A 52748-nucleotide genomic window follows, 5' to 3' on the forward strand; every position below is an offset into this window, starting at 1 on the left:
CCTCCCTCCCCCCCCACGGCGGACGGAGATGGACTACCAGATGAACCATGCCTGCCGGTTGATCCGGCGGCCGGTGACCCGGCGCAGCAACTTCCTCATGTAGCTCACCTCCTTTCCTGACGACCGAAGGGGGTCCGGCGGAGTTGGAACGGGGGAGGGGTGATGATGCCCGCGACGTGCGGCTGCCCGCGGCCGCCGCGTACCTCCAGCCGGGCGCCGTCGGCCACGGCGGCGAGCAGGTCGGAGGCCAGGTTGCGGGCGACGACGGCGCCGGCGCAGGTGAACGGGCCGCCGCCGAAAGGCAGGTAGGGCCCGCGGGGGCCGGGGCCGTCCCACCGGCCGGGCCGGAACCGGGTGGCCTGCGGCCAGTGCCGTTCGTCGCGGTGCAGCAGATAGGCGCAGACCGACACGCTCTCTCCCGGCTCCAGCCGCACGCCGCCGACCTGATGGGCGCGGAGCACGGGGCGGCCCAGCAGCCAGGCCACCGGCCACAGCCGCAGCGACTCCCGTACGGCCGACTCCGCGGCCACGGCCGCCAGGTCGACGCCGTCGGTCGCGGCTTCCAGCAGCGCCCAGGCCACCACGTGGGCCACCGGCGCCACCGACGTCCGGAACAGCAGCAGGTACACCTGGGCGAGCTGCGCGGCAGGCGTGTCGGGCGGGGCGGCCCCGAGTACGGCGTCCAGCAGGTCGCCCGGCCCGCCGGGCCGCGGGCCGGCCCGGCGGGCGAGCACCTCGCCGGTCAGCGCCCGCACCGCGCGCGCCCACAGCGCCCGCCGCATCACGCTCGCCAGCCGGCCGCTGGGGCGGATCAGGACGTCGTTCCGCACCACCTGCTCCATCAGCTCCCGCAGGGGCGAGGGGCTGTCCGGCCGCAGCAGCGCCTCGGCCAGGAACCGGTACGTGGCGGCGCGCCCGGCCGCGGGCCACGCGCTCACCTCGCCCAGTTCCGCCACCACGGCGGGCAGCCGCTCGCGATGCGCGGTCAGGTGGGCGCGCAACGTCGCGCGGGCCGCCCGCCCGATCGCGACCTGCGTCTCCCGCGGCTCCAGCCGGCCGCCGCGGACGTGGAAGAAGTCGGACACGTCGTCGTAGTGGCCCTCCTCGTCGTGCAGCACCCGCAGGGCCTCCGCCGGGTCGGCCACGCACAGCGACCCGTCGTCGGGCAACCGGAACACCGGGCCCCGCTCGCGGGTGGCGTGCTCGACGAACCCCAGCGGGTCCCGGCGGTACCACCGTGCCGCCCCGACCGGCCACGGCCGCGTCCCGCCGGGAGCGGCCCGATCCGGTTCTCCGACCGTCGTCATTCCCACCTGCCCCATGCCAGCCGTGAATCCGGGTGTACGCGCAGGTGGTGCCGTTCGCGCGCCCCCGCCGGGAGAGCTGCGTCGCCCGCCGCCCGCCAGGTACGCGATAACGGCGGTAAGGACGACACCGGTTAATACGTTAATGGTGAGGAGTATCGCCACTGAATTTACAGAATTGGTGGAATCTCCGCAATGAATGCGTTGCGTCATAATGGCATTGCCGACCGTATGCGTTCCGCCTCCGCCGGGGCGCGGAACGCCGGTCACCATTCGGCATCCACGCCCTTTCCCGGTCACCTGCGTCGCCCGGGCGGGCGTCATTAGGTCGTGTGGAGCGCCGCCGTCGAAAGGTGGGAGCCGAAATGGCGGATCGCGACAATCCCAATACCGTGAAGGTGACTTCCGGGCGGCGGGATGTATTTCTCGTCCTGGCCGTGGTCGTCACGCTGCTCGTCGTCGTCGTCGCCAGGACGCTTTTCTGGAAGAGGGACGACCCGGTCGCGCGGCCTGCCCCCTCGACCTCCGCCTCCACGACGCCACCCGTGGGGACCCGACCCCACTCCGACGGGTCCGCCGGTGCTTCGCAGTGGAACGCTCACCATGGTGGCCGGCCGGGGGGTACGACCTCGACTCCGGACGGGGCGACTGGGGGGTGACCGCCGGCGACTGGAAAGACGTGCAGGACCTGGGCCACTTCGATGTCAAAGGAAAGATGACGCTATATCCCCGAAGGGACTCCAAACGCATCGCCACACTTCCCGCCGCCGACTCCTACGGTTACGACGACTGCCGGAAGGCCCATTACCGGGACGCCCTCCACAACAAGGCGGCAGAGGGGCGGATCGACCCGCCCAGGGCCCTTTGCGTGCTGACCTCCAAGGGCTCGCACGTGCTGCTCGTCATCGTCTCCCGTATATCGGAAAAGCTGACGGCACAAGTCACGAGACGGAAGGAATCTACAGAACGCTCCTGCGCCGCGCCGAGGAGCAGCAGCACGTGCTCAGCCTCGACAAGGAGGAGGCCGATGCCGTCGCCTCGGTCATGTACCAGAGATTCCAGGCCGAATCGGCTCGCCAGAAGCGTGACCAATGGCTGCTGCTCGGCCTGAGTCTCATCCTGTCCATCCCCTTGGGCGTCTTCGTCAACCGGATCAGCGCCGGCTGACGAGCCGTCAGGAGGCCCCCGTCAGATGAGCTTCCAGTAGATCCGGGACGCGATCGCCTGCGCCGCGCCCTCCCTGCCGAACTCCTGGTAGACCCGCGACGCGATCTCCACGGCCTTGGGCGAGAAGGCGGGGTAGAAGGCCTTTCCGCACTCCAGGTCCTTCAGGGCCGCCTTGATCTCCTTGGCCAGGTACGGCTTGGCCTGCTCCGGCTTCAGGTTCGGCCGGAAGATGACGGTCTTGCCCTTCGGCGCCCTGGGCAGTTCGCCCTTCCAGGCCTTCTTGGCGACCTCCGAGGCCTGCCGCACCATCTTCGTGTGGCTCAGGCCGTCCAGCGCGGTCGGCCTGGTCTCGCCGACCCCCAGGCACGTGGCGAACTGCTTGCCCAGCCGTACGAGCTCCTTGTCCTGATCGAGGACGCTCAGCGACTCCTGCACCGCCGCGTCGAGCCGGGTGTAGTAGTCCTCCTGGGAGGTGACCGTCTTGCCCAGCACCTCCTTGACCGCCCGGGAGAAGCAGGCGTCGTCGGCCGCGCGCCACTTCTTCAGCTTGCCGGCCGAGAGCGACATCAGCGTCTTGTCGTTCGGGTTCTCCGCCGAGGTGGGATTGACCACCTCGTCCTTCGGATAGACATTCGGGGACCAGACGCCGAAGCCGTACTTGGCCCGGTACGTCCGCAGCGCCTCGAGGTCGCCCGTGAGCCGTTCCCGCTCCCCGGGCTGCCACCGGCGCTCGGGCGCCGGCGCGGCCACGTAGTCGAAGCCCTGCTCCGTCATGCAGGCGACGCGCCTGTCCTCCATCTGCCGCTGCTTGTCGTACGCGGCGTCGTCCCCCGACGGCGGTGTCAGAGCGCCGAACGAACCGGCGAGCAGGGTGGCCGCGACGGCCTTGGCGATGAACATGGGTGTGCTCCTTCGTTCAAATGCGGGCATGCGAAACTGAACTCCCGGCCGGAAAGGCCGGATGTGGGGGAAAGCCTCAGCAGGGAATCTTCATGCGGGACGCCTTCGGCGACACCTCGGGCAGGCCCGGGACGAGATCGACGGCGAGCACGGCGGTGCCGGTCACCGCACCCTTCTTCTCGATGTACTCGCCGCCGCGGGGCAGCTCCACCTTGCGGTCCCTGGTGTTCACCCTGCGCTCGCCCAGGTAGCGATAGGTCTGCCGGTCGAAGATCAGCTCGGACCGGATGCCGTCGCCCTCGTCCATGGCGACGGCCAGCCCGGGGCGGCCGGCGACGTCCACGGCGTCGTCGATGAGCAGGATGCCGTCCAGGCCGGCTGCCACCTGGTACAGCGCCGCGCCCAGGCTGGGCCGTACCACGGACTCGCGGATCAGGCCCTGGAGGGAGGACCAGATGCGCAGCGGCTTCTCGCCCGTGTCGGCCACGATCTTCGCGCGCACCCGGGCGGGTTCCGTCGGCCAGGCGCCCAGCCGGGCGTAGGCCGGCTGGCCGGGGCAGCCCGACGACTCCGAGAGGATGTCCTCGACGCCGTGGTCCCAGAAACGCCGGGGCGCCGGTCCCGTGGCCGACAGGCCCTGCTCGCGGCTCAGCCAGGGCTTGCCCACGTCGGCGGCCTCCCAGCGTTCCTCGTTGGCCAGCACCTTGGTGTACTGCGTTGTGCCCGACTTGTCCTTGGTGTACAGGCTGCGCTGGGCCAGCGTCTTGGTGTGGACGTACTGGCCGCGGGACGGCACCGTGTCACGTTGGCCGGCGGCGGCCCGCGCGGCCAGACCGAGCAGTGCCTTGGCGTCGGCCGGAGGCGCGGCGAGAAGGTGCCCGGGGGCGTTCGGGCCGGAGCCGCCCAGACCCACCTCGGTGACGATGATGCCGGCGGTGAGCGCCACCGCCAGCGCGCCGACCAGGGCGACGCGCCGGACCGGCAGCGCGGCGGCCCACCCGCGGCGCGGCCGGCCGGCCGGGTGCCCCGGTGCCTCGTGTGCCAGCCGGAGGAAGCGGGCCCGCCCCGCCGCGGCGGCCTGCGGTGTGGGCTCCGGCTCCGCGAACACGGTCTCGATCAGCTTGAGCTCGTCCATCACCACTCCCTCATCGGGTTGACGTCGCCAAGGGCGGTGCGCAGCTTCTTCCTCGCCCTGTTGATCCGGGACCCGACGGTCCCGACCGGTATGTCCAGCGCGGTGGCGATCTCCTCGTAGCCGAGCCCGCCGAACACGAGCAGGAACACCACGTCACGATCGCCCTTGGCGAGCCCTTTCAACCCGCGTACCAGCTCCGGCCTGCTGGCCTCCGCCGCGAGCTGCGAGGTCACCCGGTCCTCGTGCCCGTCGGCGGAGACCTCGGCCGGGACCTTGCTGAGGGCGTTCAGCCGGCGGCCTTCCCTGCGGCGGTGGCGGGCCACGACGTTGGTCGCGATGCCGTATAACCACGACCGTACGGTGCCTCGCCGGGGGTCGAAGCCGCCTCTGCCGTTGAACGCGATCAGGAAGGCGTCCGCGACCAGATCTTCGCCCTGCTCGCTGCCGAGCCGGGCGACCAGATATCGGTAGAGCTCGTTGAAGTACCGGTCGTACAGGAGGGCGAAAAGGTCAGGGTTGTCCATCGACCGCTCGACCACGGTGACGTCTTCCATCACGTCACTGGCGTCAGGTGGTGCAGCCACGGCGTCCTTTCGAAGGGAACTGTCACCCCGGAGTTCGCCGCTCAGCGGTTTTTCTTCACGCCTGTGGCCGGCCCGGGTCGCGCAGCCAGAGGGTGTGCGCGGCCCAGGCCGCCGCGGCGCCCACCGCGTACCAGAAGAGGTCGGGCGGGTTGAACGTGCTGCCCAGCAGCGGCCGCAGCACGGCCGGGATCTCCCCGAGCTGGGCGAACTCGATCACCCAGCTCACCCCGGTCGCCACCGCCGCGGCCACCCAGGGGCGCACCCTGGGCAGGACCAGCAGCACGAGGGTGTAGATCAACACGGTGTAGAGGGCGTCGCCCGCGTACTTCGACACGGGGCCGTCGAACAACGCGCGCACCCCCAACCCGGCGGCAACGGTCAGGACGGCGACGCAGAGAACGGGTAGGCGGGACATCGGATCACGTTAGCGGACACCCCGCCTCGGGCAGGCCGTCCGGCGAACGTCGCCTCGGCCCGCTTCCGTGCCCGCCACGACCGAACGTATCCTCGGCCCGCTTCCGTGCCCGCCACGACCGAACGCCGAGCTCGTCGCCGTCGGTGCCGCGCCGGCCGGACCGCATGCTTCCGGCCCGGCTCGCCGTGGTGCCGGCCGCCGGGTGGCCCTGGTCGCGCACCAGCTCATGCGACTCCTCGGCGAGCGTCATGTGAAGATGACCACATGACCGAGAGGACCCGCGTGGTAAGGCCTGCCTACCTGGCGGCGGCGCTCTTGGCCGCGATCCTGGTCCTGGCCCTGATCTTCGCCGAGGAACTGCGCTTCGCCCACTCGTCAGGGGACATGGCGGCGGTGGCTCGCACGCTGGGGGAGGGCGCCGAACTCAGGGATCAGAGCATCGGAAGCCTCTCGTTCGAGTTCGTCCGGCGGGAGGACCAGCAGGTCTACTTCTACCGGGGCAAGTACCGGGACGGGGACGGCTACGGCTATGTCTGGAGCCCCGCGAGCCGGCCGAGCGATGTGCGGCACCTGATGGGGCCTTGGTACAGGTTCCGGGACGACGCGCACCAGTGATGGCCCGGTCACCGCGTCCGTGCTCCCTGCTTCGCACGAGAAGCCCATCAAGGGCAACATCAGCAGGACGAGCCCGGCCAGGCCCGCTCCGCGGCCTGGACACGGGCGGACTCGGCAGGAGCCGCGTTCCGTACGGTGAGCAGGTCGCCGTCGCCGGCGAGGACGGTGACGATCGCCGGGGCCGGCGCGTCGAGGCGGTGAGACGTTCCGGGATCCGGCTCGCCGAAGGCGGTCAGATCCTGCCTGCGGACAAAGTACGTCGGCGCGCCCTCGGGGTTGAGGGCGTGGCGGATCCCGGTGCGGCGCCGATGTTCGGCGAGGGTGCGCCAGGGATAGGGGTCGTCGGTCACGTCCGGCTCGGGTTCGTCCTGGGGCGGCGGCGCCGTACGTTCCCGCAGGACGGGCCAGTCCAGCGAGGGGACGTAACCGGACGGGCGAGGCGAGCCTTCGGGCGAGCGCGGGAGCGCGTGGCGTGCCGGGTCGAAGGCGTCGCGGAGCGGCCAGAAACGTAACAGCACGTGTGCTTGCCGCGGGTCCTCCCAGAAGTCGCTGTCGCTGCTCCTGGCCGATGGCACGTGGTAGGCGCGCACGCCGTACAGGAAGTGAGGCGGGCCCAGCACGAGGGCGTCGAGGGAGCTGTCGCCCTCGTCGTCGCCGATGGCCACGATCCCGGCGGCGCTGAGGTAGGTGCTCTCACCCGCCGCCACCCAAGGGTCGGGGGCGGGTGGCGGAGCGGCGTCCCAGCTCTCCACGCGGACATCGGTCCTGCCGCGGGAGGTGCTCTCGATACGCATCCAGCCGGCTTGGGTGTCCAGGATGCCGTCGCTCACCGACGGGCCTCCCACGGCGCCGCACAGGTCGCCGAGATGGAAGCCGGCGTACGGGGTGGAGACGGTGTCCCGGAAGGTGCGCAGCGTGATCGCCATGGTCTCTCCGCGTTCGGTGGGGGAATCGTCCGCGGACAGTGACCGTAGAGGCCGGGGCCGACAGTTTCGGTCGTCGTACGTGTAGCCACGTCGGGCGGCTCGACCGTCTCGAAGGAGCGGCCGGCGCCGCGCTTCGAGAGGGTCTCCGTCGTGCTGGCGGCGGCGGTGCTGAACACGGCGCAGGCGCCGGTCGTCATCATCGGCCCTGGCCGCCTTCGGTCACTCCTCGACGGTGATGGCCAGGGCGGGGCAGACCAGGGCGGCCTGCCGCGCGGTGATGGCGGCGGCCGACGCGGGCCGCCCACGACGGCCCCAGCGCGGCACACCAGATTGCCGCGCGTGTGGGCACGGGCCCGCACGCACAGCTGGACGCTGTACGTCCCGCAGGCGGCACTCCGCGCCTCACCTGGCGGCGGACAGGAAGCCTAACCAGCGGCCAGATGAGTGTCGCTCACTCGTGGACGGGACCGTCAAACGTTGTGCTTGCGCTGGTGATGCGCACACTCCCGTCCGGTGTCGCGGCAGCAGCGGCTGGGAACATGAGAAAGCTGCCAAGAGCAGCGATTGCGGCTACGGTGAATACGGTGTGGCGCATGGGGCCTCCCAAACGATGAATCGGCGCTGACCGTTCTGGAAATGAACTGTAGGAGTCGAATGCGACAGCGGCTATCCAAATGGCGTCGCACGAAATGCAGTTTGCGGATACTCCGCATTACGAGCTGACACAGGCCTCTTGCGTGGAGGCTGCGCCTGTGCGCATCCAGATCCGGCGCGGCGCCCGCCTCAACGAGATCTTTCCCGAGATCGTTTTGGGCGGTCTTCGAGCACATGCTGCCCTCGGCGGCTGTTGATCGGGGATCTTGATCCATGGTCATGGTGACAGGAAAGATCGGTTTCCGGCCGCCATCAGGCGTGTCGCCGGCGTACGCGGCGCCGGGCGAGAAGCTGCACGCCTCGCGCACCGTCACCGGTCCCGACGGCGTCAAGCACACCCACCACGACCGCGCCTACCAGGGATTACCGGTGCTCGGCGGGGACGTCATCACGCACGGGGACTAGGCTCAGGAAAGCCGCACCCTTTCGGCGCTGAGCACCCTGTCCACCACGTCCCGGGTGCCCGGCCAGGCGGCCGTGGCGATCGCGGCCAAGAGCTTCCCGTACGAGCCGAGCGGCTCACCGCGCCTGGCGATCGAGGGGATCGGCGACACCGCCGCGTCCCGCGTACCTCCGCTGGCCTGGGATGTGCTCCTCACCGGCACCCGGCCGGACGGTCTGCCCACCGCCCTCCACGTGCTCGTGGACGCCGCGACGGGCGCGCGGCACGTTCGGCACCACGACGTCGACACCCAGCGGTACTTCACCGCAAGAGGAGACCTCTGCCCACCCGGAAGAAGCGATCGCACTGCTGTGTGGCCGGACCCGCATGATCTGCGGCCTGACTCGCTTCGTGGACTACGTCGGCGAGAATAACGCGAGGTCACGCCCGTTGGCGCTTTCGCCGACGACGACCTGTGCGCCGGGTGCTACCGGGCGCTTGGATGGTAGTCGGGAGGGCGTTCCAGCATCCTCGTCCCGGCGATGAGGACTCGCCCTCCGGCGCGTACGCCGCCAGCGGTGGAATCGCCGACCGGGAACGCATCCTCGTCATACGGGTTCGGCTGCACTGTCAACCTCAGGCCAGTCGGCCGCTCGATCGGGGGGAGCGCCACGAACTCGGCGTTTCGCCATCTCTACCGCGCCCGTTGGGCCTGGTGAGCTTTGAGTGCCTCCCGCCACCGCCGCCACGGCGGATTACGTGAGATTGCTTCGCGGGCTGGCCAGTGCCTCGGCCAGGGTGCCGCCGACGCCGACCATGCCGCCATGTTCCTTCCACCGTCGAAGTCATCAAAGGTCAGATATCGATCGCGCTCCGCTCCCCACGGCCCGCTGTAATGCGGTCGTTGTGGAGGTTGATGTAACTGAGGGTGGCATCCTTCGGGGAGGGACGGGGTTATGGCGAGGGCTGTCGCGAAGTGGGTCGGTGGGGTGGCGGCGGGGCTCGCGATCCTCCTGATGCTTCTGGCATCGCCGTTCGCGCTCGGTCAGCTCGCCAGCGCGGCGGGTATCGATTGGGCCTCGCTTGCTGACGTCGGCGACGCCTACGGCTCCGCCGTCGCGCTGCTGACCGCGGTGTCACTCCTGGTACTGGCCGTTTCGGTGGCCTTCCAGGCCCGGACGGCTCGGATCTCGTCGGAGACAGCTGTGCGGACGCTCCATGTCGAGATGATGCGTTTCGCGATAGAGGATCCGTCACTTATGCAGATGGAGGGCGCGGAATGGGACGGCACCGCGGAGGGGGCGGAGGAGATGCGGCGGTGGGCGTACATCAACATGCAGCTCGGCCTGTACCGCTCGTTCCACGCGCTGAAGGAACTGCCGTCACCCGAGCTGCGGATGGCGATGGCCGCCAGGTTCACGTCGCGGCTCGGCCGGGAGCACTGGGAACACAATCGGATCTGGTTCCAGGCAAGCGAGCGTAACCGTCACGACCGGCGGTTCAACAGGATCGTTGAAGAGGAGTACCAGAAGGCCATCCAGGCAGGTGAGGCGGTGGCGGAGCGTTCGCGTGTGACCCGGAGCAAACCGCCCCGCGGACTGGTGGTGGGTGGGGCGGCGGCAGTCGTCGCCCTCGGGGCCGGGGTGCTTCTCGGCAGGAGGCGCGGCGGCCGGGCCTGATCACCGACGACCCAGCGCTGACCCCTGGCGATCCGTATGCAGTTGTGGGCTCGCCGCGACCACTGGTCCAGGGACGACCCGTGGTGGATGCGCGTAAGCGCCTCCCTCGGTCGCGTCAGGAACCTGCTCGGCGAGCTGCGCCGGAAAGTGTCACAAAGCGGAGAAACGATCACGGCTGTGGATATTCGCCGTTACGAGCCCATCGACACCGTCGTCGAGGCGGTCGAGGTCAATGGGTGCGACATCCGCAGATCGGGCTCAGCGGCAGGTCGGAGGGTCCTTCCGGGCGCGAAGCGTTATCTCCACGGGCGACGGGCCGTCGTTCGGCAGGACGAGATCCCGTCCTCGTCATGCTGGTCGAACACGGCGGCGGTGGCCATCACGCTCTGCCCGGACACGACGCACTTGTCCTGCTCAATGATGACCTTCACGTTCTTCTCCTCGATGTCACCAGGTGACGGGCAGCTCGTAGGCCCCGTAGACGAACCCGTCGTGCTTGAACGGGATCTGCTCCAGCTCGGCGGCGAGCGCCAGGGTGGGGATCCGCCGCAGGAGGGCGGGGTAGGCGACCTGCAGCTCCATGCGCGCCAGCGGCTGCCCCAGGCATTGGTGCACCCCGTAGCCGAAGGTGACGTGCAGCCGGGGGTTGCGCTGGAGGTCCAGCCGGTCCGGGTCGGGGAAGACGGACGGGTCGCGGTTGGCGGTCTCGTTGACCGTGATGATGCCCTCACCGGCCCGGATGACCTGGCCGGCGATCTCGAGGTCCGCCAGCGCCACCCGCCGCAGCCCGCCGTGCGTGATCGTTAGGTACCGCAGCAGCTCCTCGACCGCCGAGGCGACCAGCTTCGGGTCGTCGCCGTCGCGGAGGAGGGCGAGCTGCTCGGGGTGTTGCAGCAGGGCTAGGGTGCCCAGGGTGATCATGTTCGCGGTGGTCTCGTGGCCGGCGAACAGCATCAGCACGCCCATGCGGGCGGCCTCCGGCCGGGACAGCTCACCGGCCTTGACCCGCTCGACCAGCCCGGACAGCAGGTCGTCGGCGGGCTTGGCGAGCTTCTCGCCGATCAGCCCGTCCAGGTACTCGGCCAGCCGACGCTGGGCCCCGCCCCGCTGCTCTGGGGTCGAGTTGCGATTGATGATGGTCCTGCTGTTGGCCTGGAAGAACTCGTGGTCGTCGTACGGGACGCCGAGCAGGTTGGAGATCACCAGCGAGGGCAGCGGCAGCGCGAACGCCTCGACGAGGTCGGCGGGCTTCGGACCGGAGAGCAGCCGGTCGATCAGCTCGTCCGCGATCTCCTGCGTGGCCGGGCGCATCGCCTCCACCCGCTTGACCGTGAACGCGGAGGTCACCATCCGCCGCAGGCGGGCATGCTCGGGGTCGTCCATCATGATGAAGCCGAGGCCGCCCGAGCCCTCCTTGGCCATGCTGTCCATGGCCGCGGCCTCCGCGGGGGAGAGCCGGGGGAGGCCGCGCGCGGGTTTGACGCTGACCTGGGGATGGCCCAGTACGGCGCGGTGCTCGGCGTGGCCGGTCACCAGCCACGCGGTGCTGCCGTCCCACAGCCGGACCCGGGTCAGCGGGCCCTCCTCCTGCCGTGCCCGCATCGCGGGCGCCGGGTCCAGCGGGCACCTCGCCGATCTGGCGATGTCGTACTCCGGGATCGTCGTCACTGTTTCCTCCTGGTTTAAGTCAATTGATTGATTTAAACTCTAGTGCGGGACGGACGCCTGTCAAGCCGGAGCAGCCCTCGACGGGGACGGCCCCGGCCCGTCGTTTGAATAGGCTGTCCTTCCGTCACGCCTCGCCGGCACGGCCGAGGACCTGCGGCGGCCTGTGGGACAGGGCCGTCGCGGGCTGCGCGAAAGTCCCGGTGCGGTGAATGACGATGATCAGCAGGATGACCCGGGACGAGCAGGTCAGCGCGACTCGGGAGGCGCTCCTGGCCGCGGCCGAGCGGCTGTTCGCCGAACGCGGCGTGCACGCCGTCGGCAACCGCCAGATCAGCGAGGCCGCCGGGCAGGGCAACAACGCCGCGGTCAGCTACCATTTCGGCGCCAAGGCCGACCTGATCCGCGCGATCGCCCGCAAGCACGCCGAGCAGATCGAGCGCATCCGCGAGCGCATGATGACCGACATCGCCGGCTCCACCGACCTGCGCGACTGGGTCGCCTGCCTGGTCCGTCCGTTCACCGAACACCTGGAGACCCTGGGCAGCCCCACCTGGTACGCCCGCTTCACCGCCCAGGTCATGGCCGACCCCGCGTTCAACGCGATCATGGTGGACGAAGCCCTGACCGCCGCCCCGGTGTTGCGGCTCTTCAGCGACGGCCTGGCCCGGTGCATCCCCGGCCAGCCCGCCGAGCTCCGCCGCGAACGCACCACCATGGCCCGCCACCTCATCGTGCAGATGTGCGTCGAGCGGGAACGGGCCCTGGCCGACCACGCGCCCACCTTCCGGCCCACCTGGAACGCCACGGCCGACAGCCTGATCGAGGCGATCGTCGCGATGTGGCAGGCCCCCGTCCAGGGCACGCCGTAGCGAGGCGGGCGCCGGCAAGAGCGCCCTGCTGGACCACGTACAGGCGACAGTCGCATCAGCCCGCCCGGCGATCAGCTCACCCGCAGGAACTCAACATCGCACAGCCGGCAGCCACCGCAGCGTGTTCCGTCAGCTCGAGCTCCGCTCTCGGCGGCAGCTGCGCGGAGATCCGGGCCTGGACCTGCCCAGCGTCGTAACCGTGATCCGCGCCGGCCGCATCGCCCGTGCAGGAGAGAGAGCCGCGAGGCCGCAAAGAATTTCGCCGCAGCTGTCACAAGCCTGGAGGCTGTCCGGTCTTAGCCGGCGACCGGGTGGCAACGAGGTGGCCCGGCCGGGGCGAAAGGGATGGCGATGAAGATCGTGGTAATCGGCGGGACGGGCCTGATCGGGTCGAAACTGGTGGCCAAGCTGGGCGAGCACGGTCACGAGGCGGTGGCCGCGGCGCCGAACACCGGCGTCGACACCCTGACCGGCGAGGGGCTGGCCGAGGTGCTGGCAGGCGCGCAGGTGGTGGTCGACGTGTCGAACTCGCCGTCGTTCGAGCGGGCCGCGGTGCTGAAGTTCTTCGAGACCTCCACGGGCAACCTGCTCGAGGCGGAGGCGGCGGCGGGTGTGGGTCACCACGTCGCGGTGTCGATCGTGGGCACGGAGCGGATCCCGGACAACGGCTACTTCGCGGCGAAGATCGCTCAGGAGCAGCTGATCGAGAAGTCGGGCATCCCGTTCTCGCTCGTGCACTCGACCCAGTTCTTCGAGTTCGCCCGCGGCATCGCCGACGAGGGCACGGTGGACGGCAAGGTGCACATCGCGCCCGTGCTGTTCCAGCCGATCGCGGGTGACGATGTCGCCCAGGCGGTCGGCCGGACCGCGGTGGGGGCGCCGCTCAACGGCAGGGTCGAGATCGCCGGGCCCGAGCAGTACCGGATGGACGAGTTCTTCCGCCAGGCGCTGACCGCCTGGGGCGACCCGCGCGAGGTGGTCACCGACCCGCACGCGCGCTACTTCGGCAGCGAGCTGAGCGAGCGGTCGCTGGTTCCGGGCGACGGCGCCGTCCTCGGCACGATCGGCTACCGCGACTGGCTCGGGCGCGACGTGGCGGGCAAATAGCAACACGTTGAACGGAAAGTCGCCCTCGTCACCGGAGCGTCGTCGGGCATCGGCGAGGCCACGGCGCGGGCCTCTCCGCGGAGGGGCCCGGGTCGCGGTCGGAGCCCGGCGCGCCGAGCTGGCCCGCCGGGCGACCCGCATGGAGCTCACCGCGCCCTCGATCCGGCACCACACCAACACCCTCCGCGCCTGGAAGTCGCTGCCCCTTCACCTGCGCACCCGCTGACCGCCGTGCCTTACCTCGGAGGTAATCGACGTCCCCGTGCCATTGCCGAGAGGGTGGCGTCATGAGTATTGAGACCCGTGACGTCGTGGAAGAGCTGCTGCGCAGGATGGCCGAGGGCGATCATCCCCGCACCGCGGAGTTGTTCGCCGAGCCGGTCGACTGGCAGCTCGACTGGCCCGCCGAGGGGCATGCCGCGGTGCCGTGGATCCGGCCTCGCTCCAGCCGCGCCGACGTGGCGGACCACTTCCGGTCACTGGAGGCTCACCACGTGCCCGAGCTGAACGGCACGTCGGTGACGCGCATCCTGGTCGACGGGACGCACGCGGTCGTGTTCGGGGAGATCGCGCAGACGGTACGCGCCACCGGCATCGCGTACACCTCACCGTTCGCGCTGCACCTCACGGTCGAGGACGGGCTCGTCAGCCGCTACCACATCTACGAGGACAGCCTCACGGTCGCGCGAGCCCTCGGCGGCTCCTGAGCAGGAAGCCGAGCTTTCAGCCGGGCCGCTGAGTGACCGCAGGCGCTGGAGCTTGCGGTGTGAAGGCGTGCCCGGGGCGGCGGTGTAGAGGACGAGGCGATGGTCCCCGCCAGGCAGGGGGAGGACGTCGCAGTCGAGCTCCATCTCGCCCAGCAGAGGGTGCTCGGCCCGTTTCGTCACGGTCCGCTGCACTTCGATGTCCTGCGCCGCCCACAGTTCGGCGAACAGCGGGCTGGCCGCCGTCAGCTCGTCCACGATCTGCCGTACGTCTGGATCGTCAGGGTAGCGGCCGCTGGCCCGCAGATCGGCGACGGCCTGGCGGGCCGGCCCGGAATGATCGCTCAGCAGGGCGGGCGCGCCGCCGAACAGCCAGCGCAGCGTGTTGCGCTCACGGGGCGGTCTGGCGGCCGGGTCGCCGATGAGCGCGACCAGCATGCGGTTCCAGGCGAGCAGGTCCCAGCAGACGTTGACGATCACGGCGGGGAACTCCTCGATGCGATCCAGCAGGCGCAGCGCGTTCTCCGGAACCTCCGGCGCGGAGCCGGTCCGGACCGGGGCCTGGCCGCCCATCCGCAGCAGATAGTCGTGCTCGTCGCCGGTCAGCCGCAGCGTGCGGCTCAGCGCGGTGAGCACCTGCGCGGACGGCTGCGGCCCGCGGCCCTGCTCCAGCCGGATGTAGTAGTCGACCGAGATCCCGGCCAGCAGCGCGACCTCCTCGCGCCGCAGGCCCGGTGTCTGGCGCCGGCGGCCGGCCGCCAGCCCCGCCTCCTCCGGCCTGACCCGCTCGCGTCTGCTCCGGAGAAAACTGCCCAGCTCGTCCTTGTTCATCGCCTTCCATCATGGCCTGGTACCACGAGTCCCAGGCCCAAGGGGGCCTACCCGCCGGCTCGGCCGCACGGCCAGCCTGGTCGCATGACGATTCTGGTCACCGGAGCGCGCGGGCACGTCGCGCGCAGCCTCGTACAGCAACTCCTCGCCGCGGGACAGCCCACCCGTGCGGCCGGCCGGAACCCGGGCGCGGTCCGCCTGCCCGCCGGGGTGGAAACGGTGCTCTGCGACCTCGCCGACCCGGACACCTTCGACGCCGCGCTCGCCGGCGTCACCAGGGTCTTCCTGTACGCCGAGCCACGCGGCCTGGACGACTTCCTCACCCGCGCCGCCACGGCCGGGGTGGAGCACATCGTCCTGCTGTCCGCGATGCTCGCCGACCCCGCCGCGACCGACGCGATCAGCCGGCTGCACGGCGATGCGGAGCAGGCGGTGGCCCGCTCGGGAATCGCCTGGACGTTCCTGCGACCGGGCGCCTTCGCCACCAACACGCTGCAGTGGGCGCCGTCGGTCCGGGCCGAGGGGGTGGTGCGGGACCCGTTCCCGGACTCGCGGTCGGCCCCCGTGCACGAGGCGGACATCGCGGCGGTCGCCGCCCGCGCCCTGACCGAGCCGGGACACGAAGGCGCGGCCTACCCGCTGACCGGGCCGGAGCTGGTCACCCGCAGACGCCAGGCCGAGCTGATCGGGGAGGCCATCGGCCGTCCGATCCGCTTCGCCGTCCAGGATCTGGACGAGTACCGTGCGGAGCTGTGTGGCTGGACGACGCCCCAGGTCGCCGACGTGGTGATCAGGGAGTCCGCCGCCGCCGTCGACCGGCCCGCGCCGGCCACGGACACGGTCGAGAAGGTCATCGGCCGGCCCGCCCGCACGTACGGTGAGTGGGCCCGCGACCATGCCGGGGACTTCCGCGACGAGCCCTCGTGACAGCGGCCGGGGCGGCGCCGGGCGCGTCCGGCTTCATCGCGTCCGCAGGTCGTCTCCGCGGGGCTGCTCCGCCGCCGGCTCCGCTCCGGTCAGGCGGATCGCGATCTCCTCGGCCGGCAGCACCAGCGCGAAGCCCTTGCGTAGGACCGCGAGCTCGGGCTCCTGGCGGGACTCGTCGTCGGTGGCGGTGACGTCCGCGCCGAACACGACCTGGTAGCCGCGCTCGTACGCCTGCCGCGCCGTGGTGCCACAGCAGTAGTTGGTCAGCGTGCCGGTGACGATGAGGGTGTCGCGACCGAGGTTGCGCAAGATGGTGTCGAGCGGGGTGTCGTAGAAGGCGCCGTAGGAGGGTTTGCGGATCAGCACCTCGTCGTCGCGGTAGCCCATCTGCTCCCAGACCGCCGCGGGGCCGGGCCGGCGCCAGTCGGTGTCGGCGTGCGGCAGGTGACGCAGCGCGTGGGGACGGTCCAGGCCGAGGTGGGTGTCGTCGAAGATGGTCCAGATCACCGGGACGCCGGCGTTCCGGCAGCGGTCGACGAGGCGGCGCAGCCGGGGGGCCATGCGGGTGGCGGCCGGCACCCAGTACGGGCTCCAGCCGGGCCGGACGAACTCGTCCTGCATGTCGATGACGAGCATCGCCGAGCGTTCGGGATGGATCGTGAACGATGCCCGGCCCTGCTCGTAGGCGGCCCGTGCGCGCGTGGTGACCCACTCCTCGGTGTACGACATCCGCTCTCCTGGTCTCGATTCGAGGTATAGCGATTCGATGTGAGACGGTAGCAGCATGCGGATGAGATCCTCGCCTGGCTCACGTCGGGCGGAGAGTCTTTTGCGATATGAATCTACAGTGTAAAGGCGGCGGAATGAGCTTGCGATAAACACCTCCGGGTGCGGGGCCGTCGAACGATTTGATGAACCCTCGAAGTATTTGTGACCCGTGTGGCCACGTACTTATCGTCGCCGCCATGGAGATCTCGCCGCTCGATCCCGCGACGCTCCCGGACGCGACGGGCAACTACACCCATGGCACCTTGGTGGCCGGTGGCCGCCGCACCGTGTTCGTCAGCGGCCAAGTCCCATGGGGCGCACAGGGTGCGGTTCCCGAAGACTTCGACTCCCAGTGCCGTTTGACGTGGGCCAACGTCATCGCTGTCCTGGCCGAGGCCGGCATGGGGCTGCGGAACCTGGCCAAGGTCACGACGTACCTCTCCGACCGCATGTACCGGGAGGCCAACAGTCGCATCCGCCGCGAGATTCTCGGCGACCACCGTCCGGCTCTCACCATCATCATCACCGACATCTATTCGGAAGAATGGCTGCTGGAAATCGAGGCGATCGCCGTCGAGTGACCGATCACCCGATGTGGGCGTCCAGCAGGTGCCGGCCCAGCGGAGTCAGTTCGTGCCGGGCTGTTCGTGCCGCCCGGGTGGTGACGACCAGTCCGGCACGTCGCAGATTAGCCACGTGCGTCGAGGCGGTGGCGAGCGTGACGCCCAGCGCCGTGGCAAGGTCTGTGGTGCCGCAGCCGGGGCGATCGGCAAGAGCCCGCAACGCCGCCGCCCGGCGCTCACCGATCGCCCCGGCCAAACGCCCATCCGGCCAGCCGCGTCCCCCGTTGTCACGCCAGAACGCCCCGGCCGTGCGCGCAGGGTAGAAGAGCATCGGCTGCTGCCGGTCGTTGAGCTGCCGGTGCACACCATCGGTCAGGAACATGCTCGGCACCAAGACCAGCCCGCGACCGTCGAGGGCGACATCGGGCGCGCCCGGCCCGTCGAACGCCAGGTGCGGATACTCCCAACGCACGTGCGGAGGGCACAAAGTGGCGAGCATGGCGTCCAGACCATGCTGTGCCGTGAGCCGAGCACGATAGGCCACGTCGGCCGCCAACTGGGCATGCAGCCGTGGCCAATCGGCGGCTAGCACCGCTTGGTGGAACGCCGTGAAAGCCTCCCTCAACGCGCGCCGACCGCGGTCGGGATGGTGCAGCAGCGTGTCGACGACCACCGGAACGGTCTCCAGTACGCCGGCGAACGCGGCAGTGTCCTGTTGCACCGGTACGGAGGAGTCGTCAAGCGCCGCGTGGAGTTCATCCTCGAACGACACCGAGGCGGCAGAGGGCTGCGGCGTCAGGAAGTCCGGCAGGTGCCGGGTGTGCGCCGAGCACAGTGTCACCACCGGCCGAGCCACCTCGGGCAAGGCTGCCCGAGTGGCATGACGCCACCCGGCCAGGCCGGGCGGCGGTTTCGGCAGTCCGAGGCCACGTGCCGCTTTCAGCGTCTCCTGGAAGGGCAGGATGGCGAATCGGACACGACCGAGGTCCGAGTCGGAGAAAAGCAGGCGCGGCATACGCCGCAGGTTAGCGACATCTCGCCCCGGCACGTGGCCCTCGCCGCCGCGCTCACGCCGGCCTCCGCGGGCCGGTGAACGTCTTCACCCACAAAGGATCAGCTCGTCGTAACACCTCTCCCATGCACGGAAGACGCCCGATCGACTACTTTCTGCGACACCGTTCCGGGTGTGGCTGGGCTGTCCCGAGAGCGTTCTGGGGCTGCGCTATCTGGATAGCCGGCGCCATGGAACCCTCATATGCTCCACTCGCAAGTGAAAGCCAGGCGAACAGCCCGAAAAACTGGTCGCCCGAATTCAGCGTACGTCGCAATGGCTCGCGCCGCGATCAAGGCGGAGGTCTCCGACCTGCGTGAAACGACTGATGCGTCGCAGCTCGAAAAGGTTGGCCCGTCCTCTGGGCGGGGCGGCGAAACCGCGAACAAGCAATCCGCCGCCTTCTTCGTACAAATATTCCGGTGCTGGAAGGAATAGTCGATGATCAACCCGTTCCGCATTGACATCCCGCAGGACGAGCTGGATGACCTGCGAGACCGGCTCGCCCGTACCCGCTGGAGCGGCGAGATCGGTGGCCAGGGCTGGAGTCGTGGCGTCCCGACCGGCTATTTGCAGCAGCTCGCCGCCTACTGGGCCGACGGCTACGACTGGCGCAAGCACGAGGCCAGGTTGAACGATCTGCCCCAGTTCACCACCGAGATCGACGGGCAGACCATCCACTTCGCGCACATTCGCTCTCCCGAGGCCGGGGCCACCCCGCTGATGCTCGTCCACGGCTGGCCCGGCTCGATCGCCGAGTTCCTGGACGTCGTCGGCCCTCTGACCGACCCGCGCTCCCACGGCGGCGACCCTGACGACGCCTTCCACCTCGTGATCCCCTCGCTGCCGGGGTTCGGCTTCTCCGTTCCGCTGCGCGATGCGGGCTGGACGCACGGCCGCATCGCCGGCGCTTTCACCGAGCTGATGCACCGGCTCGGCTACTCCCGCTACGGCGTGCAGGGCGGCGACGTCGGCGCCTTCGTCGCCCCGGAGATGGGCCGCCAGGATTCCGGGAGCGTCCTCGGCGTGCACGTCAACGCCCTGGTCACCTTCCCGATCGGGGCCGACGGTGAGATGGACGGCCTGACCGCGTCCGAACAGGAGCGGCTGGCGCGCCTGGAGCACTGGCAGCAGGAACAGAGCGGCTACGACAAGATCCAGGGCACCCGCCCGCAGACCCTGGGGCACGGCCTGAACGACTCCCCGGCCGGTCAGCTCGCCTGGATCGCCGAGAAGTTCAAGGAATGGACCGACAGCGCCGCCGACCTGCCCGAAGACGCCGTCGACCGCGACGCTCTCCTCACCGACGTCAGCATCTACTGGTTCACGCAGACCGGCGCCTCTTCGGCCCACCTTTACTACGAGGCCCACCACGACCCCTCGGCCTGGATGCCACGCGAGCCCGGGACCGTGCCCACCGGCGTAGCCGTCTCCCTCACCCAGGACGTTGCCATCCGTCGCTTCGCGGAACGCGATCACACCATCGTGCGGTGGACCGAGTTCGAGCGCGGCGGACACTTCCTCGCCCTGGAACAGCCCGGCCCGTTCGTCGCCGACGTGCGCGGGTTCTTCCGCTCCCTGCGCTGACCGTTCACGCCGCCGCCGCACATCGAGGCCGACGTTGACCGGCGGCCGGCCTCGACGCGGAACCCATCGCAGGTGCCGATCTCCGATGCGAGGCCGGTCAGCGGGTTGATCGGGACGCGGCGATCTCGGCGAGCGGGGGGACCCGGCAGATCGAGGGGGCGGTTCCCATGCTCACTGGTGTCCCTGCCGGGTGCTGGACGGGGGCCGGCCGTAGGTCTGCCGGTACAGGGCCGCGAAGCGGCCGAGATGGGTGAATCCCCATCGCAGGGCCACCTCCGTGACGGTCGTCTGGCTGCCGGTGTCCGCGATCCGGACGAGGTCGGCGTGCGCGTGGGCCAACCGTACGGAACGGAGGTAGGCCATCGGGGTGGTCTGCAGGTGTTCGCGGAAGCCGAGCTGGAGAGTACGGACGCTGACGCGGGCCGCGGCGGCGATGTCGCCGAGGCGGATCGGTTCGCCGGCGTGCTCTTCGCAGTAGCGGCTGGCACGCCGAAGGGCGGCCGGGGTCAGGGGGGCGGCGGACTCGCGGAGCCGGTCGGAGTAGTTGTGCGGCTGGGAGGCGAGCAGGGTGTGCAGCAGGAACTGCTCGAAGTGATGCTCGGCCAGTTTCGAGGCCGCGAACGGCAGCGCGCCGGCCGATGACAGCATTCTGAGCACCTGGGCGAGGGCGCTGGTGGCATCCACGTCAGGTTCGAACCGCAGCCGCTCCTTGGGAGGATCGCCAAGGTGAGCCTCGAGCGCCTCCTCCATGGCCGCCAGCGGAACCTGCATCAACAGAACTTCGTGATCGAGGCTCCAGCGCATGTCGATCTTCTGCTTGGGGCCGATGAGGGAGATCGGGGCGGTGACGTCGCGCCCGTTGAGCGTCACTCCGCCGGTTCCCTGCAACGGCATCATGATCGCGTAGAAATTGAACGACTCCGACGTGCCGACGCGGATCTCCGCGCCATATGTCGCGGTGTGCAGAGCGACCTTTCCTTTGTGGAGAAGCCGGTATCGGGCGCCGCGCGGGTTCGGCTTGACGATCTCGAGGTAGTAAGGCGGGAAATGCTGCACCAGCAGGTCGCGCATCTGATCGACATGTGCTGTGACAACCGGGTGGTTCGTCGACGGGTATGTGGTGTGCCCAGAGCTCGGCGAATTCAAGTTTTTCATGGCGCTGATTCCCTTGCACGTTCTGCCGCCTGTCACGTCGATGCGAGTCGGGGGGCTGGGCTCGGCGATATGGTGACATGAATTCCGGCGTTCGCATGTCCATTTAATTTTCCAAGGCGGCACGACCTTGGGCGCTGCTCTCTCTGGGGTCAGCAGATTAACGATGGATCGCGACGTTGTAAACGTGAATCAGGACGCTTTGAGGTATTTTTAAATGTATCGCTTCTTGGCTGATTGCGGCTAAACTTGCGCTGCTGCGAGTGGTCGGCACCAGGGCTGCGTGCGGCGGGGTTCGGTTACGTCGTACGGCCCATCCGGGCGCCTGATCCGTCGTGAGATGCTGCATTCGTGACGACTCAGCCTGCCGAACCGTCCCCGCGCCGCGGTCGTGGCCGTCCCGGCTACGACCAGGCCGCGGTTCTGCGCGCCGCGGTGGAGCTGTTCAACCGCAAGGGGTACGACGCCACGAGCATGGGCGACCTGGCCAAGGAGCTGGGCCTGACCAAGCCGGCCATCTACCACCACGTCACCAGCAAGGAGCAGCTGCTCGGCCAGGCCTTGGACGACGCGCTCGACGAGCTGACCGCCGTCGTGACCGAGGCCGCCCGGGAGCAGGCCGGGGCGAGCGCGTACGAACGGCTGCGCGAGGTGCTGCGCCGCAGCGTCGAGGTCCTCGTGGCGCACCAGCCCTCAGTCACACTCCTGCTGCGGGTGCGCGGCAACAGCGAGGTCGAGCTGGCGGCGCTGGAGCGGCGCCGCTGGCTCGACGACCGCCTCGCCGCGCTCGTGACCGACGCCGTCGCGGAGGGCGCGCTCCGCGACGACGTGCCGGCGACGCTGGTCAGCCGGCTGCTGTTCGGCATGGTGAACTCGCTGGTCGAGTGGTACCGGCCCGATGGCGCCTATGATCGGGCGATGGTCGCCGACGCCATCACCGCCATCGCCTTCGACGGCCTGGCCAGGCACGAAGCCTGACCCCTTCTGACGGGCCGGCCCGGCATCGGACCGGAAGGGCTCACCAGGTGTAGAAGCCCTGGCCCGTCTTGCGGCCGAGATGCCCGTCCGCGACCAGGTCGCGCAGGATCCGCGGCGGCTCGAACCGGGGCCCCAGCTCGCGCGCCAGGTGCTCGGCGATCGCCAGCCGCACGTCCAGCCCCACCACGTCGGTGGTACGCAGGGGCCCCATCGGATGGCGGTAGCCGAGGGTCATCGCCGTGTCGATGTCGGCGGCGCTCGCGACGCCCTCCTCCAGCATCCGCATCGCCTCCAGAGCCAGGCAGACGCCCAGCCGGCTGCTGGCGAACCCCGGCGAGTCCGCGACCGTGATAGGCGTCTTGCCCAGCTCGGCCGCCCACTCCTGGGCCAGCGTCACGAGCGCCGGATCGGTACGCGGCCCGGTGACGATCTCGATGAGCGCGCTCACCGGCACGGGGTTGAAGAAGTGCAGCCCGAGGAAGCGCTCCGGCGCGGCCAGGCCGGCGGCCAGCGCGCCGATCGAGAGGCTGCTGGTGTTCGAGGCCAGCACCGCGCCCGGCGCCGCCTTCTCGACCAGGGCGAACACCCGGGCCTTGAGCGCCGCGTCCTCCGGGACCGCCTCGATGACGAGCCCGCACGGGCCGAGCTCGCCGGGGTCCGCAGTCGTGCGCAGCCGCGCCAGGACGTCCAGGTCCGCGTGTCCCTTGGCCAGGCCGTCGCGCACCCGGGCCCTGGCCCGCTCGGCCGCCTCCTGGCCGTCCTCGACGACGATCACGTGACTGCCCGAGGTCAGGAACGCCTGCGCGATCCCGGACCCCATCCGCCCGCCGCCGAAGACGCCGACCGTCCGTGGCAGGCTCATGAGCGCTTGTCCAGGAATGCCGTCATGCGCATGTGCTTCTCCTCCGTCTCGAACAGGACCGCCTGGGCCACGTCGTCCACGAACGGGTGCGCGCCCCGAGGGGCGTGGAAGACCGCCTTGGTCAGCCGGGTGGCCAGCGGCGCCCGCTTGGAGATCCGGTCGGCCAGCCGGTGACCGGCCGCCAGCAGTTCCTGCGGCTGCACGACCTCGTTGAGCAGCCGCACGGCATGCGCCTCCTCGGCCGTGAGCACCCGGCCCGCCAGCAGGATCTCCTTGGCCAGCGGCTCGCCGACCAGCTCGGCCAGGCGCCAGGCCGCCCCGGCCGCGGCCAGGATGCCGAGACCCGTCTCCGGGTTGCCGATCCGCGTGTCCGGCGTGCCGATCCGGAAGTCGCAGGCGTAGGCCAGCTCGGCCCCGCCGCCCAGGGCATGGCCATCCAGGAGCGCTATGGTCGGCATCGGCAGCCGGTGGATCCGCTCGAAGAGCTTGGAGTTGATGCCGCGCAGCGCGTCGTACAGGTCGCGTTCGCGCAGCTGGGCGATGTCCGCCCCGGCCGCGAACGTCGTACCCTCGCCGATGAGCAGGACGACGCGCGGCTCCTCCTCAACGGCGGTGCACGCCTCATGGAGCCTGGCGACCAGCTCGCGGTCGATCGCGTTGCGCACCTCGGGGCGGTTGAGCCGCCACACCACCCGGTCCGCGCCCTCCTCGACGATCAGGCTGGTCATGGGCGTTCCACCAGGAGAGCGCTGCCCTGGCCGACGCCCATGGCCTCCGCCGCCACCGGCCGCGCCCGGGGCCTCAGAGCGTGCCGTCGGAGAAGGCGGTCGCTGACCACGACGACGGCCGCGGCGCCGTCGTTCACCCGCTCGTGGGAGCGCAGCGCGTACGCGTCCAGTTCCGCACGGCTCAGCCCCCAGCGCCGCGCGACGGTCTCGGCCGTCTGCGGCATGGAGGCGGTCGTCGCGGCGTCGAAGCGGGAATTGGTGAACCGCCGGCCGATCGAGGTGTCGAACGACGGCCCCGGCTTCGCGAACGCCTTGGCCGGCTGCTCGGTCACCCACGGCGCCCGGGTCTCGAGCGCGCCGCCGAAGCGGCCTATCGGCGTCCGCACGCCGGAGACGACGAAGGATTCGGGCATCAGCAGGCTCCTTAAGCGTCGTAGTCGACGGTGACGCGCTCGCCGACCGGAAATGTCTGGCATGTCAGGACGAATCCGGCGTCAACCTCGCCCTCTTCCAGGGCGTAGTTGCGGCGCATGTCCACCTCGCCCTCCCGTACGACCGCGCGGCACGTCCCGCAGACGCCGCCCTTGCAGGCGAACGGCAGGTCCGCGCGCGCCGCCTGGGCGCCGTCGAGCAGCGTCGCGTCGCGGGAGACCGTCGAGGTCGCGCGCAGGCCGTCCAGCACGGTCGTCAGCTCGCTCGTCGCGCCGGGCGCGACCCCGTCCGCGGCCCGTCGCGGCCGCGGCGGCGGCTCGTCGACGTAGAACAGCTCGACGTGCACGCGGGAGGCGGGCACGCCCAGGTCGGCGAGGACCCTGCGCGCCTCCTGGATCATCGCCAGCGGCCCGCAGAGCCAGACGTGGTCGAACACCTCGACCGGCACCAGCTCGGTCAGCAGGCGGCGCAGCCGGTCGCCGTCGAGCCGCCCCGAGAACAGCTCGACGTCGCGCGGCTCGCGCGAGAGCGCGTGGACCACCTGGAGCCGGGGGCCGTACCGGTTCTTCAGGTCGCCGAGCTCCTCGGCGAACATCACGGTCCGGCTGGTCCGGTTGCCGTACAGCAGCGACACCTGGGCCTGCGGGTGGGTGAGCACGGTCGAGGCCAGCGACAGCATCGGCGTGATGCCCGATCCGGCGGCGACGCACAGGTGCCGCTCGCCCGTGGCGGGGTCGGCCCGCCAGGAGCCGGTCGGCGTCTGGACCTCGATCCGCGTCCCCGGCGTGACCTCGCGCACCAGCCAGGACGAGAACAGCCCGCCCGGGATCTCGCGGACCCCGATCCGGGGCCGGGCGCCGGCCGGCGCGCAGATCGAGTACGACCGGCGCTCCTCCCGCCCGTCCACGACGCGGCGCAGGGTGAGCGACTGCCCGGCGCGGAAGGCGTACGCCTCGCCCAGCTCGTCCGGGACGGCGAACGTGATCGCCGCGGCGTCCTCGCACAGGCGGTCCACCGCCGTCACGGTGAGCGGGTGGAAAGCGGCCATGTCAGATCTCCTTGACGTGCTCGAACGGCTCAAGGCAGCCGGTGCAGCGGTAGAGGGCCTTGCAGGCGGTCGCGCCGAACTCCGACGTCAGCCGGGTGGCCGCCGACCCGCAGCGCGGGCAGGGCGGGGCGCTCCTGGCCGGCCCGAGCGTGAGCGGGACGGGGCCGCTCCGCCGGGGGGCGGGGCCGGGGGCCGACAGCCCGGCCTCCCGCAGGGCGGCCCGGCCGCGCTCGCTGATCCAGTCGCTCGACCAGGGCGGATCCAGCACGATCCGCACCTCGACCGCGGCGAACCCGGCCTCCCTCAGGCGGTGGACGAGGTCGTCGCGCATGGTCGCCATGGCGGGGCAGCCGGTGTACGTCGGGGTGATCGACACGACCACCTCCTCGCCGCCGTGTATCTCGACGCCGCGCAGCACGCCGAGGTCCGCGAGGGTGAGCATGGGCATCTCGGGGTCGCGCACCTGCGCGGCGACCTGGGCGGCCCGGTCGCGGGCGCTCACCAGCGCCCGCTCGGGTGGGCGCGGGCGACGACCTGCATCTCGGCGAGCAGCGGGCCGAAGGCCGCGGTGTGCGCGCCGTGGCGGCTCGTGCCGGGCAGCGGCGCGTGGCCGGGCCGCTCGACGCCGCTCACGGCGAAGACCTGGTCGAGGACGGCGTCCACCTCCTCGCGCAGATCCGCGCCGGAATCGGTGAGCTCGGCCTGGTACGGCCACAGGGCGTCCAGCGCCGCCTCCAGCCTGCGGCGCGACTCCTCGGTTCCCTGCGCCAGGGTGAGGAACCAGCGTCCCGCCCAGTCGCGGTGGTAGGTGATCTCCTTCACGCCCTTGGCCGCCACCGCCGCCAGGACCTGGTCGCGGCTCGTACGCTGCCGCTCCAGCAGCGCGAGCCGGGCCACCGAGAACAGCAGCAGCCGCACGACGACGTGCGCGAAGTCCCCGTTCGCCACCTCGGCGAGCCGTGCGTTGCGGAACTGCTCCGCGTCGCGGAAGAACGCCAGCGCGTCCTCGGCGGGCACCGGCGAGCCCTCGGGAAGGGCGGGCACGACGCCGGGATCGGCGGCGGCGGCCCGCGACAGCAGCAGGCGGGCCTGTCCGAGCAGGTCGAGGGCCATGTTCGCGAGCGCGATGTCCTCTTCCAGGTCGGGCGCGCGGCTGCACCACTCCGACAGGCGCTGCGACATGATCAGCGCGTCGTCGCCGAGCATGAGGCAGTACGCGGCCAGCTCGGCGGCGTCCACGCCCGGCGGCACCGTGGTGTCGAGCCCGGCCAGGGGGTCCTCGAAGCCGGTGCCGAACGCCCATTGGGAGGAGTCGCCGGCGTATTCGTCGTTCATGATTGCCAACCGATCACATGTGCGGGACGTTGCCGGGAATGTCGTAGAACGTCGGGTGCCGGTAGACCTTGTCGCCGCTCGGCGCGAACAGCGGGTCCTTCTCGTCCGGGCTGGAGGCCGTGATGGCGTCGGCCCGGACGACCCAGATGCTCACGCCCTCGTTGCGCCGGGTGTACACGTCGCGCGCGTGCCGTACGGCCATGGCGTCGTCGGCGGCGTGCAGCGAGCCGACGTGCACGTGGTTGAGGCCCCGCTTGCCGCGGACGAACACCTCGTACAGCGGCCACTCCCGCCGGTCGGCGCTCATCGCGTGCCCGCCCGCTCCGCGAACGCCGACGCGGCCTCGCGTACCCAGGCGCCGTCCTCGTGCGCGGCCCGGCGGTGCGCCAGGCGCTGCGCGTTGCACGGCCCGTCACCGCGGATCACGGCGGCGAGCTCCTCCCAGTCGGGCTCGCCGAAGTCGTGGTGGCCGCGTTCGGCGTTCCAGCGCAGGTCGGGGTCGGGCAGCGTCACCCCGAGCGCCTCGGCCTGCGGGACCGTCATGTCCACGAACTTCTGGCGCAGCTCGTCGTTGGAGTTGCGCTTGACGCCCCAGGCCATCGACCGGGCGCTGTTGGGGGACTCGGCGTCCGGCGGGCCGAACATCATCAGCGAGGGCCACCAGAACCGGTCCACCGACTCCTGGACCATCGCCCGCTGGGCGTCGGTGCCGCGCATCATCGTCATCAGCAGCTCGTAGCCCTGCCGCTGGTGGAACGACTCCTCCTTGCAGATGCGGATCATGGCGCGCCCGTACGGGCCGTAGGAGGTGCGGCAGAGCGGCACCTGGTTGCAGATCGCGGCGCCGTCGACCAGCCAGCCGATCGTCCCGACGTCGGCGTACGACAGCGTCGGGTAGTTGAAGATCGAGGAGTACTTCTGCCGGCCCGTGAGCAGCAGCTCGGTCAGCTCGGCGCGCGAGACGCCCAGGGTCTCGCACGCCGAGTACAGATACAGCCCGTGGCCGGCCTCGTCCTGCACCTTGGCCAGCAGGATCGCCTTGCGGCGCAGGGACGGCGCCCGGCCGATCCACGCGCCCTCGGGCTGCATGCCGATGATCTCGGAGTGCGCGTGCTGGGCGATCTGGCGGACGAGCGTCCGGCGGTAGGCGTCCGGCATCCAGTCCCGGGGCTCGATCCGGTCGTGGCGCGCGATCGTCGCCTCGAACGTGGCTTCGAGCGCTTCCGGCTCCGCCGGTGTCGTCGTCATCGATTTCCCTCCTCGGGCGTCGAGTCGTATTTACTTATCGCTCGGTCAGTAATACCGTGGCACGTGTTGGGGCTCCTGCGCAAGGGCCCGCGGAGAGGAGAGGGACAGCGTGAGCGCGTTGCTGGAGAGCTACGCCGCCGGACGATGGTTCCGGGCGGCCGATGACGGGGAGCCTCTGCTCGACGCCGCCACGGGCGAGGAGGTCGCGCGGATCTCCAGCCGGGGGCTGGACGTCGCCGCGATGGTCCGCCACGCCCGCGACACCGGCGGGCCCGGCTTGCGGTCCCTGACCTTCCACGAGCGGGCGGCCCTGCTGAAGGCGCTGGCCAAGCACCTGACCGAGCGCAAGGAGGAGCTGTACGCGCTGTCGGTGCGTACGGGCGCCACCTCGCGCGACACGATGATCGACGTGGACGGCGGCATCGGCACCCTGTTCAGCTACGCGAGCAAGGGCGTGCGCGAGCTGCCGAACGACACCGTCGTCCTGGACGGCGGCCTGGAGCGACTGGGCAAGGGCGGCACGTTCGCCGGCCAGCACCTCTACACCTCGCGGCCGGGTGTCGTGGTGCAGATCAACGCCTTCAACTTCCCGGTATGGGGGATGCTCGAGAAGCTGGCCCCGGCCTTCCTGGCCGGGCTGCCCTCGATCGTCAAGCCCGCGAGCCAGACCGCGTACCTGACGGAGCTGGCCGTACGGCTGATCGTCGAGTCGGGCATCCTGCCCGAGGGCACGCTCCAGCTCGTCTCGGGCGGCGCCGGCGGGCTGCTCGACGAGCTGACCGTCCAGGACTCCGTCGCCTTCACCGGCTCCGCGCACACCGCGGGCATCCTGCGCCGCCACCCCAACGTGCTGGACGGCGGCGTCCTGCTGGGCGTCGAGGCCGACTCGCTGAACTGCTCGATCCTGGGGCCGGACGTGCGCCCTGAGGGCCCGGAGTTCGACCTGTTCGTCAAGGACGTCGTCACCGAGATGACGGTCAAGGCGGGACAGAAGTGCACGGCCATCCGCCGGATCCTCGTGCCCTCGCCCATGGCCGAGCAGGTCGTCGAGGCGCTGGCCGCGCGCCTGGCCAAGGTGACCGTCGGCGACCCGCGCAATCCGGACGTACGCATGGGCGCGCTGGCCAGCCTCGGCCAGCGCGACGAGGTGCGCAAGGCCGTCGAGGCGCTGCGGGCCGGCTCGGAGATCGTCTTCGGCAACCCCTCCGGCGCCTCCCTCCTCGACGGCGACGCCGAGCGCGGCGCGTTCATGACCCCGCTCCTGCTGCGCGCCCGGCCCGGCGCCACCGAGCCGCACGACGTGGAGCCGTTCGGGCCGGTCGGCACCGTGCTCGCCTACGACGGCCTGGACTCGGCGATCGCGCTCGCGGCACGCGGCAGGGGCAGCCTCGTCGCCTCCGTCGCCACCCATGACCCGGACGTCGCGCGGACCGTCGTCCTGGGGCTCGCGCCGTGGCACGGCCGGGTCCTCGTCCTGGACAGGGACGACGCCAAGGAGTCCACCGGGCACGGCTCGCCGCTGCCCGTCCTCGTCCACGGCGGCCCGGGCCGGGCCGGCGGCGGCGAGGAGCTGGGCGGCGTCCGCGGGGTCCTGCACCACATGCAGCGCACTGCCGTCCAGGCCTCGCCGGACCTGCTCACCGCGGTCACCGGGCGGTGGACGACGGGCGCCAGGCGCGCCGAGTCAGGCGTTCACCCGTTCCGCAAGTCCCTGGCGGACCTGCGGGTGGGTGACACGATCGCCTCCGCGCCGCGCACGGTCTCGCTGGCCGACATCGAGCACTTCGCCGAGTTCACCGGGGACACCTTCTACGCGCACACCGACGCCACAGCCGCCGCGCGCAACCCGCTGTTCGGCGGCATCGTCGCCCACGGGTACCTCGTCGTGTCCCTGGCCGCCGGGCTCTTCGTGGACCCGGCGCCCGGACCGGTCCTGGCCAACTTCGGCGTCGACTCCCTGCGCTTCCTCACCCCCGTGAAGGCGGGCGACACGATCGAGGTGACGCTGACCGTCAAGCAGATCACCCCGCGCAGCTCGGCGGATTACGGCGAGGTCCGCTGGGACGCCGTCGTCGCCAACCAGGAGGGTCAGCCGGTCGCCACGTACGACGTGCTGACCCTCGTGGCCAAGACCTGGCCGCTGCCCGGACAGGAGGCCTGAGGTGGAGGGGGCGCCGATCCTGCTGGAACGTGACGGCGCCGTGGCCGTGCTGACCCTCAACCGCCCGGAGCGCCGCAACGCGCTGGACAGGGGACTGAAGACGGCGCTGCGCCGAACGCTGGAGGAGGTCGCGGCCGACGACGCCGTCCGCGCCGTGCTGCTGACCGGGGCCGGGACCGCCTTCTGCGTCGGCCAGGACCTCGCCGAGCACGCGGCGGCCCTCCGCTCGGACGCCGGGCACGCCTTCGGCACCGTCGAGGAGGACTACGCGCCGATCGTCCGGCTCCTGGCCACCATGGGCAAACCGGTCGTCGCCGCCGTCAACGGCACCTGCGTCGGCGCCGGTCTGGCCCTTGCCCTGGCCTGTGACCTGCGGGTGCTCGCGGAGGAGGCCGTCTTCGCCACGGCGTTCTCGGCCATCGGGCTGACGTGCGACTCGGGGCTGTCCCTGACGCTCGTACGGGCGGTCGGCGAGGCCAGGGCCAAGGAGCTGGTCCTGCTCGGTGAGTCGTTCGGCGCCCGGCAGGCGGTGGAGTGGGGGATCACGGGCCGCGTGGTGCCCCGCGAGGAGGCCGGCGCGGTGGCGCGCGAGCTGGCGGCCCGGCTCGCCGCCGGGCCGACCGCCGCCTACGCCGAGTCCAAGCGGCTGATCGCCGGTGCCTGGGACCAGGATCTCGGCGCGGCGCTCGCCGCCGAAGCCCGCGCCCAGGCCCGCCTGGGGCTGACGGCCGACCACGCGGGAGCGGTGGAGGCGTTCCTCGACAAACGCAAACCCACCTTCGAGGGCCGCTGACCCATGGGGAACCGACCCGCGCGCTACCGGCCGGGCCAGGCGGCGGGCGCGGTGTGGATCGAGGTGGGGCGGGTCGCCGCGTCGTAGGCGGCGCGGGAGCCGGTCGCGCCCATGCCGCTGTCCCCGGCCGGTTCGGTAGAGCCGCTCGGGGCCGCCGCCCTGCCACTGGTTCACCCGCACGACACCGGTGGCGATGCGGCGGGCGGCCGCCATGTGCTCCGGGTCGGCGGTGTACACGGTGGCGGCCAGGCCGAAGCGCGACGCGCTCGCCCGCTCCAGCCCCTCCTCGAAGGAGGAGACCACGGCGACCGGGGCGATCGGGCCGAAGGTCTCCTCGGTCATCACCAGCATGGACTCGTCCACGCCGGTGAGCACGGTCGCGGGGTGGAAGAAGCCCTTGCCCTCGGGCGCCACTCCACCGGCCCGCACGCTCGCGCCACGCGAGACCGCGTCGGCCACGCGCCGTGCGACGACGTCGCCCTGGCCGAGAACGCCCAGGCCCGCTCGGCCGGGCTCCCCGAGCGGCAGCGCGCCCGCATGTCCGAGATGCACGAGTACCACACGTCCATGGTGCGGCACCTGGAGACGCTGCTCGGCGAGTACACGGCGTTGCGGGCACGCTGACCGCTCACTCGGCTCCGGAGCCGCGGGCCTCCTCGAACACCAGCCACGTACGAGTGGCGCGGATGCCCGGGATGTCCTGGATGAGCTCCAGCACCACATGCCGGAGCGTCGCGTTGTCCGGGGTCCTGACCAGGGCCAGGACGTCGTAGTCGCCGCCGACCAGGGCGAAGTTCTCGACGTACGGAGTCTCCCTGAGCCGGGCCGACACCGCGCGCCAGGAGTTCTGCTCGATGGTGAGCGAGACGTACGCGCTGGTCCCGAGGTCCGCCTTGTGCGGGGCGATCCGCGCCGTGAAGCCGGTGATCACCCCGGCGTCCATCAACCGGGTGATCCTGGCGTAGACGTTGGCCCGGGAGACGTGCACGCGCTCGGCGAGGGTACGCATCGAGATCCGGCCGTCCCGCCGCCCGCCGGCTACCAGGTGCCGGAGGAGGAGCGGTTGCTGGAGGCCTACCGCCGGATGGTCGTGGGCCGCCGCTTCGACCGCCAGGCGACCGCGCTGACCAAGCAGGGACGCCTGGCCGTCTACCCGTCCAGCCACGGGCAGGAGGCCTGCCAGATCGCCGGGGTGCTCGCGCTGCGCGAGGACGACTGGCTGTTCCCGACCTACCGGGACTCGGTGGCGCTGGTCTCCCGGGGCCTCGACCCCGTCGAGGTGCTGACCCTGCTGCGGGGCGGCTGGCACTGCGGGTACCACCCCGCCGCCACCCGGGTCGCGCCCCTGGCGTACAAGGGCATCGGGTACGGCATCCGCTCCGAGCAGGTGGACGGCAACGACCTCGTCGCGGTGCTGTCCGTCCTGACCGCGGCCGTGGAGCACGCGCGTACGGGCGGCGGCCCCTTCCTGGTGGAGGCGCACACCTACCGCATGGACCCGCAGACCAACGCCGACGACGCCACCCGCTACCGGGAGAAGCGGGAGGTCGAGCAGTGGGAGGCGGCCGACCCGCTCGCCCGCCTGGAGACCTACCTGCGCGAGCGCGGCGTGCTCGACGCGGCCGCCGTCGAGGCGGCGCACGAGGCCGCCGAGGAGTTCGCCGCCCGGGTGCGTGAGCCGATGAACGCCGACCCGGAGGCGAACCCGTTCGAGCTGTTCGAGCACGTCTTCGCCGAGGCCACGCCCCAGTTGCGCGAGCAGCGGGCCCTGCTGGCGGCCGAACTGGAGGACTGAGATGACCACTGCGAGCATGGCGCAGGCGCTGAACGCCGCGCTGAGGGACGCCCTGCGCGAGGACGAGCGCGTTCTCGTCTTCGGTGAGGACGTGGGCCCGCTGGGCGGCGTCTTCCGCGTCACCGACGGGCTGACCAGGGAGTTCGGCGAGGAACGGTGCTTCGACACGCCGCTGGCGGAAGCCGGGATCGTGGGACTGGCCGTGGGCCTGGCCATGGGCGGCTTCCGGCCGGTGATCGAGATGCAGTTCGACGCGTTCGCCTACCCGGCCTTCGAACAGATCGCCTCGCACGTGGCCTACGGGGTGGCGCTGCAGGCCGCCGAGGCCGCGGCCCAGGACGGGCTCGCCCTGGAGGTGGTGGACCTGCGGACGATCGTCCCGTTCGACGACGCGACCGTCGTGTCCTCCGTACGCAAGACCGGGCGCTGCGTGGTGATCCAGGAGGCCCAGGGGTTCGCCGGGGTGGGCGCGGAGATCGCGGCCCGCGTGCAGGAACGGTGCTTCCACTCGCCGGCGGCGCCGGTGCTGCGGGTCACGGGGTTCGACATCCCGTACCCGCCTCCGATACTCGAGCACTCGCACCTGCCGGACGCCGATCGGGTGCTGGACGCGGTGGACCGCCTGCAGTTCGGTGACGCGCCCGATCTGGCGCACCTGGCGGGGGAGGCGTCATGACGCGGCATGTGTTCCGCCTGCCCGGTCTGGGGGAGGGGCTGACAGAGGCCGAGATCGTCGACTGGAAGGTCGCCGTCGGGGACACCGTCGAGATCGACCAGATCGTGGTGGAGGTCGAGACCGCCAAGGCGGCGGTGGAGGTGCCTGTCCCGTACGCGGGGACGGTGCTGAGCCTGCACGCTTCGGCCGGGGCCGTCCTGTCGGTGGGGGAGCCGCTCATCGAGGTGGGCCCGGTGGACGGCGTGGGCGATTCGGCGGCCGCGGCCCGCTACCGCGAGGAGGAACGCGCCGGATCCGGAAATGTCCTGATCGGTTACGGCACCGGTCACGCCCCCACCACCCGCCGCCGCCATGGCGGCTCACGCAAGGCCGCCGATCGGACACCCACGCCGCCCGCCTCCCCGGCCGCGGTCGACCAGGCACCTCGGGTGATCTCCCCGCTCGTGCGCAGGCTCGCCCGGGAGCGCGGGCTGGATATCGCCGCCGTCAGTCCCACCGGACCCCGAGGCGTGATCCTCCGCCGCGACGTCGAACGCGCCATCGCCGCCATCGCCGCCTCTGCGTCCTCCGCGGCCGTCGACCCGGCGGCGTCGGTCGCGCCCGAGCCGGCGTCGCGAGGGGCCGGGGCCGCGTCGGACGCCACCGCAACCCCACTGAGGACCGAGCGCATCCCCCTGCGCGGACTGCGGCGGGCTGTGGCCGACAAGCTGAGCCGCAGCCGCACCGAGATCCCCGACGCCACCACCTGGGTGGACGTCGACGCCACCGGCCTGCTCGAGGTCAAGGACGCGCTCCGGCGGGACCGTCCGGACCTCGGCATCGGGCTGCTCGCCCTCCTGGCCCGCATCTGCGTGGCCGCCCTGCGCCGCTTCCCCGAGCTGAACTCCTCGGTCGACACCGCCCGAGCCGAGATCGTCCGGCACGCTCACGTCAACCTCGGCTTCGCCGCCCAGACCGATCGCGGCCTGGTCGTGCCGGTGGTCCGCGACGCGCACCTGATGACCACCGCGCAGCTCGCCGCCCTCGCCCGCGAGGGCACGCTGCCTCCCGCGGCGTTGACCGGGGGCACGTTCACGCTCAACAACTACGGCGTCTTCGGCGTGGACGGATCCACCCCGATCATCAACCACCCCGAGGCGGCGCTCCTCGGCGTCGGCCGCATCATCGACCGCCCCTGGGTCAGGGACGGCACGGTCGTGCCCCGCAAGGTCGCCCAGCTGTCGTTCACGTTCGACCACCGCGTCTGCGACGGCGGCTTGCTGCGCTTCGTGGCCGACTGCGTGGAGAACCCCGCCGTCCTGCTCGCCCACGTCTGACCCCGGCCGCGACCCGGCGAAGGAGCACATGACGCCGATCCCCGGGTTGACAACGGCGTTCGAATCCAACACCCTTTCACTACGCAAATAGTGAAAGGGTGTTTTGGTTGATCGAATTCAACCTGGACCGCGGCTCGGGGGTCTCGACGTACCTGCAGCTCGTTCACCAGGTCAAACAGGCGCTCCGGCTCGGTACGCTGCGGGCCGGTGACCAGTTGCCGACCGCCCGCGAGGTGGTCGAGAGCCTGGCCATCAACCCCAACACCGTGCTCAAGGCGTACCGGGAGCTGGAGCGCGACGGGCTGGTCGAGGGGCGGCCGGGGATGGGGACGTTCGTCCGGCAGGGGATCGCGGGTGCGACGCTCGCCGAGCACACGCGGCTGCGGCGCGGTCTGGAGGCGTGGGTGCGCGAGGCCCGCGCGGCGGGGCTCGATCAGGAGGACCTGCGGGCGCTGTTCACCGTGGTCCTGGCCGACACCGCGAAGGAGGGCGTGGCATGAGTCCCGCGTTGGAGGCGACCGGGCTGGGGGTCCGCTATCGCCGTACGTGGGCGCTGCGCGACTGCTCGCTGGCCGTGCCCGCGGGGCGCGTGGCGGCGCTCGTCGGGCCCAACGGCGCGGGCAAGACCACGCTCATGCACGTGGCCGTCGGCCTGCTGCGGCCCGCGCTGGGCAGCGTCCGCGTGACCGGTGAGGCGGCGTTCGTGGCCCAGGACAAGCCGCTGTACGACAGCTTCACCGTCGCCGAGATGCTCACCTTCGGCCGCCGCATGAACACCCGATGGGACGACGCCGCCGCTGCCGACCGGCTCGCCGGGCTGGGCATCCCGCTGGAGCGGAAGGTGAGCGGGCTGTCGGGCGGGCAGCAGGCGCAGGTGGCCGTGACGCTGGCGCTGGCCTGCCGGCCCGACCTGCTCGTGCTGGACGAACCGCTGGCCAATCTCGACCCCCTCGCCCGCCACGACGTGATGCGCTCGATCATGGCGGAGGTGGCCGGGCGGGAGCTGACCGTGCTGCTGTCCTCGCACGTCGTCTCGGACCTGGAGGAGACGTGCGACTGGCTCGTCGTGCTGAACAGGGGGCGGCTGCAGGTCAGCGGTGACATCGAGGAACTGCTCGACGGGCATCTCGTGCTCACCGGGCCGGACGGGGCATCGGTGGCGGGGATGCGCGTGGTGAGCGCGAGCCGTACCGGCAGGCAGGTCAGCATGCTGGTCAGCGGCGCGCCCCCGCTCGATCCTCGCTGGCAGGCACGCCGGCCCGGGCTGGAGGAGCTCGTCATGGGCTACCTGCGCAGCCCCGAGTCGGCGGCGCTGCCGGAGCTGACGGGGGTGAACGCGTGATCTGGCTGACGTGGCGCCAGCACCGGACGCAGATCCTCGTGACAGCGGGCTTCCTGGCGCTGCTGGGGGTGCTGCTGCTGGGTTCGGCGGTGGAGACGAGCTGGTATGTGGCCGAGCACGCCCCGCCCGGCTGCCCGGGGCCCGCCGTGGCGTGCGGAGACCTGGCGGTGGCGCTCGCGCAGCGCTACGACGCGGTCTACTCGGTGTTCGGCTGGATGCCGCTGGTGGCGCCGGCGTTGATCGGGGCGTTCTGGGGCGCGCCGCTGCTCGGCCGCGAGTACGAACGCGGCACCCACCGCCTGGCCTGGACGCAGTCCGTGCCCGTGTGGCGCTGGCTGGCGGTCAAGCTGTCGGTCCTGGGCGCGGCGGTCGTGGCGGGCGGGCTGCTGCTGTCGCTCATGGTGAGCCTGTGGCGGCCGGTGTTCAGGGAGGGGGTCGACTCCACGTTCGGCAATATCGGCGTGTTCAACATGGTCGGCGTGGAGCCGGCGGCGTGGTGGCTGTACTCGTTCGCGCTGGGCACGCTGGCCGGCACCCTGTTCCGGCGTACGCTGCCCGCGATGGCGCTGGTCGTGGCCGGGGTGGCGGTGACGATGTTCACGCTGTTCCAGCTGAGCGACCACTACGCCGAGCCGGCGCGAGCCGAGCTGTCCGGCACCGTGCTGATGGACGACCCCGACGCCCGGCTGGTGAGCGCCGCCTGGGTGGAGCCGTCCGGGAAGGAGGTCGCCGAGCCGTCGGGCAGCGGCTGCCCGCGCCGGGTGGACGTGGGGCAGAGCAGCAAGAACGCCGAGGCGTGGCAGGCATGCCTGTTCGGCAAGGGTTACCGGTTCGCGGTCTACTACCATCCGCCGTCTCAATTCTGGCGCTTCCAGTGGACCGAGGCGGGAATCCTGGTGCTCGCGTCGGCGGCCCTCGGCGGCCTGGCCGTACGCCGCACCCTCCGCCGCCCCGGCTGACCCTCGCCGCCCGCGGGCCTCGGCGGCCACACCTTCGGCGGTCCAGGGGCACCGCGGGTGAAGGAGGTCAGCGCGCCTGGCGGCGCCAGAGTGAGGGGCTGTGGCCGCGGGCGCGCTTGAACGCCACGCTGAAGGCGAAGGCGTCCTCGTACCCGACCTGGCGGGCCACCGTGGCGACGGTCGCCTCGGTGTCACGGAGCAGGTCCGCCGCCAGGGTCATTCGCCGGCCGGTGAGATAGGTGAGCGGGGGCTCGCCGACCAGGCTGGTGAAGCGCGCGGCAAAGGCGGCGCGGGACATGCCGACCTTGGCGGCCGGCTCGGCGACCGTCCATCGGTGGGCGGGGTCCTCGTGCAGGAGGCGCAGTACGTCGCCGATCGAGGGGTCGGCCAGGGCCCGATGCCAGGCGGGAAGTGCCGGATCCGGCCTGGCGCACCATGCGCGCAACGCCGGCATGAGCACCAGATCCAGCAGGCGGTCGAGGATGGCGTCCTGACCGGGTTCGTCGCAGGCGATCTCGGCGGCGAGCAGATCCAGCGCCGCCCGGGTCCGCGGCCCGGCGGGCACGACCCCCCCAGCGGGGGGAGCACGTCCAGCAGGCGGTCGCCCACGTCGCCACGGAGCTCGTACGCGCCCCGGATCATGACCGTGGCCCCGGGCAGACCGTCACCGTAGGTGCGGGGCGCCAGGCTCCGCCGAGTCGTTGTCGCCAGGGACGACGCCGAGGACATCGCCGAGGTCGCCGCGTCGGCCCTGACCGAGGACCGCCACGGCGGCCGGACCTGCCAGCTGACCGGCCCGCGGGCGATCAGCTTCGGTGCGGCGGCCGATCTCATCGGCAGGGCCGTCGGGCGTACGGTCTACGTCGCGAAGACCGCCGCCGCCGGCCACTGGGACTGACCACCACGCCCTGTCGGCCCAACGGCGACGTGGAGGCGCTCTTCACCAACCCCCAGCGGAGTATCCCGGTGCTCCGCTTGGCCGCCGACCTCTGCAATGGCGTCAAGCACCGCAAGCTGAGGGCCGGGACCAGCAAGACCGGCGATGACAGCACCAGGATCAGCAACCAGAGCGTCTCGATCTCCCTGGGTTCCCCCGTCATCGCGGAACACCAGTGGTATGTGACCTCGGGGGGTCAGAAGTACGACGTCATCGAGTTGGCCGACGACATCGTGGAGGAATGGAACGCCTGGTTGACGGCACAGAATCTGCTGTGCGCAGCGGGCGGCACTGGATCTGCTACGGCCGGTCCGTCCTGGAGGCTGCCCGGCTGCGGTTCGGTGATCGCCGGTGCCACCGGCCCGCAGCAGGTCCGGGCCATCGCGGCCGCCGGCGGTTGGGAACCGACCGCCGAGCGACGAAGTCCAGCTCGGCCCGGCCGCGGATGAGCAAGATCTTGGGCGGGTGAACCTCGGTGTCGATCGTCAGGGCGACCATCGGGTTCTCGCTCAAGGCCTGCAGCTTCGGGGCGTTCTTCGGAGTGCACATGACGATCTCCGAGCCGTTCCAGGCGAAGATGATCGGGATATTGCGGGGTGTGCCGTCCTTGGCGACATAGGCCAAGCGGGCCACGTCGCGAGCCAGCAGCTCCCGGCTGAGAGGCCGGTTCAGAACCTCGGTGACCTCGTACGGTTCCACGGTGATTCCTCTCGTTGTTCGGTTCAGGGGCGTTCGGCCACTGCTTGCGCAGCGGTCGGTTGTGGTCTGGGCGGCGGGGTCCCGTTCGACAGGCGCAGGGCCGGGCTGAGCATCGCGGTGACGACGAGCGAGGCCACCGCCATCACGGCCATCGCCGCACCCGCGGGCAGGTACTGCGCGACCAGTCCGGCCAGCGTGGCGCCGGCCGCCTGCATCGCCTTCATGCCGGTGACGTGCAGGCCCAGCGCCTGACCGCGGACGTCTTCGCCGATCAGCGCGATCAGCCGTTCCTGCAGCAGCAGCGTGGAGGCGAAGCCGATCGACGCCACCGCGACGACGCCTGCCGCGACCGGCGTGCTGAGCGGCAGCGCGAACAGCAGGTACGGCAGCGCGAGCAAGAACCGCAGCGGGGTGACGTACCGCCGCCGCCCCTGTGGCGACAGGAACCGTCCGGCGGCCAGATCGCCGAACAGCATGCCCAGCGCCGCCGCGACGAACAGCGCGGCGGCGGCCCGCGGACGGACTTCCGCTCTGGGTCGACTGGCACATCCACCCCGTCTCGCAGGCGGGCTGGGCTGCCGACAGCGCGGTCATCTTCGACCGGCGAGGCTTCGACCGGCTCCCGGCCACCTTCTCCGAACTGCTCAGCACCGGCGAATCCGAGCCGCCGATCCGCAAGCAACGCATCGATCACCAGATCGCGCAGCTGGTGATGGTCCCGATCGCGGGCAAGCAGATCGCCCGCCGCTCGCCGGAGACGGCCCGGATGATCGAGTTCCTCGGAGGCCCCTGCGCGCCCGACGCCTCCTGGAAGTACCACCTCGCCATGCTGCGCCGGCTGTTGGACGGGTTCGCGGCGCTCGGCCTGCCCGACAGCGTCGCCGCCGGGCACGCCTACCTCGACCTCGTGACGGAAACTCTCGACTGACGCCGTCCCGGCTGCCGAATACGGTTTGAGCACCAGGAGCACAGGCAACCAGCGGCGCGGTCACCGAGCGCGAGTTGACAGGTGCGCTCGAGTCGCCACCGGCAGGAGATCGCGATACCGCGCCGGACTTCTCCCGCCATGTACCCTCGCGCAAACACCTGCCGGCGACCAGGGGACTGCCCCTTCCGCTGGTACTTGGTCTGCGCCCCGTCTACGCGCACGCGCTCGCGGGAGGCAAAGAGGCGGTCATCAGTCGCTCATGATCATCAGCTCGCCCATCGCTCGGAGGCTGCGCGCCTCTTTCGCGGCCTCCTCGGCCGCGGCCTTGATGAGGGACTGCCCGGCGTCGACGGACTCACCGTCCCCGCGCGTCGGGTGTGGCGCGGGCGTCGGTGGCCATCCCGGACAGCGCGGCGGCCACCAGGGGCAAAGCGCGGGCCGAGGCGACCTCCTCACACGAAGTACGCGCCGTGATCAGGAATTGTTCTGGGTCGCCGGCCGAGACCGTGACCGGGGCGTTCATATTGGTGCTGGTCAGAGACGCCGTGACGCCCGATCTCAAGGTGGTGCTTGACCAGGTCAGGAGCTCCTGAGCCGATCGCTGACGAGCGGACGTCGACGATCAAGGACCGGCGGCCGGTACAACCTGACCCGAGAATTGAACGGCACCGGCGACGGGCACGCGCCTACCCCGGTGCCACCGAGACTTGCTGGGTCTTACTTGTCGGCCGGCACGTACACCAGCTCGAGGACTCCTGACGGGAAGGCTGTGTTTTTCACCAAGCGCAGGTTCACAGCCTGATCCAGCTCGGGGAACAGCGGCGCGCCCTTGCCGGTGACGGCGGGCAGCACCCACAGCCGGTACTCGTCGACCACGCCGAGCTTGATCAGGGAGTGCATGAACGTGGTGCCGCCGGCGGCGACGAGGTCCTTGCCGGGCTCTGCCTTGAGCTTGGCGATCTCCTCCGCGGTGTCACCGCTGGCGATCCGGGTCTCGGGCCAGTCGTCGGCCGACTTCAGGGTGCGGGAGAACACGACCTTGGGGATCTCGTTCATGGCCTGGGCAGACGGGTGGTCGGAGTTGGGCCAGTATCCGGCCATGGCCTCGTAGGTGTTACGGCCCATGAGGAAGGCCCCGGCCTCCCACAGCCGGCTGACAAAGTACTCCTCCTGCTTCGGGTCGTCGATGCTCATCATGACGTCCCGGATTCCGTTGTCCACGTCAGCGCTCTTGCCGTCGAGCGAGACGTAAAAACCCAGAATCAACTTCCGCATCCGGTGCCTCCATGTGCTTCTTCCCGCGCCGGGACGGTCCCAGCGGGCGCTTGCATGAGCTCTCACCGATCAGCTCGTGCTCAGTGGTTGGTCACTCACACTCAGACCGCCGGTTCCCTCAAAACTCATCGCGCAAAAAAGTGCCCTTGGACTTTTGTAGGCACCTGAGTTGTCGAAGTCTTCGAGCACGGCGACCACCGCTTCGGTGATCTCCTTGAGCATCTCGCTTGGCGTGCTGCCGGTGAACCCGTCGATGCGGCGGGCCCAGGCGTGCCAGTCCAGCACCTCGCCTCGGCGGGAGAGCGGACATCGTCTTGGATGCGCTGTCCCACCTCGTAGTCGATCTGCCGGGCGAAGTCGACGTGATCCCGCTCCTCCTGGCGCAGCTCACCAGGTAGGGGTCAGTAGGCGGCATCGTCGCTCGCCCACCCCTCATCGCGTCGTCCTGGTCGTCGTGGCCGTCAGCGGGGTCGGGCCGGGTCCCGCTGGGCGGCCGGCGCGGCCTCGAAGGCGCCGTCCATCTTCTGCAGCAGGTCCCACAACCGCAGTTAGGCGCGTACCCACAGCACTTCGTCGGCGCCCAGCACGGCATCGGCCGCCCGGTGCAGCCGTTCGTAGGCGCGCCGGGTCTGCTCGTACTCGGCGGCCGACTGTTTGACGGTGCCCTGCAGTTGGCCGCACGTACGAGCCGCCTCGGCGGGCACCACCGCGGCGATACGGATGCGGTGCTTGATCAGGTAGGAGATCTCGTCGAGGTAGCGGGCGCGGTCGGCGAGCTCGCCGAGTTGGGGTCGCTGCCCCTTGATGCGCCCGCTCAGTTGTCGACGGCCCATACCGCGGCGGCGATCGGCTCGATCCCCGCGACCAGCTCGTCGAGCTCGTCCGCACTGAGCACGTCGTACGCCGGGGCTGCCAGCTCGTCGGTGAGCGCCTCGATCCGCTCCTTGGTCTCCCGGCCGGCGTCGGTGAACCCGCCGGCGGCATCCACGAGGCCGCGGCCGCGCAGCCCGTCGACGACGGCGGCCAGCTGCGCCTTGGGCAGGTGGTGGATCCGGCCGAAGTCCTCCGCCCTCATTCCGAGGGAGAGCGCCATAAGGACGTGGGCCTCGGTGCCGCCGATGCCGTGGGCGAGAAGGGCGGCGTTGTGGCCGTCCCCCCGGTACTCCCGCAGCAGCGTCGCCGCGTGCCACAGCCTGGCCACCGGCTCCTCGGGCACGGCGAGCGCCCGGAGCCCGGCGTACAGCGCCCGACCCTCGGTCGGCGCGCTGACCGCTGCTCGGGTGGCGAGGTCGGCGACCCGCACCAGACCAGGGAAGTCGGCGAGCTCCCCGATCATCTGCCGCAGCGCGGTGGCGCTGCCCCGCTCGCGCACGGCGATCGCCTCCTCCGGACTGGTCTTCCCCCACACCCAGGGGATATGGCGCGCCACCTCGCCCTCAGCGAAGTTGTAGAAGACCGCGTGCACCACCCCGGCCGGTGCCGGCCCCAGCGGCGCGGCCCGGCCCGCGAAATACCCGTCCCAGTAGTTGCGCATACCGAGGGCCAGGAACGCCTCGTTCGCCACCTCGGAGAAGGTGACGGTGGCGATCGGCTCGACGAGCTCGAACATGCGGTGGACCTTGGCCCGTGGGTGCTGCATCATCGGCCGGCATCTCCCTTGGTCGTGACAGTGCCCTCGTGGGCAACCGCTCACCCTTGCTACGAACAACGCGGCCCAGATACGACAACTCCGGTCGATAACTCCCGGACGATTTTGCCGGGCAGCGTCGGGGTGTCGCCCGGACCCGGTCGCCGCTCGGTTGCCGCGATCTGGTTGCTGGCTGGGCCAGCCTCGGTCCGTGCTCGCCACAGGTCATGTCGGCCATCCGACTGTGCGTAGAGAGCCCACGTCCGCAGGTTCGGACGTACGCCGATGAGCCTGGACCAGCGGACGACGCCGTAGAAGTACGAGCTCGGGTCGCTGTTGACGGCGACAACTGCGACCGAACGTCTCCACGGCCTGAGCAATCGCGCGCACAGCCGCGGCCGAAGCCCCCCGTCGCCGTAGGTGTCGAGGAGATCCTGCAACCGCTCTGGGTTACGCGCCGTCGCCGCCACACGATCACCCGCTCCCGCGCAGCCAGTCCCGCGGCCCACACGTGCACTCGACATCGACGCCGGTGGTGCTCCTGATCGCGTTCGCGGACCAAGGGCGGGCAGCGTGGTGGACGGGGGCTGATGCGGATCCGCCCGACGCCTCATCAACGGCACGCGGAGTTTCCGGGAACACGGTCGGGTTGTGCATCGTGACCTCCTTGCCTGACGGTGTGCAGCCAGTCTGGCGGGCGGCACGCACCTGGACATCCGTGCCGAGCACTGAGCCGCTACGGAACGGCCACCGACGTACGCCATCCGGATAGGCGTGGATTCGACGAAGGTCTCGACCCAAGGTGCTCGCCGCCGTGGGCGGGCACCTGCCGAACGCGCAGATCGCCAGGCGGCTGCGCATCTCGGTCCGTACGGTCGAGAGTCACGTCGCGGCGCTGCTGCGCAAGCTCGATGCCGCCGGGTGGGCGACTTCCCCGAATCGGCTCCCATCCTGGCCATGCCCGTTGCCACATCAACCGATCGGTTGATGCTGGAATCCACCATCCCGCTCCCCGCCCGGACGATCCGCCACCCCCGCCCCCGCACGATTCTCAAGTCATGCCAACCAACCGGGAGCCCGCCCTCCGCACCACCGCTCTCCGCAAAGCCTTCGGCGACCACCTGGCCGTCGACGACATCCACCTCACCGTCCCCGCCGGCTCCTTCTACGGCCTGGTCGGCCCCAACGGCGCCGGCAAGACCACCACCCTGGCCATGGCCGTCGGCCTGCTCCGCCCCGACGCCGGCAGCGCCGAGATCTTCGGCGTGGACGTCTGGCGTGACACCGTCCAGGCCAAGGGACTGATCGGCGTGCTGCCCGACGGCAACGCCATGCCGGAACGGCTCACCGGCCGCGAGGTCCTCACCTACCTCGGCCTGCTGCGCGGACTGCAGCCCGCCGTCGTCGCCGAGCGCACCGACGAACTCCTCCAGATCCTCGAACTCGACTCCGCCGAGCGGACCCTGGTCATCGAATACTCCACCGGCATGCGCAAGAAGATCGGCCTGGCCGTCGCCCTCCTGCACGCGCCCCGCCTGCTCGTCCTGGACGAGCCTTTCGAGGCCGTCGACCCCGTCTCCGCAGCCACGATCAGGACCATCCTGCGCAGGTTCGCAGCCAACGGCGGCTCTGTGATCATCTCCAGCCACGTCATGGCCCTCGTCGAGCAGCTCTGCGACCATGTGGGCGTCATCTCCGACGGCCGCGTGGTGGCCGCCGGGCCGCTGGCCGACGTACGCGGCGCCGGAACCCTGGAGGACGCCTTCGTCGACCTCGTCGGCGCCCGCACCGGCGGAGCGGAGGGGCTGGCATGGCTCACCTCCTGACCCCCGGCCCGGCCGCATTGGCACAGCACATGATCCGCATGCGGCTGGCACTCATGCGCAACTCCCTGCGCGGCGACAATGCCTCCACCCTCTACACCGGCGTCTCGCTCGGGCTGATCCTGGCCTTCGGAACGATCGCCGTCGCCGTCCTTTGGCCCGCCTACCTGCCCCTCACCCTGGCCGTGTGGCTGTCCGGCTGGATCTTCGGCCCCCTCTTCATCGGGGGCGGCAGCGAGGCCCTCCGCCCCGAATACTTCTCCATGCTCCCGGCCACGCCAGGCCGGATCGCGGCGGCACTGCTCGCCGGAGCCTTCGCGGGCCCCGCACCCGCGGTCAATCTCATCGCCCTGCTGTCCCTGCCCGTGTACGGCTGGCGCTTCGGCCCGGCCGGAGTGCTCATCGGCCTGGCAGCAGCCGTCACCACGCTCGTCACCATGGTGATGATCTCCCGCGTCATCGTGGCGCTCATCGGCCTGTTCGTCAGATCCCGCGCCACCGCGGCCATCGTCGGCATCGTCACCGGCACCGCCATCGCCCTGTGCAGCAACGGCTGGGCCCCCGTGGCAGCCCTGGGCGGCTCCGACACCGCCGCCTGGTCCCAGGTTCTCGTCCGCGCCCTGCCCTCCGGATGGGGCGTGGCCGCCGTCGAAGCCCCTTGGCCCCTCGCCCTCGCCATCCTCGTCGCCAACGCCGGCGTGATCGCCCTCCTCCTGACCGCCTGGGCCGGCCTGCTGTCGCGGCGCGTCGTCTCGGCTGCACGAGGCGGTGTGCCGCCCCGCCGCGGCACGCCCCGCCCCCTCCCCGCCACCAGCGGCGCCCGCATCGCCGCCGCCAAGGAACTACGCGCCTGGGGGCGCGACCTCGTCCGCATCCAGCTCCTCGCCACCGCCTTCTCCTACGCCATCGTCACCCCCCTCCTGCTCGTCACCATCGACACCTGGATCATGGTCCCCTTCACGGGACTCATCGCGATCGTGATGGCCGCCGCGTCCTCGGCCAACCTCTACGGCGCCGACGGGACCGCCCTCTGGCTCACCCTCATGACCCCCGGTGCGGAACGCGCCGACGTACGCGGTCGCCAACTGGCCTGGCTCCTCATCGTCGGCCCGGCCGCCGTCGTCCTCTCCCTGGCCGGCACCCTCGTCAGCGGCCAGACCTGGGCCTGGCCGTGGGTGCTCGGTCTGCTCCCCGCCCTCCTCGGCGGTGGCGCCGGGATCATCGTCCTGCTCGCCGTCACCTCGCTCGTCCCCGGCACCGACCCCCACAAGCGCGGCGGCAACCCGCTCAGCACCGGCGCCGACGAAACCGCCGAAACCAGCCTCGCCTGGCTCGTGCTCGTCACGGTCCCCGCAACCGCCCTTCCCGCGGCCGGCGCCATCCTCCTTCATCCCTGGGCCGGCATCGCCACCGGTGTGCTGACCGGCGCCCTCAGTGCTTGGGGGCTCGGCAAGATCGCCTACCGCAGACTCGAGAACCACGGGATCGATCTGCTCAACCTCATGAAGCACGGCCCGGCACCCCAGGCCGACAAACCCACCACCGCGGACCTCCCCATTCAGCACCGCATCGGCGTCACGATCAGCTACACCATCGCCTGGCTTCCCCTGTTCCCCCAGGGACTCGTGCCCATGGTCATGAAGATCTTCGGCATCGAGAACCCCGTATGGTTCCTCGCCCTTCATCTCCCGCCGATCTGGCAGTGGCCCACCATCATCTTCATGATCGCCCTAGGGCTGCTCATGTACGGCTACGCCATCCTGATCCCCATGCGCCTAAGCTCGTCCTCGTCGGCCGGCACCAGGTGAAACCCATCCGTACCCGAGAGGAGGGGCGCCCCGGATGAACGACCTCTTCCCGCCCTCCGCCTGGGAACGACGCTTCGAGCGCGTCGTCGGGATCGTCCCCTACATCACCCTCGCCGCTTCCCTCGCCATCAGCCTGGCCTCACCCGACCACCCCGAAGGCGGGATCCCCCGTACCCTCGCGCTCACCGCCCTGGCCCTCGCCTGGATCCTCGGCGCCCACACCCTCCTCCCCGCCGCCGTGCGCCGACGGAGGGTCGCCGTCACCATTCACTTCGCCGGCGTCCTGGCCACCGCGGCGCTGCTGACCTTCCACAATCCCATCTTCATCATCTACTGCATCTCCGGCTTCTTCCTCGCCGCCAACTTCGCTCCCTCCAAGTGGACCTTCGCCGCCGTCGCCGCCACCTCCGTCGTCCTGTACGGATCGACGCTCGACTGGACCCAGGCCACCATCCAGCTCATCGCCTTCTACCTGGCGATCATCGCCGTGCAGACCGTCGCCATCGGCGGTGGCCACATCGCCGGGATCAAGATCGAGGACCGGCAGCGCAAATACCGGAAAGCGGTCAGTGACCTGCAGACGGCCCTGGAGGAGAACGCCGACCTCCACGCCCAGCTCCTCGCCCAAGCCCACCAGGCCGGCATCCTCGACGAACGCCAGCGCATGGCACGCGAGATCCACGACACCCTCGCCCAGGGCCTCACCGGCATCATCACCCAGCTACGCGCCGCCCAACGCGTCCAGGACGTCGGCACCCACCTCGAACTCGCGCTCGACCTCGCCCAGGACAGCCTCACCGAAGCCCGCCGCTCCGTCGCCGCTCTCCAGCCCCACCAGCTCGAGGACGCCCACCTCCCCGAAGCCATGGCCACCCTGGCCCGCAACTGGTCCCAGACCACCGGCGTCGACCTCCACGTCGAAGTGACCGGCGACCGCGTCCCCCTCAGCCCCGCCATCGAGGTCACCCTCTTCCGGGTCGCCCAGGAAGCCCTCGCCAACGTCGCCAAACACGCGGGCGCCACCCGCGCCGGCCTCACCCTCTCCTACACCGGCTCCGTCGTCCTCCTCGACATCCGCGATGACGGCACCGGCATCCACGATCCCGACAGCAAGGGATTCGGCCTCAGCAGCATGAGGCAACGCCTACGCGGCGTCGGCGGCTCCCTCGAGATCGAGAGCACGCCCGGTGAGGGCACCGCCGTCAGCGCCACCGTCCCCGCGCTCCAAGGAAACCCCCGATGATCCGCCTCCTCATCGTCGACGACCACCCCATCGTCCGCCACGGCCTGCGCGCCGCCTTCGAGGCCGAACCCGACATCCACGTCGCCGGGGAAGCCGCCAACGGTCGCGAAGGCATCGACCGCGCCGTCGCACTCCAGGTCGACATCGTCCTCATGGACCTGCGCATGCCCGAAATGGACGGCGTCACCGCCATCACCGCCCTGCGCGAGTCCCACCCGCACATCAAGACCCTCGTCCTGACCACCTTCGACGGCGACTCCGACGTCCTGCCCGCCATCGAAGCCGGCGCCACCGGCTACCTCCTCAAAGACGCCCCCACTGACGAACTCCTGCGTGCCGTCCGCGCCGCGGCCGCCGGCGAGCCGGTGCTGTCCCCTTCCGTCGCCGGCCGCCTGATGGGCCAGGTGCGCAGACCGGTCAAGGCTGCCCTTACCGACCGCGAACTCCAAGTCCTCGCCCTCGTCGCCGACGGCGCCTCCAACCGCCAGGCGGCCGCCAAGCTCTTCATCAGCGAGGCCAGCATCAAGACCCACCTGCTACACATCTACGACAAACTCGGCGTCCGCGACCGCGCCGCCGCTGTCGGCGAGGGTTATCGACGAGGTCTGCTCAGTTAGCCGACCAACAGCCCGCCCCGCCTGTCTGGAGGAACGCCGCAGATGGCGGGCGGTGGAGCCGACCTTACAACAGGCCGACTCAGCCGGGCCTGGCCCAGATAGGCACCCGCCTGGTCGACCGCCTGGCAAGCATGCGGCCCAGCAGCGGCGCCACGTCGGCCGGACTGGTGACGTCCTCCAGCACCAGCAGCCATCCCTCGTGCGCGGCCAGCCGCTGGCGGCCCGCTCGGCCCGGAGCCTCCAGCGGCAGTTCTGCAGCCAGTTCCGGTTCCAGCACGGGTGGCCAGCGTGGCCGGCCCGGCCTGCACCGAACGAAAGGTCGCGTCAGTGGGCCGGGGCCGAAGCGGCTTGGCGTGACACGCCGTTCTGGACGCATCTGGACGATGCGTTCTTGCAGAGGGGCCCGGTGCTCTACCGCGCAGCAGGAACTGCAGAGCCAGATCGACGCGCTGGAGAGCGCGGGCTGCCAGCCGATCTTCTCGGAGAAGATCAGCACGCGGATCAAGGTGCGGCCGGAGTTCGCCAAGGCGATGGAGTACGCGCGCACGATCAATACGGCCGTCCCGAACCAGCGGGTGATCTTCACGGTGCACGAGATGAAGCGGCTGGGCCGGGGCGCGGCCGAACTCCTGGCGATCGCCGAGGAGTTGCGCCGGGCCGACATTCAACTGGAGCTGCTGACCGGCCCTCTGCAAGGCATCTACGACCCGTCCGGGCATGGGGCGGCGCTGTTCGCATTCTCGCCGGGATGGCCGAGTCCGAACCCGAGTACATCCGGGAGAGGTCCCTCGAAGGCCAGGCCTCAACACGGGAGCGCGGCCGCCCCAAGGTGTTCGACGACGACATGATCACCTACGCCCGCAGCCTGCGCGCTTGATTACTCAAAGTTACTTTGGGGTTGGTGGCGCTGTGCCGGAGCTGGTGGAGGTCGAGTCCAGCGTAGGTGTCGAGGAGGACGCGGGCGCGGTCGTAGCCGAGCCGGGCCCCGGCCCGTGTGCGGGCAGATGTCTTTCGCGGCGGGGCGGCAGGCAGGGACCGGGCGACGCTCGGACAGAAACAGCGGGCCGCAGGTGCGGATGGTGCCGTCCGGCAGGCGCAACAGTCGGGGCAGCAGGTAGGCGGTCCCGCTGTCCCGGTACACCCATTCGATCCCGCCGCCCTTGGAGGTGGCGGGGGCCCGCCGGGTGTCCAGGTCGAGGTCTTCGACGTTGAGCGCGAGAATTCCGCTGCTCTGGCGGCTGTCCGGAACAGGCGCTTACGGGGGTCAGGACGCAAAGCATCGCAGGAAGCGCCGCAGGGTGGATGCGTCGCCGGTGACGGCGGCGTCTGCAGCCTGCAAGGCATCATCGAGGTCCCGACCGCCGAACACCAGGTCCTGCAGGACGCGCACTCCACAGGTGATCGTGGCCGCCGCGTCGGAAATCTCGCCTCGGGCGATGTGCAGCCGTCCTTCGGCGACTTCTGCGTAGAAGGCGTCGCGTCCAAGGCGCAGCTGGTAGCGGCCACATAGATCGCTCGCTGCGGCGGGGACAAACGTGGTCTTGAGGGCGAAAGCCAGCGCGTCCGCGCTCAACTCGGTCGCCGACGTGCTTGCAGGTGGGATGGAGCTGCCCCATCGGCCGAGCGCCAGCAGAACCGGCTCGAGCTCCCGGCCGCGCGGCGTCAGCTCGTAGACCCGGGCTCCAGCGGGCGGCCCCAGGACGCGACGCGCGACCACGCCGGAGTCCTCGAGCTCTCGTAGGCGCTGCGACAGCACGTTGTGGCTCACCCCGGCCAGTCCGCGATGCAGATCCACGAAGCGTTTGGGACCGAACACCAGCTCGCGCACCATCAGTAGGGCCCAGCGCTCACCTACGACATCCAGAGCCCGGGCGATGCCACACAGATCTCCATAACTACGCGAACCTGACACGCTACAACTTCTCCTTATATAGGAGTAATCTCTCCTATATAAGGAGTATAGTCGGATAGAGGAGAAACGATGCCGCGGGTCATTTCCCGGGACGGTACGTCGATCGTCTACGAGCGGGTCGGCAGCGGTCCGGTCGTCGTCTTCGTGAGCGGCGGGCTGGACGACGGGGCAGAAAACCGGCCGCTGGCCCAGGAACTGGCCGAAGACTTCACTGCCGTCAACTACGCTCGCCGTGGCCGCGCCGGAAGTAGCGACGTGCAGCCGTACGCGCTGGAACGTGAGATCGAGGATCTAGCAGCGTTGATCGACGCGATTGGCGGGCCGGCCCATCTGTTCGGCGCCTCCTCTGGTGGTGCGCTCGCGCTGGAGGCGGCGGCGGCCGGACTGCCCATCGGCAAGATCGCCGTGTTCGACGTGCCCTATGCCATCGGCGACACCGCCGTCCAGACCTGGCAGGCGTACGTCAGGCAGCTGCGCGTCGCGCTCGCCGATGAAAAGCATGGCGAGGCGCTGAAGCTGTTCATGCGGCTGGCCGGCGCGTCTGAGCAGGACATCGCCGGGGCGGAAGGCTCGCCGATGTGGCCGCCGCTGCTGAACCTCGCGCACACGCTGGCCTACGATGCCGCCTGCCTGGGAGAGGGGCCTCCACCCGCCGCGCGACTCTCCACGATCGATCAGCCGGTACTGGTGACCACCGGAGCGGGCGTCGACCCGCATATGGCAGGTCTTCCGGGCGGTTTCTTCGGCCAGGCCGCCGACGCGATCGCCGCGTGCCTACCCCACGCCGAGCGCCGGACTCTCGACGTGCGCGAGCACATAGTCAACGCCAAGGTCCTCGCCCCCGTGCTCACAGGGTTCTTTCGCTCTTGACCGAGGAAGTGCCGCCCACCACCCAAACCTGAGCCAGTCCGACGCCGGACTGGCTCAAGGATGAGGACGGCGTTCGCGGCCGGTAGGTGGCCGCAGGGGTCTGGTTCGCATTGGGACAATTGGTCACTGACCGCAACGCCACCTGCTTGACCGGGTTGTAGCGCGACAAGGTGCCGGCGTCCTGAGCGTCGGCCCCCGCGAAGTCGGTGATCTTCGACGGCGCGATGCCGTCCAACTGATCCAGCCACGCCACCTGATCCCGCAGCCGCGACCAGGTGGCCCGCTGGGCGGACTTCTTGAGCCGGTTGAACGTCGATTTCCCATCCGGCCCGACGACGAGCAGACCCTCCATCCGGGCCCGGCCGGCCTCGCCCATCCGCTGCAGATCGTGGCGAAGATGCTGGAGGCGGAAATCAAGCAGTTCCCGGGAACCTGAGTCTCCCTGACGGGGTGGCCGATGACACCCTCAAGTTCATTCACCGGCGCGTCCTGACCTCACAGCCGCGTTCAGTCGTCGTCCCATTCGGGCCCGTCGCCGACCGTCGATGCAGACGGCGGCAGCCATCGACCGGGCGGCCAGCGGCAGGCGGCCCGCTCGGCCTGCAGTCGCGGCAGGGGCGGTGGCGATCTGGCGGGCCCGTCGGCGCGGCTCGGCGCCGCTCTCGAGCGCGGGTTTGCCCAAGGGCGGGGCGATCACACCGGGCAGCGTCCGGATCATGAACGCGGAGCGTAGCGCACCCTCTTGCTAATACATAGGCAGAACGGGCTATCATCGCCATATGGCGATTGATTCTGACGGTGGCCGGTGTGTCAGCGCCGACATCGCGGCCGGCATCTCCCCGGCGGCCGCGCTGTTCCACTCCCTGGCCGATGAGACACGGCTGCGGATCGTGGCCCGGCTTGCGCGTGGCGAGGCCCGCGTGGTGGACCTGACCAGCCAGCTCGGGCTGGCCCAGTCCACCGTGTCCAAGCATCTGGCCTGCTTGCGCGACTGCGGCCTGATCGACTACCGCGCCGAAGGCCGCCAGTCGTTCTACTCCCTCACCCGGCCCGAGCTGATGGACCTGCTCGCTTCGGCCGAGCAGCTGCTGGCCGCCACCGGCCACGCCGTGACGCTGTGCCCGGTCCACGGCACCCAGCACGGTGCCCAGCCTGGCATTCAGCCCGGCGCCCAGGAGGGCCCGGCCGGCGCGAACGGCGCTTTGCAGGCCGAGATCGACCACGATCTCGCCCGCCTGGCCGAGCGAGCAGGCGAGACCGAAGGAGAGGGCGTGTCGTGACCACGCTGGATCTGCCCGCCCCGGACCGGCGGGCATTACTGCAGCGCCGCATCCGGCTGCTGGTCGCGGCCACCATCACCTACAACGTGATCGAGGCGGCGGTGGCCATCACCGCCGGCAGCGTCGCCTCCTCCGCGGCGCTGATCGGGTTCGGCCTCGACTCTGTGGTGGAGGTCGCCTCGGCCGCCGCGGTGGCCTGGCAGTTCTCCGCCACCGACCACGAGAGGCGGGAACGGGCCGCGCTGCGGGTCATCGCGATCTCGTTCTTCGCCCTGGCCGCCTACGTCACCTTCGACGCCGTCCTCGCCCTGTTCGGCGCCGGCGAGGCCGAACACTCCACCCCCGGCCTGATCCTGGCCGCGCTGTCGCTGCTGGTCATGCCGTTCCTGTCGTACGCGCAGCGTCGCGCCGGTCGCGAGCTCGGCTCCGCCTCGGCGGTGGCCGACTCCAAGCAGACCCTGCTGTGCACCTACCTGTCCGCGGTGCTGCTCGTGGGCCTGGCACTCAACAGCCTCTTCGGCTGGTCCTGGGCCGATCCGATCGCCGCGCTGGTCATCGCCGCCGTCGCAGTCAAGGAAGGCCGTGAGGCCTGGCGCGGGGACGCCTGCTGCGCCGTCCCGGCCACCACCACTGCTGCTGCGGCCGGTGCCGGCGCCGAGGAGCAGGGCGATGGATGCGCGACCTGCGCTCCAGGCTGTTCCTGCTGCTCATCGGCTGGAGATTGACATGGCACTCACCGCGTTGATCATCTATCTCGTGTGGGCGCTGCCGGCCTTCGGGCTGCGCAGCTGGGTGCAGTGGCGCCGCACCGGTGATGCCGGCTTCCGCGGCGCCGGGCTCGCCCGCGGCAGCCTCCAATGGTGGGCGCGGATCCTGTTCGTCGCCGCCCTGGTCGTCGGCGCGGCCGGTCCGGTCGCCGCCCTGGCCGGGCTGCCGCCGCTGCCCGGCACAGACCACCCGCTCGTGCAGGCCGCCGGTACGGTGCTGGCCCTGCTCGGGGTGGTGGCCACGCTGGCCGCGCAGACCTCGATGGGCACCTCCTGGCGCATCGGCGTCGAGGAGAGTGAG

64 protein-coding genes and 3 pseudogenes (1 of these 67 cut by a window edge) are annotated in these 52748 nt (G+C 70.9%); 33 read left to right on the plus strand and 34 right to left on the minus strand.

Features of this window, described 5'->3' with window-relative positions:
* Positions 1-104: 104 nt before the first annotated feature.
* The gene (locus ACFKCF_RS54565) at positions 105-1307 is read right to left on the minus strand and encodes a cytochrome P450 (RefSeq protein ID WP_394504451.1); all 1203 of its coding nucleotides are present in this window, start codon (positions 1305-1307) and stop codon (positions 105-107) included.
* 996 nt (positions 1308-2303) lie between these two features.
* Here ACFKCF_RS54565 and ACFKCF_RS54570 point away from each other — a divergent pair.
* Complete coding sequence (locus tag ACFKCF_RS54570) at positions 2304-2471, plus strand: hypothetical protein (RefSeq protein WP_394504453.1); 168 nt, start codon at positions 2304-2306, stop codon at positions 2469-2471.
* A 21-nt stretch (positions 2472-2492) separates the two neighbouring features.
* Here ACFKCF_RS54570 and ACFKCF_RS54575 read toward each other — a convergent pair whose 3' ends face one another.
* From ACFKCF_RS54575 to ACFKCF_RS54590, 4 genes are all read right to left on the minus strand, one after another.
* Positions 2493-3371, minus strand: a complete 879-nt coding sequence (locus ACFKCF_RS54575; RefSeq protein WP_394504455.1) for a hypothetical protein — start codon at positions 3369-3371, stop codon at positions 2493-2495.
* 76 nt (positions 3372-3447) lie between these two features.
* Positions 3448-4506: a CU044_5270 family protein gene (locus ACFKCF_RS54580; protein ID WP_394504456.1), complete on the minus strand. Its 1059-nt coding sequence runs from the start codon at positions 4504-4506 to the stop codon at positions 3448-3450.
* On the minus strand, positions 4506-5060 hold the full coding sequence (locus tag ACFKCF_RS54585) for an RNA polymerase sigma factor (RefSeq protein ID WP_394504458.1): 555 nt from the start codon (positions 5058-5060) through the stop codon (positions 4506-4508). The genes ACFKCF_RS54580 and ACFKCF_RS54585 overlap by 1 nt, the downstream gene beginning before the upstream one ends.
* 85 nt (positions 5061-5145) lie before the next feature.
* Positions 5146-5505: a DUF2809 domain-containing protein gene (locus ACFKCF_RS54590; protein WP_394504460.1), complete on the minus strand. Its 360-nt coding sequence runs from the start codon at positions 5503-5505 to the stop codon at positions 5146-5148.
* A 264-nt stretch (positions 5506-5769) separates the two neighbouring features.
* Here ACFKCF_RS54590 and ACFKCF_RS54595 point away from each other — a divergent pair, with 264 nt between their 5' ends.
* Positions 5770-6120, plus strand: a complete 351-nt coding sequence (locus ACFKCF_RS54595; protein WP_394504462.1) for a hypothetical protein — start codon at positions 5770-5772, stop codon at positions 6118-6120.
* A 59-nt stretch (positions 6121-6179) separates the two neighbouring features.
* Here ACFKCF_RS54595 and ACFKCF_RS54600 read toward each other — a convergent pair whose 3' ends face one another.
* Positions 6180-7046 (minus strand): hypothetical protein, encoded by an 867-nt coding sequence (locus ACFKCF_RS54600; RefSeq protein WP_394504464.1) that lies wholly within the window; start codon positions 7044-7046, stop codon positions 6180-6182.
* Between the two features lie 867 nt (positions 7047-7913).
* Between ACFKCF_RS54600 and ACFKCF_RS54605 the strand changes: the two genes are divergently transcribed.
* Positions 7914-8105: a hypothetical protein gene (locus ACFKCF_RS54605; RefSeq protein WP_394504466.1), complete on the plus strand. Its 192-nt coding sequence runs from the start codon at positions 7914-7916 to the stop codon at positions 8103-8105.
* 2 nt (positions 8106-8107) lie between these two features.
* Here the strand turns inward: ACFKCF_RS54605 and ACFKCF_RS54610 are convergent, their stop codons facing one another.
* The gene (locus ACFKCF_RS54610; protein WP_394504468.1) at positions 8108-8299 is read right to left on the minus strand and encodes a hypothetical protein; all 192 of its coding nucleotides are present in this window, start codon (positions 8297-8299) and stop codon (positions 8108-8110) included.
* Positions 8300-9038: 739 nt separating this feature from the next.
* Here ACFKCF_RS54610 and ACFKCF_RS54615 point away from each other — a divergent pair.
* Positions 9039-9761 (plus strand): DUF6082 family protein, encoded by a 723-nt coding sequence (locus tag ACFKCF_RS54615; RefSeq protein WP_394504470.1) that lies wholly within the window; start codon positions 9039-9041, stop codon positions 9759-9761.
* A gap of 296 nt (positions 9762-10057) precedes the next feature.
* Here ACFKCF_RS54615 and ACFKCF_RS54620 read toward each other — a convergent pair whose 3' ends face one another.
* Together ACFKCF_RS54620 and ACFKCF_RS54625 are read right to left on the minus strand one after the other, a co-directional pair.
* Positions 10058-10192: a hypothetical protein gene (locus tag ACFKCF_RS54620; RefSeq protein ID WP_394504472.1), complete on the minus strand. Its 135-nt coding sequence runs from the start codon at positions 10190-10192 to the stop codon at positions 10058-10060.
* Between the two features lie 16 nt (positions 10193-10208).
* The gene (locus ACFKCF_RS54625) at positions 10209-11429 is read right to left on the minus strand and encodes a cytochrome P450 (protein ID WP_394504474.1); all 1221 of its coding nucleotides are present in this window, start codon (positions 11427-11429) and stop codon (positions 10209-10211) included.
* Positions 11430-11656: 227 nt separating this feature from the next.
* On the opposite strand from ACFKCF_RS54625, the gene ACFKCF_RS54630 reads away from it, so the two are divergent.
* The 3 genes from ACFKCF_RS54630 to ACFKCF_RS54640 all read left to right on the plus strand — a co-directional run bounded on the left by ACFKCF_RS54630 (position 11657) and on the right by ACFKCF_RS54640 (position 14112).
* A complete protein-coding gene (locus ACFKCF_RS54630) occupies positions 11657-12298 on the plus strand; it encodes a TetR/AcrR family transcriptional regulator (RefSeq protein ID WP_394504475.1) in 642 nt (213 codons plus the stop codon).
* A 351-nt stretch (positions 12299-12649) separates the two neighbouring features.
* Positions 12650-13405, plus strand: a complete 756-nt coding sequence (locus ACFKCF_RS54635; RefSeq protein WP_394504477.1) for an SDR family oxidoreductase — start codon at positions 12650-12652, stop codon at positions 13403-13405.
* A gap of 287 nt (positions 13406-13692) precedes the next feature.
* The gene (locus ACFKCF_RS54640; RefSeq protein WP_394504479.1) at positions 13693-14112 is read left to right on the plus strand and encodes a nuclear transport factor 2 family protein; all 420 of its coding nucleotides are present in this window, start codon (positions 13693-13695) and stop codon (positions 14110-14112) included.
* On the opposite strand, the gene ACFKCF_RS54645 is transcribed toward ACFKCF_RS54640, so the two are convergent.
* Positions 14011-14940 (minus strand): helix-turn-helix transcriptional regulator, encoded by a 930-nt coding sequence (locus ACFKCF_RS54645; RefSeq protein ID WP_394504481.1) that lies wholly within the window; start codon positions 14938-14940, stop codon positions 14011-14013. The genes ACFKCF_RS54640 and ACFKCF_RS54645 overlap by 102 nt on opposite strands.
* 84 nt (positions 14941-15024) lie before the next feature.
* Between ACFKCF_RS54645 and ACFKCF_RS54650 the strand changes: the two genes are divergently transcribed.
* Positions 15025-15867 carry an NAD(P)H-binding protein gene (locus ACFKCF_RS54650; RefSeq protein WP_394504482.1) on the plus strand — a complete coding sequence of 281 codons (843 nt, stop codon included), beginning with the start codon at positions 15025-15027 and terminating at the stop codon, positions 15865-15867.
* A 33-nt stretch (positions 15868-15900) separates the two neighbouring features.
* Here the strand turns inward: ACFKCF_RS54650 and ACFKCF_RS54655 are convergent, their stop codons facing one another.
* Positions 15901-16596 carry a cysteine hydrolase family protein gene (locus ACFKCF_RS54655; protein ID WP_394504484.1) on the minus strand — a complete coding sequence of 232 codons (696 nt, stop codon included), beginning with the start codon at positions 16594-16596 and terminating at the stop codon, positions 15901-15903.
* Positions 16597-16832: 236 nt separating this feature from the next.
* On the opposite strand from ACFKCF_RS54655, the gene ACFKCF_RS54660 reads away from it, so the two are divergent.
* Positions 16833-17216: a RidA family protein gene (locus tag ACFKCF_RS54660; RefSeq protein ID WP_394504486.1), complete on the plus strand. Its 384-nt coding sequence runs from the start codon at positions 16833-16835 to the stop codon at positions 17214-17216.
* A gap of 4 nt (positions 17217-17220) precedes the next feature.
* Here the strand turns inward: ACFKCF_RS54660 and ACFKCF_RS54665 are convergent, their stop codons facing one another.
* Positions 17221-18213, minus strand: a complete 993-nt coding sequence (locus ACFKCF_RS54665) for a DUF5937 family protein (protein WP_394504488.1) — start codon at positions 18211-18213, stop codon at positions 17221-17223.
* 477 nt (positions 18214-18690) lie between these two features.
* On the opposite strand from ACFKCF_RS54665, the gene ACFKCF_RS54670 reads away from it, so the two are divergent.
* Positions 18691-19836 carry an epoxide hydrolase family protein gene (locus tag ACFKCF_RS54670; RefSeq protein WP_394504490.1) on the plus strand — a complete coding sequence of 382 codons (1146 nt, stop codon included), beginning with the start codon at positions 18691-18693 and terminating at the stop codon, positions 19834-19836.
* 171 nt (positions 19837-20007) lie between these two features.
* On the opposite strand, the gene ACFKCF_RS54675 is transcribed toward ACFKCF_RS54670, so the two are convergent.
* Positions 20008-20907: an AraC family transcriptional regulator gene (locus tag ACFKCF_RS54675; RefSeq protein WP_394504492.1), complete on the minus strand. Its 900-nt coding sequence runs from the start codon at positions 20905-20907 to the stop codon at positions 20008-20010.
* A 432-nt stretch (positions 20908-21339) separates the two neighbouring features.
* Between ACFKCF_RS54675 and ACFKCF_RS54680 the strand changes: the two genes are divergently transcribed.
* On the plus strand, positions 21340-21966 hold the full coding sequence (locus ACFKCF_RS54680; protein WP_394504494.1) for a TetR/AcrR family transcriptional regulator: 627 nt from the start codon (positions 21340-21342) through the stop codon (positions 21964-21966).
* Between the two features lie 40 nt (positions 21967-22006).
* On the opposite strand, the gene ACFKCF_RS54685 is transcribed toward ACFKCF_RS54680, so the two are convergent.
* Genes ACFKCF_RS54685 through paaA form a run of 8 tightly spaced genes read right to left on the minus strand, consistent with a single transcriptional unit; the run spans position 22007 to position 27619 of the window.
* Positions 22007-22828 carry a 3-hydroxyacyl-CoA dehydrogenase family protein gene (locus ACFKCF_RS54685; protein ID WP_394504496.1) on the minus strand — a complete coding sequence of 274 codons (822 nt, stop codon included), beginning with the start codon at positions 22826-22828 and terminating at the stop codon, positions 22007-22009.
* On the minus strand, positions 22825-23556 hold the full coding sequence (locus ACFKCF_RS54690) for an enoyl-CoA hydratase/isomerase family protein (RefSeq protein ID WP_394504498.1): 732 nt from the start codon (positions 23554-23556) through the stop codon (positions 22825-22827). The genes ACFKCF_RS54685 and ACFKCF_RS54690 overlap by 4 nt, the downstream gene beginning before the upstream one ends.
* On the minus strand, positions 23553-23969 hold the full coding sequence (locus tag ACFKCF_RS54695) for a hypothetical protein (RefSeq protein ID WP_394504499.1): 417 nt from the start codon (positions 23967-23969) through the stop codon (positions 23553-23555). The genes ACFKCF_RS54690 and ACFKCF_RS54695 overlap by 4 nt, the downstream gene beginning before the upstream one ends.
* 11 nt (positions 23970-23980) lie before the next feature.
* Complete coding sequence (gene paaE / locus ACFKCF_RS54700) at positions 23981-25036, minus strand: 1,2-phenylacetyl-CoA epoxidase subunit PaaE (RefSeq protein ID WP_394504501.1); 1056 nt, start codon at positions 25034-25036, stop codon at positions 23981-23983.
* Between the two features lies 1 nt (position 25037).
* Complete coding sequence (paaD, locus tag ACFKCF_RS54705) at positions 25038-25538, minus strand: 1,2-phenylacetyl-CoA epoxidase subunit PaaD (protein WP_394504503.1); 501 nt, start codon at positions 25536-25538, stop codon at positions 25038-25040.
* The gene (gene paaC / locus ACFKCF_RS54710) at positions 25535-26371 is read right to left on the minus strand and encodes a 1,2-phenylacetyl-CoA epoxidase subunit PaaC (RefSeq protein ID WP_394504505.1); all 837 of its coding nucleotides are present in this window, start codon (positions 26369-26371) and stop codon (positions 25535-25537) included. The genes paaD and paaC overlap by 4 nt, the downstream gene beginning before the upstream one ends.
* A gap of 13 nt (positions 26372-26384) precedes the next feature.
* The gene (gene paaB / locus ACFKCF_RS54715; protein ID WP_394504507.1) at positions 26385-26678 is read right to left on the minus strand and encodes a 1,2-phenylacetyl-CoA epoxidase subunit PaaB; all 294 of its coding nucleotides are present in this window, start codon (positions 26676-26678) and stop codon (positions 26385-26387) included.
* On the minus strand, positions 26675-27619 hold the full coding sequence (gene paaA, locus ACFKCF_RS54720) for a 1,2-phenylacetyl-CoA epoxidase subunit PaaA (protein WP_394504509.1): 945 nt from the start codon (positions 27617-27619) through the stop codon (positions 26675-26677). Before paaA ends, paaB begins: the two co-directional genes overlap by 4 nt.
* Before the next feature lie 109 nt (positions 27620-27728).
* Between paaA and paaZ the strand changes: the two genes are divergently transcribed.
* The gene (gene paaZ / locus ACFKCF_RS54725; RefSeq protein WP_394504511.1) at positions 27729-29780 is read left to right on the plus strand and encodes a phenylacetic acid degradation bifunctional protein PaaZ; all 2052 of its coding nucleotides are present in this window, start codon (positions 27729-27731) and stop codon (positions 29778-29780) included.
* Between the two features lies 1 nt (position 29781).
* A complete protein-coding gene (locus ACFKCF_RS54730; protein ID WP_394504512.1) occupies positions 29782-30573 on the plus strand; it encodes an enoyl-CoA hydratase/isomerase family protein in 792 nt (263 codons plus the stop codon).
* 186 nt (positions 30574-30759) lie between these two features.
* Here ACFKCF_RS54730 and ACFKCF_RS54735 read toward each other — a convergent pair.
* Positions 30760-31032, minus strand: a pseudogene (locus ACFKCF_RS54735) (aldehyde dehydrogenase family protein); the annotation flags it as partial.
* Between ACFKCF_RS54735 and ACFKCF_RS54740 the strand changes: the two are divergent.
* Positions 30958-31197, plus strand: coding sequence for a hypothetical protein (locus ACFKCF_RS54740; RefSeq protein ID WP_394504514.1), 240 nt, complete (start codon positions 30958-30960; stop codon positions 31195-31197). The pseudogene ACFKCF_RS54735 and the gene ACFKCF_RS54740 sit on opposite strands and share 75 nt — an antisense overlap.
* A 4-nt stretch (positions 31198-31201) precedes the next feature.
* On the opposite strand, the gene ACFKCF_RS54745 is transcribed toward ACFKCF_RS54740, so the two are convergent.
* Positions 31202-31582, minus strand: a complete 381-nt coding sequence (locus ACFKCF_RS54745; RefSeq protein WP_394504515.1) for an Lrp/AsnC family transcriptional regulator — start codon at positions 31580-31582, stop codon at positions 31202-31204.
* On the opposite strand from ACFKCF_RS54745, the gene ACFKCF_RS54750 reads away from it, so the two are divergent.
* The 6 genes from ACFKCF_RS54750 to ACFKCF_RS54775 all read left to right on the plus strand — a co-directional run bounded on the left by ACFKCF_RS54750 (position 31556) and on the right by ACFKCF_RS54775 (position 36661).
* Entirely contained in the window at positions 31556-32368 is an 813-nt protein-coding gene (locus tag ACFKCF_RS54750; protein WP_394504517.1) for a thiamine pyrophosphate-dependent enzyme, read from the plus strand. The genes ACFKCF_RS54745 and ACFKCF_RS54750 overlap by 27 nt on opposite strands.
* 1 nt (position 32369) lies before the next feature.
* Positions 32370-33044, plus strand: coding sequence for an alpha-ketoacid dehydrogenase subunit beta (locus ACFKCF_RS54755; RefSeq protein WP_394504519.1), 675 nt, complete (start codon positions 32370-32372; stop codon positions 33042-33044).
* The gene (locus ACFKCF_RS54760) at positions 33041-34360 is read left to right on the plus strand and encodes a dihydrolipoamide acetyltransferase family protein (protein WP_394504520.1); all 1320 of its coding nucleotides are present in this window, start codon (positions 33041-33043) and stop codon (positions 34358-34360) included. Before ACFKCF_RS54755 ends, ACFKCF_RS54760 begins: the two co-directional genes overlap by 4 nt.
* 98 nt (positions 34361-34458) lie before the next feature.
* The gene (locus tag ACFKCF_RS54765) at positions 34459-34860 is read left to right on the plus strand and encodes a GntR family transcriptional regulator (protein WP_394504522.1); all 402 of its coding nucleotides are present in this window, start codon (positions 34459-34461) and stop codon (positions 34858-34860) included.
* The gene (locus ACFKCF_RS54770; protein ID WP_394504524.1) at positions 34857-35702 is read left to right on the plus strand and encodes an ABC transporter ATP-binding protein; all 846 of its coding nucleotides are present in this window, start codon (positions 34857-34859) and stop codon (positions 35700-35702) included. Before ACFKCF_RS54765 ends, ACFKCF_RS54770 begins: the two co-directional genes overlap by 4 nt.
* Positions 35699-36661 (plus strand): ABC transporter permease, encoded by a 963-nt coding sequence (locus ACFKCF_RS54775; protein WP_394504526.1) that lies wholly within the window; start codon positions 35699-35701, stop codon positions 36659-36661. Before ACFKCF_RS54770 ends, ACFKCF_RS54775 begins: the two co-directional genes overlap by 4 nt.
* A 67-nt stretch (positions 36662-36728) precedes the next feature.
* Here ACFKCF_RS54775 and ACFKCF_RS54780 read toward each other — a convergent pair whose 3' ends face one another.
* Positions 36729-37226, minus strand: a complete 498-nt coding sequence (locus ACFKCF_RS54780) for an AraC family transcriptional regulator (RefSeq protein WP_394504528.1) — start codon at positions 37224-37226, stop codon at positions 36729-36731.
* 108 nt (positions 37227-37334) lie between these two features.
* Between ACFKCF_RS54780 and ACFKCF_RS54785 the strand changes: the two genes are divergently transcribed.
* Both ACFKCF_RS54785 and ACFKCF_RS54790 read left to right on the plus strand, forming a co-directional pair.
* On the plus strand, positions 37335-37559 hold the full coding sequence (locus tag ACFKCF_RS54785) for a hypothetical protein (RefSeq protein WP_394504530.1): 225 nt from the start codon (positions 37335-37337) through the stop codon (positions 37557-37559).
* A 77-nt stretch (positions 37560-37636) separates the two neighbouring features.
* Positions 37637-38047: a hypothetical protein gene (locus ACFKCF_RS54790; protein WP_394504577.1), complete on the plus strand. Its 411-nt coding sequence runs from the start codon at positions 37637-37639 to the stop codon at positions 38045-38047.
* A 37-nt stretch (positions 38048-38084) separates the two neighbouring features.
* On the opposite strand, the pseudogene ACFKCF_RS54795 reads toward ACFKCF_RS54790, so the two are convergent.
* Positions 38085-38297: pseudogene (locus ACFKCF_RS54795) on the minus strand (pyridoxamine 5'-phosphate oxidase family protein); the annotation flags it as partial.
* 23 nt (positions 38298-38320) lie between these two features.
* Entirely contained in the window at positions 38321-38773 is a 453-nt protein-coding gene (locus ACFKCF_RS54800; protein ID WP_394504531.1) for a hypothetical protein, read from the minus strand.
* 233 nt (positions 38774-39006) lie between these two features.
* Between ACFKCF_RS54800 and ACFKCF_RS54805 the strand changes: the two genes are divergently transcribed.
* Positions 39007-39225 carry a hypothetical protein gene (locus tag ACFKCF_RS54805; RefSeq protein WP_394504533.1) on the plus strand — a complete coding sequence of 73 codons (219 nt, stop codon included), beginning with the start codon at positions 39007-39009 and terminating at the stop codon, positions 39223-39225.
* A gap of 355 nt (positions 39226-39580) precedes the next feature.
* Here the strand turns inward: ACFKCF_RS54805 and ACFKCF_RS54810 are convergent, their stop codons facing one another.
* From ACFKCF_RS54810 to ACFKCF_RS54830, 5 genes are all read right to left on the minus strand, one after another.
* On the minus strand, positions 39581-39748 hold the full coding sequence (locus tag ACFKCF_RS54810) for a hypothetical protein (protein ID WP_394504535.1): 168 nt from the start codon (positions 39746-39748) through the stop codon (positions 39581-39583).
* Between the two features lie 194 nt (positions 39749-39942).
* Positions 39943-40500, minus strand: coding sequence for a dihydrofolate reductase family protein (locus ACFKCF_RS54815; protein ID WP_394504536.1), 558 nt, complete (start codon positions 40498-40500; stop codon positions 39943-39945).
* Positions 40501-40569: 69 nt separating this feature from the next.
* On the minus strand, positions 40570-40785 hold the full coding sequence (locus ACFKCF_RS54820) for a hypothetical protein (protein ID WP_394504538.1): 216 nt from the start codon (positions 40783-40785) through the stop codon (positions 40570-40572).
* Between the two features lie 263 nt (positions 40786-41048).
* Entirely contained in the window at positions 41049-41333 is a 285-nt protein-coding gene (locus ACFKCF_RS54825; RefSeq protein ID WP_394504539.1) for a hypothetical protein, read from the minus strand.
* Positions 41315-42142 (minus strand): hypothetical protein, encoded by an 828-nt coding sequence (locus tag ACFKCF_RS54830; protein ID WP_394504541.1) that lies wholly within the window; start codon positions 42140-42142, stop codon positions 41315-41317. Before ACFKCF_RS54830 ends, ACFKCF_RS54825 begins: the two co-directional genes overlap by 19 nt.
* A gap of 799 nt (positions 42143-42941) precedes the next feature.
* Between ACFKCF_RS54830 and ACFKCF_RS54835 the strand changes: the two genes are divergently transcribed.
* From ACFKCF_RS54835 to ACFKCF_RS54855, 5 genes are all read left to right on the plus strand, one after another.
* Positions 42942-43115: a LuxR C-terminal-related transcriptional regulator gene (locus ACFKCF_RS54835; RefSeq protein ID WP_394504575.1), complete on the plus strand. Its 174-nt coding sequence runs from the start codon at positions 42942-42944 to the stop codon at positions 43113-43115.
* Between the two features lie 70 nt (positions 43116-43185).
* Complete coding sequence (locus ACFKCF_RS54840; protein ID WP_394504542.1) at positions 43186-43953, plus strand: ABC transporter ATP-binding protein; 768 nt, start codon at positions 43186-43188, stop codon at positions 43951-43953.
* Positions 43938-45758: a hypothetical protein gene (locus ACFKCF_RS54845; protein ID WP_394504543.1), complete on the plus strand. Its 1821-nt coding sequence runs from the start codon at positions 43938-43940 to the stop codon at positions 45756-45758. The genes ACFKCF_RS54840 and ACFKCF_RS54845 overlap by 16 nt, the downstream gene beginning before the upstream one ends.
* 34 nt (positions 45759-45792) lie before the next feature.
* Positions 45793-47001 (plus strand): sensor histidine kinase, encoded by a 1209-nt coding sequence (locus tag ACFKCF_RS54850; RefSeq protein ID WP_394504545.1) that lies wholly within the window; start codon positions 45793-45795, stop codon positions 46999-47001.
* Positions 46998-47618, plus strand: coding sequence for a response regulator (locus tag ACFKCF_RS54855; protein WP_394504547.1), 621 nt, complete (start codon positions 46998-47000; stop codon positions 47616-47618). The genes ACFKCF_RS54850 and ACFKCF_RS54855 overlap by 4 nt, the downstream gene beginning before the upstream one ends.
* A gap of 79 nt (positions 47619-47697) precedes the next feature.
* Here the strand turns inward: ACFKCF_RS54855 and ACFKCF_RS54860 are convergent, their stop codons facing one another.
* On the minus strand, positions 47698-47895 hold the full coding sequence (locus ACFKCF_RS54860; RefSeq protein WP_394504549.1) for a hypothetical protein: 198 nt from the start codon (positions 47893-47895) through the stop codon (positions 47698-47700).
* A 106-nt stretch (positions 47896-48001) separates the two neighbouring features.
* On the opposite strand from ACFKCF_RS54860, the gene ACFKCF_RS54865 reads away from it, so the two are divergent.
* Entirely contained in the window at positions 48002-48466 is a 465-nt protein-coding gene (locus ACFKCF_RS54865) for a recombinase family protein (protein WP_394504550.1), read from the plus strand.
* Positions 48467-48882: 416 nt separating this feature from the next.
* Here the strand turns inward: ACFKCF_RS54865 and ACFKCF_RS54870 are convergent, their stop codons facing one another.
* Positions 48883-49530, minus strand: a complete 648-nt coding sequence (locus ACFKCF_RS54870) for a winged helix-turn-helix transcriptional regulator (RefSeq protein WP_394504553.1) — start codon at positions 49528-49530, stop codon at positions 48883-48885.
* Between the two features lie 69 nt (positions 49531-49599).
* On the opposite strand from ACFKCF_RS54870, the gene ACFKCF_RS54875 reads away from it, so the two are divergent.
* Positions 49600-50400, plus strand: a complete 801-nt coding sequence (locus ACFKCF_RS54875; protein WP_394504555.1) for an alpha/beta fold hydrolase — start codon at positions 49600-49602, stop codon at positions 50398-50400.
* On the opposite strand, the gene ACFKCF_RS54880 is transcribed toward ACFKCF_RS54875, so the two are convergent.
* Positions 50378-50776: a hypothetical protein gene (locus ACFKCF_RS54880; RefSeq protein ID WP_394504557.1), complete on the minus strand. Its 399-nt coding sequence runs from the start codon at positions 50774-50776 to the stop codon at positions 50378-50380. The genes ACFKCF_RS54875 and ACFKCF_RS54880 overlap by 23 nt on opposite strands.
* A gap of 403 nt (positions 50777-51179) precedes the next feature.
* On the opposite strand from ACFKCF_RS54880, the pseudogene ACFKCF_RS54885 reads away from it, so the two are divergent.
* From ACFKCF_RS54885 to ACFKCF_RS54895, 3 genes and pseudogenes are all read left to right on the plus strand, one after another.
* Positions 51180-51539 (plus strand): annotated as a pseudogene (locus tag ACFKCF_RS54885) (ArsR/SmtB family transcription factor); the annotation flags it as partial.
* 137 nt (positions 51540-51676) lie between these two features.
* Entirely contained in the window at positions 51677-52405 is a 729-nt protein-coding gene (locus ACFKCF_RS54890; RefSeq protein ID WP_394504559.1) for a cation transporter, read from the plus strand.
* A 1-nt stretch (position 52406) separates the two neighbouring features.
* Positions 52407-52748 carry the 5' portion of a methyltransferase family protein gene (locus ACFKCF_RS54895; RefSeq protein WP_394504561.1) on the plus strand. Its footprint extends 261 nt past the window's final position, so the window shows 342 of its 603 coding nt (coding positions 1-342); the start codon lies at positions 52407-52409; its stop codon lies off the right edge, out of view.

Source organism: Nonomuraea sp. JJY05, assembly GCF_043496855.1.
Taxonomy (GTDB): domain Bacteria; phylum Actinomycetota; class Actinomycetes; order Streptosporangiales; family Streptosporangiaceae; genus Nonomuraea.

Bases quoted from the DNA above. Each gene is read 5' to 3' on its own strand.
- ACFKCF_RS54565 (WP_394504451.1), bottom strand. From the start codon at position 1,307: ATGACGACGGTCGGAGAACCGGATCGGGCCGCTCCCGGCGGGACGCGG.
- ACFKCF_RS54575 (WP_394504455.1), bottom strand. From the start codon at position 3,371: ATGTTCATCGCCAAGGCCGTCGCGGCCACCCTGCTCGCCGGTTCGTTC.
- ACFKCF_RS54580 (WP_394504456.1), bottom strand. From the start codon at position 4,506: ATGGACGAGCTCAAGCTGATCGAGACCGTGTTCGCGGAGCCGGAGCCC.
- ACFKCF_RS54585 (WP_394504458.1), bottom strand. From the start codon at position 5,060: ATGGAAGACGTCACCGTGGTCGAGCGGTCGATGGACAACCCTGACCTT.
- ACFKCF_RS54590 (WP_394504460.1), bottom strand. From the start codon at position 5,505: ATGTCCCGCCTACCCGTTCTCTGCGTCGCCGTCCTGACCGTTGCCGCC.
- ACFKCF_RS54595 (WP_394504462.1), top strand. From the start codon at position 5,770: ATGACCGAGAGGACCCGCGTGGTAAGGCCTGCCTACCTGGCGGCGGCG.
- ACFKCF_RS54600 (WP_394504464.1), bottom strand. From the start codon at position 7,046: ATGGCGATCACGCTGCGCACCTTCCGGGACACCGTCTCCACCCCGTAC.
- ACFKCF_RS54605 (WP_394504466.1), top strand. From the start codon at position 7,914: ATGGTCATGGTGACAGGAAAGATCGGTTTCCGGCCGCCATCAGGCGTG.
- ACFKCF_RS54615 (WP_394504470.1), top strand. From the start codon at position 9,039: ATGGCGAGGGCTGTCGCGAAGTGGGTCGGTGGGGTGGCGGCGGGGCTC.
- ACFKCF_RS54630 (WP_394504475.1), top strand. From the start codon at position 11,657: ATGACCCGGGACGAGCAGGTCAGCGCGACTCGGGAGGCGCTCCTGGCC.
- ACFKCF_RS54635 (WP_394504477.1), top strand. From the start codon at position 12,650: ATGAAGATCGTGGTAATCGGCGGGACGGGCCTGATCGGGTCGAAACTG.
- ACFKCF_RS54640 (WP_394504479.1), top strand. From the start codon at position 13,693: ATGAGTATTGAGACCCGTGACGTCGTGGAAGAGCTGCTGCGCAGGATG.
- ACFKCF_RS54645 (WP_394504481.1), bottom strand. From the start codon at position 14,940: ATGAACAAGGACGAGCTGGGCAGTTTTCTCCGGAGCAGACGCGAGCGG.
- ACFKCF_RS54650 (WP_394504482.1), top strand. From the start codon at position 15,025: ATGACGATTCTGGTCACCGGAGCGCGCGGGCACGTCGCGCGCAGCCTC.
- ACFKCF_RS54655 (WP_394504484.1), bottom strand. From the start codon at position 16,596: ATGTCGTACACCGAGGAGTGGGTCACCACGCGCGCACGGGCCGCCTAC.
- ACFKCF_RS54660 (WP_394504486.1), top strand. From the start codon at position 16,833: ATGGAGATCTCGCCGCTCGATCCCGCGACGCTCCCGGACGCGACGGGC.
- ACFKCF_RS54665 (WP_394504488.1), bottom strand. From the start codon at position 18,213: ATGCCGCGCCTGCTTTTCTCCGACTCGGACCTCGGTCGTGTCCGATTC.
- ACFKCF_RS54670 (WP_394504490.1), top strand. From the start codon at position 18,691: ATGATCAACCCGTTCCGCATTGACATCCCGCAGGACGAGCTGGATGAC.
- ACFKCF_RS54675 (WP_394504492.1), bottom strand. From the start codon at position 20,907: ATGCGCGACCTGCTGGTGCAGCATTTCCCGCCTTACTACCTCGAGATC.
- ACFKCF_RS54685 (WP_394504496.1), bottom strand. From the start codon at position 22,828: ATGAGCCTGCCACGGACGGTCGGCGTCTTCGGCGGCGGGCGGATGGGG.
- ACFKCF_RS54690 (WP_394504498.1), bottom strand. From the start codon at position 23,556: ATGACCAGCCTGATCGTCGAGGAGGGCGCGGACCGGGTGGTGTGGCGG.
- ACFKCF_RS54695 (WP_394504499.1), bottom strand. From the start codon at position 23,969: ATGCCCGAATCCTTCGTCGTCTCCGGCGTGCGGACGCCGATAGGCCGC.
- paaE (WP_394504501.1), bottom strand. From the start codon at position 25,036: ATGGCCGCTTTCCACCCGCTCACCGTGACGGCGGTGGACCGCCTGTGC.
- paaC (WP_394504505.1), bottom strand. From the start codon at position 26,371: ATGAACGACGAATACGCCGGCGACTCCTCCCAATGGGCGTTCGGCACC.
- paaB (WP_394504507.1), bottom strand. From the start codon at position 26,678: ATGAGCGCCGACCGGCGGGAGTGGCCGCTGTACGAGGTGTTCGTCCGC.
- paaA (WP_394504509.1), bottom strand. From the start codon at position 27,619: ATGACGACGACACCGGCGGAGCCGGAAGCGCTCGAAGCCACGTTCGAG.
- ACFKCF_RS54745 (WP_394504515.1), bottom strand. From the start codon at position 31,582: ATGCGTACCCTCGCCGAGCGCGTGCACGTCTCCCGGGCCAACGTCTAC.
- ACFKCF_RS54755 (WP_394504519.1), top strand. From the start codon at position 32,370: ATGACCACTGCGAGCATGGCGCAGGCGCTGAACGCCGCGCTGAGGGAC.
- ACFKCF_RS54760 (WP_394504520.1), top strand. From the start codon at position 33,041: ATGACGCGGCATGTGTTCCGCCTGCCCGGTCTGGGGGAGGGGCTGACA.
- ACFKCF_RS54770 (WP_394504524.1), top strand. From the start codon at position 34,857: ATGAGTCCCGCGTTGGAGGCGACCGGGCTGGGGGTCCGCTATCGCCGT.
- ACFKCF_RS54800 (WP_394504531.1), bottom strand. From the start codon at position 38,773: ATGCTGTTCGGCGATCTGGCCGCCGGACGGTTCCTGTCGCCACAGGGG.
- ACFKCF_RS54810 (WP_394504535.1), bottom strand. From the start codon at position 39,748: ATGAACGCCCCGGTCACGGTCTCGGCCGGCGACCCAGAACAATTCCTG.
- ACFKCF_RS54815 (WP_394504536.1), bottom strand. From the start codon at position 40,500: ATGCGGAAGTTGATTCTGGGTTTTTACGTCTCGCTCGACGGCAAGAGC.
- ACFKCF_RS54825 (WP_394504539.1), bottom strand. From the start codon at position 41,333: ATGGGCCGTCGACAACTGAGCGGGCGCATCAAGGGGCAGCGACCCCAA.
- ACFKCF_RS54830 (WP_394504541.1), bottom strand. From the start codon at position 42,142: ATGATGCAGCACCCACGGGCCAAGGTCCACCGCATGTTCGAGCTCGTC.
- ACFKCF_RS54840 (WP_394504542.1), top strand. From the start codon at position 43,186: ATGCCAACCAACCGGGAGCCCGCCCTCCGCACCACCGCTCTCCGCAAA.
- ACFKCF_RS54845 (WP_394504543.1), top strand. From the start codon at position 43,938: ATGGCTCACCTCCTGACCCCCGGCCCGGCCGCATTGGCACAGCACATG.
- ACFKCF_RS54850 (WP_394504545.1), top strand. From the start codon at position 45,793: ATGAACGACCTCTTCCCGCCCTCCGCCTGGGAACGACGCTTCGAGCGC.
- ACFKCF_RS54855 (WP_394504547.1), top strand. From the start codon at position 46,998: ATGATCCGCCTCCTCATCGTCGACGACCACCCCATCGTCCGCCACGGC.
- ACFKCF_RS54865 (WP_394504550.1), top strand. From the start codon at position 48,002: ATGCGTTCTTGCAGAGGGGCCCGGTGCTCTACCGCGCAGCAGGAACTG.
- ACFKCF_RS54875 (WP_394504555.1), top strand. From the start codon at position 49,600: ATGCCGCGGGTCATTTCCCGGGACGGTACGTCGATCGTCTACGAGCGG.
- ACFKCF_RS54880 (WP_394504557.1), bottom strand. From the start codon at position 50,776: ATGGGCGAGGCCGGCCGGGCCCGGATGGAGGGTCTGCTCGTCGTCGGG.